The sequence below is a fragment of the Paraburkholderia bryophila genome (assembly GCF_013409255.1).
In the GTDB taxonomy this organism is placed as follows: Bacteria; Pseudomonadota; Gammaproteobacteria; order Burkholderiales; family Burkholderiaceae; genus Paraburkholderia.
Map to the genome: position 1 here is coordinate 4,138,655 of NZ_JACCAS010000001.1, position 56,964 is coordinate 4,195,618.

The following is a 56,964-nucleotide window of genomic DNA, read 5'->3' on the forward strand; positions in this document are numbered from 1 at the left end:
GCCATCGTTCAGCACAAAGTCCCAATAGAACGTATGCCCACTGTTGTAACCAGCGGTACTGCTTTCGTACGTCCACGTTTCCCCCCAACTCTCGTCAACTTCCGAAGGGTCGTCGAGGGGAGCCGTGAGAGCGTTGTAAAGTTCGTCTTCGTTCTCGCGGCGGACAGACTGCGAATTCGACATGGCTCACTCCACGGAAGGGATATCCGGCAGACTCAGTTTCGCAGCACGTGTCAGTACTGCTTTGGGTACACGAGGTAGCCATTCCTCTTTGATGGATTCGAGCTGTGGCGCGTACAAAGTCGTCCAGCGTGTCGGTTCGACAGTCGACCGAGCTGCAATTAGCGTCTTTTCGACCTGGATGACTCGAGCAACAGAAAAATCGTCATGCACATTGCAACTGGCGGTTGGACAGCTTGGGCAAAGGCAGTATGCAGTGCAGGGTGCTCCCTGAACTTGCCCTGGGAGCGGAGAGTCGAAGATATCAAAACAGGCGAATCCGGGTGTCGCTGACCGAGGTGCTCGTTTCGGATTTCCGAACGCCGATGTTGCATCTATTTTTCCTTTGGACCTGATGAATGCTTCGCGCCAAACCATCGCCCGAGCTAGCCTCTCTTGGTCACGGCGCATTGCTGCTGGGGAGGTGTATGTGCTCGATGTAAGGTCTAGACTGGATGTCGCGTGCTGCAAAGCCGTTTTCTGCTTGACGACGTCACCTTCGCTTATTTCATGGACAACGTCGCTCCCCGTCGGTCTTAGTTGATTAAGAGCAAACGGCTTTATATCGTTTTCTTTGCAAAACGCACGGAGCGCGCTTTTGAAAGCTTTCTTGGCTCCATAATGCCTTGCATAGAGTGTCGACGCGCAGCCGTTCTGATTGACACCAACGAACAGCCGGTCACTCTCTTCAAGCGGTACCTCGGTTCGCAGCTTCTTCCCATAGACTTCAAGTGCTGCAACTTGGTAGACCGGGTTGGCCCAAGAGTATTGCTCCACGGAGAACGTCCTCTGCTGCATTGCTCCACCTGCTCGCCACTTCCGCACTGAGATTTCCCAACGGCTTTTGCCATAAAGATTGTGATGTTTCTTTATGTCGGACAGCGGTGCGCACAAGAGATTGGAGCTGTTGAAATCTGTGGTCAGGTCTAGCATTATCACAAAGGGAATGAGTTCCCGGACCGTTAAGGAATCGGGCGAGGCAGATTCGCTTTCTTCCAGTAGCCTTACCGCGTCCTTGTGAGTGAGGTCATCCCGAATGCGGCCTTTGACGTCAATCGGGAATCCGGGAATCGGTTTGGCTAGCGCGAGCGCCTCAAGCTCAAGCATGGCTCCAACGACAACTCGTACTACCGTTATGTCGTCAAGCGGCGAAACGTGCTCGATGCTGCCTGCTCGATTGCTATATCCGAGTGTAGGCACCGACACGTCTCGTGGAATTTGGTATCCCTCGTGTTCGATGTTTCGCAGTTTCTTGAAAACGCCACGCAGCGGAACCATGTACGCAGAAACGGTTGTTTGCTTAACCGTCTCGCCTTTTTTGTTTCGCTTTTTGCCAACGTGCTCAAAGTAGGCTTCCACACAATCTTGACTAACGTCAGCAAGACAGCTTACGACGCTGTGGCAAGCTTGCTCGTACAGTGGCAGGAATTTGAGTAAGTCAGTGAGAGAGTCTCGTGTGTCATTGCGTGTGAGCGGCTGTTTGTCCGTTCCGTAGGAATACAGTGCGCGAGCGAAAGGCACGGCCAGACTCGGACGCGTCAGCCATGCCGACAAGTCCATTGTGTGCAGGCCGCCAGCAAGGGTCGAGTCTCTGAACACAACCGTTAGCCGTTTCGAGTCATCGTCGTAAGAAACCCCAACTTGGTCCCGCTTGTCGCGTATCTTGTGGATGTTGTTTTCGACGCGTGCACTTTGGAAATCGGCGACCGCGTTGGCGCGTGGAAGTTTAGGCCGCGGCATCGACTAAGTCCCGCCATCCACTGAAGGTTTCGACGATTGCGTCTGACACCTCAATCTCGTTCGTCCCAGCACCTTTGAGGTAAATGTCTATGGTCGTCGATAGGTGCGCATGGCCAAGCAGAATTTGAACCTTGTTCCAAGGGAATGCATCACCATTGCGGTGGAATGTGATGTAGGCGGTGTAGGCAAAAGTGTGTCTGAGGTTGTGGAAGGTATATTTGGCTTCGTTCTTCAGGAAGCGGTTGCCGGTCCTGGGGTCCACCGCAGGCACTGTGTGAAAGAGCGAGCAGCGTTCAACCGCTTGGCGAAATCTTCGCATAATCGTTTCCCGGCTGACCGATTCGCCAATGTCGCGCACGTTGGCGGTCGGTAAACTGAGGAAGAGCGTCTCCGGCTCTTTATAAGTGTCGGGCTTGGCGGCTCTCGCCGTGTCGACCACTTCTTGTCGCTCGTGGTCAATGTAAGCGTGCAGTTCGCGCACTAGCCAACTCGGCAGGAACACATTGCGTGCCGTAAAGCCCTTGGTCTTGGTAAGCAGAAGCTTGCAAGGCGAATTGGGATTTTTGGAGTTTGGAACGAGAGCCAGAATCTGTCGCACTGTCAAACTTGCAACCTCGGCTAACCGTGGACCACCGTTCAAACCGATTTCCGCTATGAGCCTGTCGCGGCACGAGACGCCGTTTCGTCCGATGCTGCTGGTGGGACCAAGTGCAAAAAAAATTCTCCCAAGGGCAGTCTCGTCGATGCACATCGGCGGAGCAGGTTCAGGCACCTTAATGTGGTCCAAAATGTCGGAACGAGGCGCGGCCGGGCGGTTGCGTTGAATGTGGGCCAAGGCGACGCGGTTTTGAGGTGGGTGGAGAATATTCTCTTCGTCAAGAGTCACTGCCTTGGATATCCATCCTCTAATATGGGCAAATCGGTAGAACGCGAGTATCGTCCGCATCCTTCCTTTTCGGGTTGATGGCTTTATTTCAGTCTTCGTGTGCGAGCTAACGTGGCTGGACAATGAAGAGGAATAGGCAATCAGGTCCTGCTCTGTGACTTCGTCCCATGGAGTTCCGAGCGCTTCCAAGAGCGAGAACCACTCGTATAGATGCTCCGCATACGTTAGGTTTGTCCAGCGAGAGCGCAGTACTCCCGAAAACGCACATTTGGCTCGGAGATAAAACAAGACTGGTTCAATGATTTTGCCGGCGTGGCAGAGGAGGTAGACGAAACCTGCCGGTAGGAATCCGGTGGTCGCTGCTAGGCCATTTCCAGCGATGCGCTGGTGGTGGGCATGCGGCCCAACTTTCGCTAACGCAACCATACGTTCCTTGTCCCATAAGGATTACAGCGATTTTGTGTTCACGACTGGAGGCCGGGGCTAGTGCCACTGCCGAGAACATTTTTCCATTGAGAACCAATATAGGAAAGGATTGAACAATGTTCAAGTACGTCACAGTTTCCTGATGAGAAGCTCTGAAACGTGCTGACGTGTGGCCTTGAAGCGGTGGCGGTGCTGGTCCCAGCGTACAGCGTGAACAGCTAAAAGGATGTCACAGAATGCCCTTGCAGGCGCCGTCAGTGTAAATATCGATGAGATCGGAAGTCATTGAGTGTGGTTGCGTGTATTCGGGGTGGCGGCGGGCGCGAGGCCCGCGGCGAGGACAGGTTTCTTCACTTTCAGCGGACCGACGAGCCGCATGCCGCGCACGCGCTTGATCGCCTTGATCATGTAGGTGGCGCCGAAAATCGGCCACCAGCGGTCGCCGGCGGCTTCCATGAAACCGTAGCGGGACAGCCATTGATCGCTGCCGAGCGGCGGACGATAACAGCCGAAGCGCCCGCGTTCAAGGTCGAAGCCCAGCAGCTTGATCCAGTCTTTGAGCCGCGTGAAGGCGATCAGGTCGACGGCGGCGGGCACGAACGGCCGCCCGGTCACCTTGCCGACCGATTGCCGCGCGCCCCACAGCGACAGCGAGTTGAAGCCGAGAATGATCAGTTGCCCTTCGGGCATCAGCACGCGTTCGGCTTCGCGCAGCAGCCGGTGCGGGTCGCTGGTGAATTCCAGCGTGTGCGGCATCACGATCAGGTCGACGCTTTGGGCTTCGAACGGCAGATCGAGCAGGTCGCACCACACCGCGCTGCGTCCGGCCGGCGCGGGCAGGCCGGCGAGCCCGTTCTGCGCGGGCTGGGGCCGCAGAGCCGCGCCGTTGCTCGCTGAGTGGCTATTACCGCCATGCCGCAAACCGCGCGGATACGAGTAGGGCGCGCTCGCGCCGCTCGCGGCGTCGAGCACGAGGCCGCGGCACGGCATGCGGTTTTCACGCAAGGCGTCGAGTTGCGGCAGGCCGAGTTGCAGCGCATGGTAGCCGAACACGTCGGACACCACGCGGTCGAGCTGGGTTTGCTCCCAGTCCAGCACGTAGCGGCCAGGTGGCGAATCGGTCCAGGCGGGCCAGTCTATAATCGCTCGGTCAGTCATATCAAAGAATGCGTCGCCTATGAATGCGCTCGAGTACGTACCGGTCCCGGCGTTTGAAGACAATTACATCTGGGTCGTTTCCGACGGACATCATGCGGTCGTCGTCGATCCGGGTGAGGCCGCCCCCGTGCGCGCGTATCTGGCGAAACGGGGTTGGCGGCTGAGCGCTATTTTACTCACGCACCATCATCACGACCATGTCGGTGGAGTGGCCGATCTGCTGAATGGCCAGGCCGTACCCGTCTACGGCCCCGCCGGTGAAGCGATCGAGCACCTCACGCGGCGTCTTGAAAATGGCGATCGCGTCACGATCGCGGCGCCCGCGCTCGACTTCACGGTGCTCGACGTGCCCGGTCACACGAGCGGCCACATCGCGTATTTCCAGGCGGCCGATCCGCGCGGCACGCCGCACGTGTTTTGCGGCGACACGCTGTTCGCGTGCGGCTGCGGCCGGCTGTTCGAAGGCACGCCGAAGCAGATGCTGGCGTCGCTGGACGCGCTCGCCGCGCTCCCCGGCGCGACCGAGGTTCACTGCGCGCACGAGTACACGCTGTCGAACATCCGCTTCGCACTAGCATGCGAGCCGGACAATGCCGAGTTGCAGGCCTGGCGCGACAAAGCGACCGAGCTGCGGGCGCGCCACGTGCCCACGCTGCCGACCACCATCGCCCATGAACGCGCGGTGAATCCGTTTTTACGCGCCGACCAACCGGCGGTCCGGGCGAGCCTGCAAGCTCAGTTGCACGAAAAAGTGCCCGATCGACTCGCCGCATTCACGCTGATGCGCGAATGGAAAAACCGCTTCCGTTGACCGCACCCGCATAAGGGTATTCCTCACGCGAAGAATCGGAAAAATTCGCCAAGCCTAAGATTTGCTTGATTTTTTCGGTATTTTTAGATTGACGTAAACGTCGCCGTTTCGTACTATCGGCTGCAAATTCCAGCCCTTGTGGAAGCCGAGACGTTCATGCGATTTATCTTTAGTGCGTTGTTGGTCCTGACACTCGCCGCCTGCGCGAGTCAGGGACCAGCGACGAATAGTTCCTCCGCCAATAATCCCGCCAGTCAGCAAGCAGTTTCCGACGCCCTTCGCAAGACAGCCACCGCCAAAGAGACGATCAACGTCGACCAGGGCTCGGTCACTCAGCTGACGAGCGCGGACGCCGATCTGTGGGGCCGTATTCGCCGTGGTTTCCAGATGCCGGATCTGCAGACCGACCTCGTCGACATGCAGGTCAACTGGTACGTGCAGCGTCCCGACTACGTGCAGCGCATGACCGAGCGCTCGCAGAAATACCTGTACCACATCGTCGAAGAGCTCGAAGCGCGGCATATGCCGACCGAGCTCGCGCTGCTGCCGTTCATCGAATCGGCGTATAGCCCGCAGGCGTTGTCGGTGGCGAAGGCGGCCGGCATGTGGCAGTTCATGCCGGGCACCGGCCGCACCTACAACCTCAAGCAGAACATGTGGCAGGACGAGCGCCGCGACGTGCTGGCGTCGACCAGCGCCGCGCTCGACTATCTGTCGAATCTGCATGACATGTTCGGCGACTGGCAACTCGCGCTCGCCGCGTACAACTGGGGTGAGGGCAACGTGCAGCGCGCGATTGCCCGCAACGAAGCGGCGGGCTTGCCCACCGACTACCTCAGCTTGCGCATGCCGAACGAGACGCGCAATTACGTGCCGAAGCTGCAGGCGGTGAAGAACATCATCATGAACCCGCAGATGTACGGGCTCACGCTGCCGCCGATTCCGAACCACCCGTATTTCGTGACGGTGACCACGTCGCACGATATTGACGTGGACATGGCCGCCAAGCTCTCGAATCTTTCCCCCGATGAGTTCCGTTCGCTGAACCCGTCGTTCAGGAAGCCGGTGATTCTCGGCGCCACGCAGCCGCAGATCTTGCTGCCGTTCGACAACGCCAGCGCGTTCGAGCGCAATCTGAAGGCTTACTCCGGCTCGCTGTCGTCGTGGACCACGTACACGGTCACCGAGCGCGCGGCGCCCGCGGCGATTGCGCAGAAGATCGGTGTCGACGCCGATACGCTGATGGAAGTGAACAAGATTCCGGCCGGCATGCGCCTGAAGCCGGGCTCCACGATCGTCGTGCCGCGCGGTTCGGACGACGACGAAGACATCAGCGCCGACGTCGCCGAAAGCGCGGTGCTGGCCATGGAGCCGGATGTCCCCGATACCCGCAAGATGCTGATCCGCGTACGCCGCAATCAGTCGATGGCGGCAATCGCCGTGCGTTACGGCGTCTCGGTCGGCCAGTTGAAGGCATGGAATCGTACGCATCGCGACGGCGTGTCGCGCGGCCAGGTGATCGTGCTGCACGTGCCGGTCGGCAAGGCCATGCCGAGCGAGCCGGGTCCGGAAGCGATCGCGACCAACGTACAAGGCGGCGGTGTCGAGAAGATCGGCACCCGCGTCGCGGACACCCGCAGCGATTCGCGTTACGATAAGAAGAGAGGTCGTGGCCGCTCGCCCGTGGTGAAAGTGTCCGAGCCGGTAGGGAAGGTCAGCAAGCCGACAGCGTCCGCCGCCAGCAAGGGCAAAGTGACGAAAGTATCGGCTTCCACGTCCAGCAAGGCGTCGAAGGCCGCGGCGGATAGCCGCCCGAAGACCGCGGCCAGCGCGAAGAAGGGTAAGCAAAACCAATAAGCGGCTGCCACGGTAGTGACCACATGCGTTGCGGGGGCAGCGCATGAATTGCGCTCCGATCACGCACCGTGTTATTTCCAACGCCGTCACCTGTGGTGACGGCGTTTTTCATTCCTCGGAAGATTGACGGCAAGCCCGGCTGATTTGCTTTATCTTTCGTGCTTCGTTCTGCCTCGCTGCTTCACTCAAAGCTTATGTCGTCGACCCAACTGCGCGTTTTTCTCCTGTTCTCCGCGGGCTACTTCGTTTCCTACGTGTTTCGCGGCGTTAATCTTGGCTTTGCACCGTTCATTACACACGACCTCGGTTTGTCGGCCGCCAACCTCGGCGTGCTGACCAGTCTGTATTTCCTGGGTTTCGCGGGCGCGCAGATTCCGGCCGGCGTGCTGCTGGATCATTTCGGCGCACGGCGGGTCACGGCGGGCACCTTGCTATTCGCCGCGCTCGGCATCTGGGTGTTCGGCGCGGCGCAGAGCGTCGGCATGATGATGGTGGGGCGTCTGCTGATCGGCATGGGTGTTTCGGTTTGCCTCGGCGGCGCGTTCAAGGCGCTGGCGCAGCACTTCGCCACCGCGCGCCTGCCGTTGATGAACGGACTCGTGATGGCGGTCGGCGGTCTGGGCGGCGTCATGGTCGGCTCGCCGCTCACATGGGTGTTGGGTTTCGCCCCCTGGCGCACGGTCTGCGTCGGACTGGGCCTGATGACGGTGCTGGTGGCGCTGGCGCTGTGGACGCTTGCGCCCGATACCAAGGAAACCCATCATCAGGCGAGCATCGGCACGCAGTTCAAAGGCACGTTGCACATTCTCGGCAGCGCTGCGTTCTGGAAGATCGCGTCGTTTTCGGTGGTCACGCAGGGCGTCTTTTACGCGATGCAGTCGCTGTGGGTCGGCGCGTGGTTGCGCGACGTGCAGGGCTTCGAGCCGCGCCAGGCGGCGGCACTGGTCTCGATTCTCGGCTTCGCGATGATGGCCGGCTGCATCGGCTTTGGCGCGGCGGCGCGCAGTCTCGAACGACGCGGCATCTCGTTGTATGCCTTTTGCGGGATCGGCATGGCGCTGTTCGTCGTGACGCAATTGCTGATCGTGTTCAAGGCGCCGCTGCCTGCCAGCCTGCTGTGGGCGGCGTATGGGGCGTTCGGCGGCACCGGCATTCTGATCTACGCGGTGATGGCACGGCACTTTCCGCCGCAGATGACGGGCCGCGTCAACACGACGTTGAATCTGATTATCTTCTTGCTGATTTTCGGTTTTCAGATTGGCGTCGGCGCGGTGTTGTCGCACTGGCCGGCGAGCGGCGGGCACTATCCGGTGTCCGCGCATCTGACTGCCTGGGGCATTCTCATCGTGCTGCAGATACTGAGCGCGATCTGGTTCGTCCTGCCTGCCAGGAAGCCGGTCACGGTGGTCGGCGCTCACGAACCGCAAGATGCCTGAGCCCTCGGCGCTGACATTGATCGGGCAGGTCATCTTGACCGGTGCTATCCCGATTTACTCCGCATAAATTCTGTCCGACGGGTTCAAAACCCGACGCAGCAAGGCTTTGAGTGAATTCAAAGCGCGCCTCCCCCGGCGCGCGCGCCATCTCAGATTTGGCGGGAAGGGGTGTTTCACGCTATAATTTCAAGGTTTGAGCTTATCAACCCGCACCCTAGCGCCTACCTCTCCCATACCGTTCATCCGCCGCGCGCCACTGGCGTAGCAAGAAGGGCCCCGCACCCAGCCGATCCGTCCACACAATGGACCCATCGCGCCCCTTGCAACGTCAACGGCAGTACGCGAGCGAGTCTGCGCGTGCATCCTCATGGATGCGTTCCGCTGCGGCTCGCAGTCGGATAGACAGGTCGGCAACAGGGTGTTCCTCCAAGGAGTTTCCCGTGTTGCCGTCATTTTCTCCCGCTCTGCTCGCGCTCGCCGACGGCACGGTCTTTCGTGGTTACTCGATCGGCGCCCCCGGGCATACCATCGGCGAAGTCGTGTTCAACACCGCTATCACCGGCTATCAGGAAATCCTGACTGACCCGAGCTACGCGCGCCAGATCGTGACCCTCACGTATCCGCATATCGGCAACGTCGGCGTGAATGCCGAAGACGTCGAAGCCACGAAAGTCCATGCCGCCGGCCTGATCATCCGTGATCTGCCGGTTCTTGCGTCGAACTTCCGCATGGAGCGCACGCTCCCGCAATACCTCAAGGACGAAGGCGTGGTCGCCATCGCCGGTCTCGACACCCGTATGCTGACCCGCGTGCTGCGCGACAAGGGTGCGCAGAACGGCGCGATCCTCGCCGGTTCGGACGACGAGGCCCGCGCCATCGAACTCGCACGCTCGTTCCCGGGCCTGTCGGGCATGGACCTCGCAAAGGTCGTGTCGACGAAGGAAACCTACGAATGGACCCAGACAGAATGGCGTCTGGGCGAGGGCTACGGCACGCAGAAGGCGCCGAAGTACCGCGTCGTCGCGTTCGACTACGGCGTCAAGTACAACATTCTGCGCATGCTGGCCGAACGCGGCTGCCACGTCACCGTGCTGCCGGCGCAAGCCAGCGCCGCTGACGCGCTCGCGCTCAACCCGGACGGCGTATTCCTGTCGAACGGCCCCGGCGATCCGGAACCGTGCGACTACGCGATCGCGGCCACCAAAGAGCTGATCGAGCGCGGCATTCCGACCTTCGGCATTTGTCTCGGCCACCAGATCATGGGCCTCGCGGTCGGTGCGAAGACCATGAAGATGAAGACCGGCCACCACGGCGCGAACCATCCGGTGAAAGATCTGGACGACGGCCGCGTCGTGATCACGTCGCAAAACCACGGCTTCGCGGTCGACGCCGCCACGCTGCCCGCCAACGCGCGCGCCACGCACGTTTCGCTGTTCGACGGCACGCTGCAGGGTTTCGCGCTGACGGACAAGCCGGCGTTCTGCTTCCAGGGTCACCCGGAAGCGTCGCCCGGTCCGCACGACATCGCCTATCTGTTCGACCGCTTCACGGCGTTGATGGACAAGAAGAAGGCCGGCAAGACCGCTGCGGCTTAAGCGGAGCATGTGACGCGCCGCTCCGGCGGCGCGCGGTTCGCAGCGCGAGATGGACCAACGCGAAGCGAGCCGCACACAGCAGAGCGCGCGCAACGTAGCAACGGCGCGCGCCAACGGAAAGAACACAGGAATATTTAGCGAGAGCGTTATGCCCAAGCGGACAGACATCAAGAGCATTCTCATTATCGGCGCGGGTCCGATCATCATCGGCCAGGCGTGCGAGTTCGATTACTCGGGCGCGCAGGCATGCAAGGCGCTGCGTGAGGAAGGCTACAAGGTCATCCTCGTCAACAGCAATCCGGCGACGATCATGACCGACCCGAACACGGCCGACGTCACCTACATCGAGCCGATCACGTGGGAAGTGGTGGAGCGCATCATCGCCAAGGAGCGCCCCGACGCGATCCTGCCGACCATGGGCGGCCAGACCGCGCTGAACTGCGCGCTCGACCTGCACGCGCACGGCGTGCTGGAGAAGTACAAAGTCGAGCTGATCGGCGCGTCGCCGGAAGCGATCGACAAGGCGGAAGACCGCCAGAAGTTCAAGGACGCGATGACCAAGATTGGCCTCGGTTCGGCCAAGTCGGGCACCGCGCATTCCATGGAAGAAGCGCTGCAGGTGCAAGCGGAAATCGCTGTGCTGACCGGCAGCGGCGGCTATCCGGTCGTGATCCGTCCGTCGTTCACGCTGGGCGGTTCGGGCGGCGGCATTGCGTACAACCGCGACGAGTTCGAAGAGATCTGCAAGCGCGGTCTGGACCTGTCGCCCACGCGCGAACTGCTGATCGAAGAATCGCTGCTTGGCTGGAAAGAGTACGAGATGGAAGTGGTCCGCGACAAGAAGGACAACTGCATCATCGTCTGCTCGATCGAAAACCTGGACCCGATGGGTATCCACACCGGCGACTCGATCACCGTCGCGCCGGCGCAAACGCTCACCGACAAGGAATACCAGATCCTGCGTAACGCGTCGCTCGCGGTGCTGCGCGAGATCGGCGTCGACACGGGCGGTTCGAACGTGCAGTTCTCGATCAATCCGAAAGACGGCCGCATGGTCGTGATCGAAATGAATCCGCGCGTGTCGCGTTCGTCGGCGTTGGCGTCGAAGGCGACCGGCTTCCCGATCGCCAAGATCGCGGCGAAGCTCGCGGTCGGCTACTCGCTGGACGAGTTGAAGAACGAAATCACCGGCGGCCAGACCCCGGCGTCGTTCGAACCGACGATCGACTACGTCGTCACCAAGATTCCGCGTTTCGCGTTCGAGAAATTCCGCGAAGCCGATTCGCGCCTGACCACGCAGATGAAGTCGGTCGGCGAAGTGATGGCGATTGGCCGCACCTTCCAGGAATCGTTCCAGAAGGCGCTGCGCGGTCTGGAAGTCGGCGTCGACGGTCTGGACGAAAAGACCGATAACCGCGACGAGATCATCCGCGAGATCGGCGAAGCCGGTCCGGACCGTATCTGGTACGTCGGCGACGCGTTCCGTATCGGCATGACGGCTGAAGAAATCTTCGAAGAAACCTCGATCGACCCGTGGTTCCTCGCGCAGATCGAACAGATCATCCTGAAGGAAAAGGCGCTGGGCGGCCGGTCGCTCGCGAGCCTCTCGAAGGAAGAGCTGAAGTACGTGAAGCAAAGCGGCTTCTCGGATCGCCGTCTGGCGAAGCTGCTCGGCGCGAAGCCGATGGAAGTGCGTCAACGTCGTATCGAGCTGAACGTGCGTCCGGTGTACAAGCGCGTCGACACCTGCGCCGCCGAATTCGCCACGAAAACTGCCTACATGTACTCGACCTACGAGGAAGAGTGCGAAGCGAATCCCACCAACAACAAGAAGATCATGGTGCTGGGCGGCGGCCCGAACCGGATCGGCCAGGGTATCGAGTTCGACTACTGCTGCGTGCACGCCGCGCTCGCCATGCGCGAAGACGGCTACGAAACGATCATGGTCAACTGCAACCCTGAAACCGTTTCGACCGACTACGACACGTCCGACCGTCTGTACTTCGAATCGCTGACGCTCGAAGACGTGCTCGAAATCGTCGACAAGGAAAAGCCGGTCGGCGTGATCGTGCAATACGGCGGTCAGACGCCGTTGAAGCTCGCGCTCGATCTCGAAGCGAACGGTGTGCCGATCGTCGGCACGTCGCCGGACATGATCGACGCCGCGGAAGACCGCGAGCGTTTCCAGAAGCTGCTGCAGGACCTCGGCCTGCGTCAGCCGCCGAACCGCACCGCGCGCGCCGAAGACGAAGCCCTCAAGCTCGCCGAAGAAATCGGCTACCCGCTGGTGGTGCGTCCTTCGTACGTGCTCGGCGGCCGCGCGATGGAAATCGTTCACGAGCCGCGCGACCTCGAGCGTTATATGCGCGAAGCCGTGAAGGTGTCGCACGACTCGCCGGTGCTGCTCGACCGCTTCCTGAACGACGCGATCGAATGCGACGTGGACTGCATTTCGGACGGCGAAGCGGTGTTTATCGGCGGCGTGATGGAGCACATCGAACAGGCGGGCGTGCACTCGGGCGACTCGGCTTGCTCGCTGCCGCCGTACTCGCTGTCGCAGGAAACCGTCGCTGAATTGAAGCGTCAAACCGGTGCAATGGCGAAGGCGCTGAACGTGATCGGCCTGATGAACGTGCAGTTCGCGATTCAACAGGTGCCGCAGGCTGACGGCTCGAAAGAAGACGTCATCTACGTGCTCGAAGTGAATCCGCGTGCGTCGCGTACGGTGCCGTACGTGTCGAAGGCGACCAGCTTGCCGCTCGCGAAAATCGCGGCGCGCGCGATGGTCGGTCAGAAGCTCGCCGACCAGGGCGTGACGAAGGAGATCATTCCGCCGTACTTCAGCGTGAAAGAAGCCGTGTTCCCGTTCGTCAAGTTCCCGGCAGTCGATCCGGTGCTCGGACCGGAAATGCGCTCGACCGGTGAAGTGATGGGCGTGGGTCAAACGTTCGGCGAAGCGCTGTTCAAGTCGCAACTCGCCGCGGGTTCGCGTCTGCCGGAAACGGGCACGGTGCTGCTGACCGTGATGGACGCCGACAAGCCGAAGGCTGTCGAAGTCGCGCGCATGCTGCACGAACTCGGCTATCCGATTGTCGCGACCAAGGGCACGGCTGCCGCAATCGAAGCGGCCGGTGTGCCGGTGAAGGTCGTCAACAAGGTGAAGGACGGTCGTCCGCACATTGTCGACATGATCAAGAACGGCGAAATCGCGCTGGTCTTCACGACCGTCGACGAAACCCGCGCAGCGATCGCCGACTCGCGTTCAATCCGCATGAGCGCACAGGCGAACAAGGTCACGTACTACACGACGATGTCCGGCGCGCGTGCCGCGGTAGAGGGTTTGCGCTATTTGAAGAACCTCGAAGTCTATGATTTACAAGGGCTGCACGCTCGCCTAAACTAAGGCTTCGAATACCTGTCCAAGATGTAAGTGCCGCGGTTAAGCGGCGTTCCGCAGGTGCTGTGGTCCGGGTTTTGCCCCGGCCGCCGCGTCCCACGGAATGCACTTAACCGCGGTGATTTTTTTTACGGCTGTTTTTTGCATAGAGTTGTTTATGAGCACTGTTCCATTGACGAAGCGCGGCGCGGAAATGTTGCGCGATGAGTTGCAGCGCCTGAAATCGGTTGAGCGTCCGGCGGTGATCAAATCGATCTCCGAAGCGCGTGCCCAGGGCGATCTGTCGGAAAACTCGGAATACGACGCGGCGAAGGAAAAGCAGGGTTTTATCGAAGGCCGCATTGCCGAGATCGAATCGAAGCTGGCCGGTGCGCAAGTGATCGATCCGGCGTTGGTTGACGCGGACGGCCGCGTGGTGTTTGGCGCGACGGTGGAGCTCGAAGACCTGGACTCGGGTGCGCCGGTCAAGTATCAGATCGTCGGCGACGACGAAGCGGACATCGACCACGGCCTGATCTCGATCAGCTCGCCGATCGCGCGTGCATTGATCGGTAAGTCCGAAGGCGACGTGGCCTCGGTGCAGGCGCCGAGCGGCGTGCGCGAATACGAAATCATCGCGGTGAGCTACGTTTGAAAGCGGCTTCGGTGTCCTTGATGCCGCATCGTTTCTTCCGCCTGTTGACGGTGGTCTGGGTCGGTAGTCTGCTGACTATCGGCTATGCGGTCGCGCCGGTGTTATTCACATCGCTCGACCGGATTTCGGCCGGCGCGGTGGCGGCGCAACTGTTTCGCATCGAGGGTGTGCTGGGCGCCGTGTGCGGCATTTTGCTGCTGGGGCTGGCCAACGTGCTGGTTCGGCGTGGCGCTAACGCTTATCGCCAGTTGCGCTGGCTGATTGTCGGCATGCTGGTGTGTGTGCTGGTGGGCTACTTCGCGTTGCAGCCGTTTATGAATGCAATACGCATTGCCGCGCTGCAGGCGGGTACGGATGTCGGGCATTCGGCTTACGCGACTCGCTTTGGCATTCTGCACGGCGTGTCGAGTCTGTTCTATCTGATCGAGAGTCTGCTGGGCGTCGCGTTAGTGTGGAAGCTGCCTGCGGGCGCCGGCATGGTAGCGGCGGAGCAGGGTGCGGCTCGCAATACGGCGGGGAAGGTTGCCGGCTGAGCGTGGCGGGCGGCGGTGTGCTATACCGGGGGCGCCGGTTGGTGCGCACGTGCCGGGTTGAGTTGGGCTTGGCTGATAGCTTGCTCAACAAGCCGTGATCTGATCGATGCAGCGCTGCACTCGCGCTGCTAAATTCCCGAAGGCTGCTGCTGTCGGTGCAAGCCCAGGAAAGCCGGGCCTGTGCCGATTGAAGCCAAGGTGCGGATCTCGCCCGCACCTCTCGTCACCCGTTTATTTCGACGACTGATGCGAGCGTTTTGCGCTGGTTTGGCGCTTCTTGGCCCGCTTGATGTTGCCGCCTTGCGTGACGCGTTCATTGCCACGCACCACGACTGCTTTGGCCTTCGGCTTGCGCATCGGGATTTCGCTGGGCTTCACCACGGTGACGACGCGCGGTGCGCGGCCTTTACCCGGCTTGGCTTCGACAGCGGCTTCGCGAGCGCTCGGCAGGGCGCCGCGCTTGGTCTTCGCTGCGGGCTTTTCGGCCGCTTCCGGCTTCCAGATCACCAGCAACTTGCCGATATGCTGAATCGGCGCGGCATTCAGTTTGTCGCAGATTTCTTCGTAGATCGCGATGCGTGCTTCGCGTTCGTCGCCGAACACGCGGATTTTGATCAACTGGTGCGCGCCCAGGTGAACCTTGATTTCGGTCAGTACAGCGTCGGTCAAACCTTCGGCGCCGACGAGCACGACCGGTTTGAGCGCATGTGCCTGGGAGCGCAACTCGGCGCGTTGGTCGGTAGAGACTTTGAGGGCGGACATGGAAAGTGGGAGACTCGACTAAAATGGCGGCACCTGCGTTTCCGATCCAGTCATTCGATTGGCTCGATCGGGGCGGTTCGGCAGGGCGGCGCGTCAGAACATCAGAATCGCGGATGGCAGCCAGTTTTGGCGGTGTCCGCGCGAATTAACCGCGTATTATCCGCTAAAGCGCGACATGACGCAGCAAGAGTTCAACGTTTAATGGCAAAAAACAAGTTCAATACCGCGTGGCTGCACGACCACATCAACGATCCGTACGTGAAAATGGCGCAGCGGGAGGGCTATCGCGCCCGCGCAGCCTATAAGCTCAAGGAAATCGACGAACAGGACAAGCTGATCCGGCCGGGGCAGGTGATCGTCGATCTGGGCTCGGTGCCGGGTAGCTGGAGCCAGTACGCGCGCAACAAGCTGGCGAAGGGCTCGCAGCGCGACGCCGAGCGCCAGGGTGGCATCGACGGGACCATCATCGCGCTGGATATGCTGCCCATGGAGCCGATCTCCGACGTCCACTTCATTCTGGGCGACTTCCGGGAAGACTCGGTGGTGGCTCAGCTGGAAGAATTGGTCGGCGAGCGTCAGGTTGACCTTGTAATTTCGGATATGGCGCCCAACCTGTCGGGAGTGGCGGTAGCGGATGCCGCGCGAATCGAGCATTTGTGCGATCTTGCGATGGAATTTTCGCAAAATCATCTGAAGCCGGATGGTGCCCTTTTAGTCAAATGTTTTCACGGCAGCGGCTACAGCCAAATTGTCGAAAAGTTCAAGCAGCAGTTCAAGGTGGTGGCGGCCCGCAAGCCGAAAGCGTCGCGGGACAAATCGTCAGAAACGTTTATTTTGGGTAAGCATCTCAAGCGGCCCGCATAGGGACGCTGCAGGACGGATCCGCATCTGCCGATAATGGCTCATGGCGTCGGAAATCGGCGCTGTAAATGCCCGCTACGCTATTTCTGTGGTAGCGAAACCTTATGGCAGGGGTCTGCGGACTGGATTAGAATGCTTTCGTGGTGCCGCAAGGCAAATGTAGGCGCCCGTCTAAGTGAAGGAGTGGTGCTTTGAACAACAATATGTTTTCGAAGGCAGCAGTGTGGCTGGTTATCGCACTGGTGCTGTTTACGGTGTTCAAGCAGTTCGACAAGCCCCGTGTCCAGGAAGGCGTTTCCTATTCGCAGTTCATGGACGACGCGAAGGCCGGCAAAGTCAAGAACGTCATTGTCCAGGGGCGTAACCTCACGGTCACTCCAGCAGACGGCCAGAAATACCAGATCGTGTCGCCCGGTGACATCTGGATGGTCGGCGATCTGATGAAGTACGGCGTTCAGGTGAGCGGCAAGGCTGACGACGAACCGAACGCGCTGGTGTCGGCGCTGTACTACCTCGGACCGACGATCCTTATCATCGGCTTCTGGTTCTACATGATGAGACAGATGCAGGGCGGCGGGAAAGGCGGTGCGTTCTCGTTCGGTAAATCCCGTGCGCGTCTGATCGACGAAAACAACAACGCGATCAATTTCACCGACGTCGCCGGTTGCGACGAAGCGAAAGAAGAAGTGTCCGAGCTGGTCGACTTCCTGCGCGATCCGCAGAAGTTCCAGAAGCTGGGCGGGCGGATACCGCGCGGCGTGCTGCTGGTCGGGCCGCCGGGAACCGGTAAGACGCTGCTGGCGCGCGCTATCGCCGGTGAGGCGAAAGTGCCGTTCTTTAGCATCTCGGGTTCGGACTTCGTGGAAATGTTCGTCGGTGTCGGTGCGGCTCGTGTGCGCGACATGTTCGAGCAGGCCAAGAAACACGCACCGTGCATCGTGTTCATCGACGAAATCGACGCGGTCGGCCGTCATCGTGGCGCCGGCATGGGCGGCGGTAACGACGAACGCGAACAGACGTTGAACCAGATGCTGGTTGAGATGGACGGCTTCGAAGCGAACTCCGGTGTAATCGTGATCGCTGCAACGAACCGTTCGGACGTGCTCGATAAGGCGCTGCTGCGTCCGGGCCGTTTCGACCGTCAGGTGTATGTCGGTCTGCCGGACATTCGCGGTCGTGAGCACATCATGAAGGTTCACCTGCGCAAGGTGCCGATTTCGAATGACGTCGACGCAGCGGTGATCGCACGCGGCACGCCGGGCTTCTCGGGCGCCGACCTCGCGAACCTCGTGAACGAAGCGGCACTGTTCGCGGCTCGCCGCGGCAAGCGCATCGTCGAGATGAACGACTTCGAAGACGCGAAAGACAAGATCTTCATGGGTCCGGAGCGCAAGTCGGCCGTTATCCGCGAAGAATCGAAGCGCGCCACCGCGTACCACGAGTCGGGTCATGCGGTGATCGCCAAGCTGTTGCCGAAGGCCGATCCGGTGCATAAGGTCACGATCATTCCGCGCGGCCGTGCACTTGGCGTGACGTGGCAGTTGCCGGAGCACGACAACGAAACGTACTCGAAAGACTACTTGCTGGATCGTCTGGCGATCCTGTTCGGTGGTCGCGTAGCGGAAGAGCTGTTCCTGAACCTGATCAGCACCGGCGCATCGGACGACTTCAACAAGGCCACGCAAACCGCGCGCGCCATGGTGGCTCGCTTCGGTATGACGGACGCGCTCGGACCGATGGTCTACGTTGACGACGAAAACGACGCAACGCCGTTTGGGCGCGGTTTCACGCGGACCATTTCGGAAGCGACGCAGCAAAAGGTCGACGCGGAAATCCGTCGCGTGCTGGACGAGCAGTACAACCTCTCCAAGCGCCTGCTGGACGAAAACCGCGACAAGGTCGAAGCCATGACCGCCGCTTTGATGGAGTGGGAAACGATCGACGCCGATCAGATCAACGACATCATGGCAGGTCTTCCGCCGCGTTCGCCGAAGACCAGCAGCTCGACACCGTCGGCAAGCGACGCCTCGTCGGGCGGCAGCCCGGGCACCGAGGTCAAGCCGGGTAGCGCGACCGCGCCGGCTTGATGAGCCAAGAGTAGAAAGTGCGGGCCGGTGTGTTTTCACACCGGCCCGTTTTGCATTTATCTCGTTTTTTTAATGCATCGCTACGTGTCGAAAGTCGATTTTTCTCCCGCTCCGTTGCCCGAGCCGCTGCAATGCGGACGCTTCAAGCTGACCTTTGAACGCCCGTTGGTCATGGGCATTCTGAACATCACACCGGACTCGTTTTCCGACGGCGGTCAATACGCCATGCGCGGCGATGCGCTGCGCCAGGCCGAGCGTATGCTGCTCGACGGCGCGGATATCATCGATATTGGCGGCGAGTCCACCCGGCCTGGTGCGCCACCAGTGCCGCTCGATGAAGAGCTTGAACGGGTGATTCCGCTCGTCGAGCAACTTCGCGCGGCGAACGTGCCGTTGTCGATCGATACCTACAAGCCCGAAGTGATGCGCCATGCGTTGAGCGCAGGCGCCGATCTGATCAACGACATTTGGGGCTTCCGCATGTCCGGTGCCATCGACGCGGTACGCGGCAGTAACTGTGGTCTATGTGTAATGCATATGCTCGGCGAGCCGCAAACCATGCAGCTCGGCGAGCCTGTCTATGATGATGTCGTCGGCGAAGTCCGGCAGTTTCTCGAGGAACGTGTGGCCGCGTTAACGCAAGCAGGTGTTGCGCGCGCTCGTATCAGCGTGGATCCGGGCTTCGGCTTCGGCAAGGCGGTCATCGAACACAACTACACTTTGCTCGCGCACCTGCGGGACACGGCGCCGCGGGCCAATCCGCCGTATCCGATTCTCGCGGGTATGTCGCGTAAGTCGATGGTCGGCGCGGTAATTGGGCGTCCGGCGCCGGAGCGCGTCGCCGGCAGCGTCGCCGCGGCGGTGTGCGCCGCCGAGCGGGGCGCCGCGATTCTGCGTGTGCATGACGTCGCGCAAACAGTGGATGCATTGAAAGTGTGGGCAGCCATGCGCGATGCGGCGATGAGCCGCCCGCAGGCTAGAACCTGAAAAAGCGAAGGAGGAAGATAAAACATGGCACGTCGTTATTTCGGAACGGATGGGATTCGAGGCAAGGTCGGCGAAGGCCCGATTACGCCGGAGTTTGTGTTGCGACTCGGCTACGCGGCCGGCAAAGTGCTCGCGGGCGCGGACCGCTGGGCTAAAAGCGGCGCCCGGCCGACCGTGCTGATCGGCAAAGACACGCGGGTGTCGGGCTATATGCTCGAAGCCGCGCTGGAAGCCGGTTTCTCGGCGGCAGGCGTCGACGTGATGCTGGCCGGCCCGATGCCGACTCCCGGTGTCGCCTACCTGACGCGTGCGTTGCGGCTCGCCGCGGGCGTCGTGATCAGCGCGTCGCACAATCCGTACTACGACAACGGCATCAAATTCTTCTCCGCCGACGGCAACAAGCTGCCCGACGAAGTGGAATTGCAGATCGAAGAGCAGCTCGATTTGCCGCTCTCCTGCGCGGCTTCCGAGCAGCTCGGCAAGGCGCGACGTCTCGACGACGCCGCCGGCCGCTACATCGAGTTCTGCAAGAGCACGTTCCCCGCCGCGTTCGACCTGCGCGGACTGAAGCTGGTGGTGGATTGTGCGCATGGTGCCGCCTACGACATCGCGCCGCACGTGTTCCACGAACTCGGCGCGGACGTGATCCCGATCGGCGTCGCGCCGAACGGCTTCAACATCAACGACGGCGTCGGCGCGACCGCGCCGGACGCGCTGGTGCGCGCGGTGCGCGCGAACCACGCCGACCTCGGCATCGCGCTCGACGGCGACGCCGATCGCCTGCAGATCGTCGACGCTGCCGGCCGCCTGTATAACGGCGACGAATTGCTGTACGTGCTGGTCAAGGATCGCGTTGCGACCGAAGGCAAGGTGGAAGGTGCGGTCGGCACCTTGATGACCAACATGGCGGTCGAAGTCGCGCTGCAACGAGATGGCGTGAAGTTCGTCCGCGCGGCGGTGGGCGACCGCTACGTGCTTGAGCAGTTGCGCGAGCACGGCTGGCAGCTCGGAGCGGAAGGCTCCGGCCACATTCTCTCCCTTGACCGCCATTCGACCGGCGACGGCATTGTCTCCGCGTTGCTCGTGCTGGCCGCCATGAAGCGCAGCGAGCAGACGCTCGCCGATCTGCTCGACGGCGTCACGCTGTTCCCGCAAAAGCTGATCAACGTGCGAATGAAGCCCGACGCGGACTGGAAGGGCAGCGACGCAATCCGTCGCGCGATCGGTCATGCCGAAGAGGCGCTGAACGGCCGCGGCCGCGTGCTGATTCGCGCTTCCGGCACGGAGCCGGTGCTGCGCGTGATGGTGGAAGCCGAACATGCCGACGACGCGATCCGTCACGCGGAAGCGATTGCCGGCGCGGTCAAGCAGGCAACGGCCTAAATCTCGGGTGTGTCGAACAGTGGCGGGGCGATCGTGAGGTCGCTCCGCCGCTGACCGTTTACGACCAGGCAATCCAGCAGACCCTCTGCATCAGAAAGCCAAAATCAAAAACTCAAAACCCGCACGCAAACGTTCGCGCCCCATCTTTTTCGCCTAATCTTCAGAGCGGCGTCGGCAATTCCGCCAAATCGGCATTTTGTCCGTCAAAACGCCTTTCACCAGCGTAATCCTACTGTCACATCTGTTTCACGATAAGTCACGTTACTGTCACAAAGAGACCCTAAGCTTCGCGGTGTTCGTGTTATTCGCTCACACCGCTCACACCTTGGAGAGTCTCATGAAATTGATGCACACCGTGTTCGCTGGCGTCGCTGGCGCGCTTTTCGCGATCGCAGCGCAAGCCGCAGACATCACCGGCGCGGGCAGCACCTTCGCAGCACCGATTTACACGAAGTGGGCTGACGCCTATCAGAAAACTGGCGGCGGCAAGGTCAACTACCAGGGCATCGGTTCGTCGGGCGGTATCAAGCAGATCGAAGCGAAGACGGTCGATTTCGCCGGCTCGGACGCTCCGCTGAAGGACGACGAACTCGCGAAGGCAGGCCTGTTCCAGTTCCCGACGGTGGTTGGCGGCGTGGTGCCGGCGATCAACGTGCCGGGCGTGAAGGCCGGTGAATTGACGCTGTCGGGCGAAGTGCTCGGCGACATCTACCTGGGCAAGATCAAGAAGTGGAATGACCCGGCGATCGCCGCGTTGAACCCGAAGATCAAGCTGCCGGATACGGACATCGCCGTGGTTCGCCGCGCCGACGGTTCGGGCACCACGTTCATCTGGACGAACTACCTGTCGAAGGTCAACGCGGACTGGAAGTCGAAGGTCGGTGAAGGCGCAACGGTCAGCTGGCCGACGGGTACGGGCGGCAAGGGCAACGACGGCGTCGCAGCTTTCGTGCAACGTCTGCCGGGCGCAATCGGCTATGTGGAATGGGCGTACGCCAAGCAGAACCACATGACGTACGTGGCGATGAAGAATTCGACGGGCGCAGTGGTCGAGCCGAAGACGGAAACGTTCAAGGCAGCGGCAGCCGGTGCTGACTGGTCGAAGTCGTTCTACCAGATCCTGACGAACGAGCCGGGCAAGGACGCATGGCCGATCGTCGGCGCAACGTTCGTGCTGCTGCACACGGCGCAGGAAAAGCCGGCGCAAGGTACGGAAACGCTGAAGTTCTTCGACTGGGCGTTCAAGAACGGCACCCAGGCTGCAAACGATCTGGACTACATCTCGCTGCCGGATTCGGTGACGGCTGAAATCCGTTCGCAATGGAAGTCGAAGGTGAAAGACGCTTCGGGCAAGGCAATCGCCGAGTAAGCGACAGTAAGCGACGCGAGAGGCACGAGCCTCTCGCCGCACATTGGCCGTCCCCGGTTGAGGACGGCCAATGGCATTGACCCCGCATAACCGGCATTACCGCCGCACGACAAGTGTCGAGCGGCAACTGGAAACAGGTCCATCAGGCTCTCATGTCCGATATCCAATTAGCGTCTGGCGCCTCGCGCTCGACCCCGCCCGGCAGCGCCTCGCAGCAGAAAGCGCCCAGCCGTGCCGGCGACGTGATCTTCGGCGGCCTCGCGCGCCTCGCCGCCATCATCACGCTATTGCTGCTCGGCGGCATCATCGTCTCGCTGATCGTCGCGTCCATGCCGTCGATCAAGCAATTCGGTCTCAGCTTCCTGTGGACCGCGGACTGGGATCCACCCAGCAAGCAGTTCGGCGCACTGGTGCCGATCTACGGCACGATTGCCACGTCCCTCATTGCTCTCATCATCGCGGTGCCCGTCAGCTTCGGCATCGCGCTCTTTCTGACCGAACTCGCGCCGGCCTGGCTGCGTCGTCCGCTCGGTATCGCGATCGAACTGCTCGCCGCGATTCCGTCGATCGTGTACGGCATGTGGGGTCTGCTGGTGTTCGCGCCGATCTTCGCGGAGTGGTTCGAAAAGCCGCTCGGCACCGTGCTCGGCGGCATTCCGTTCGTGGGCGCGCTGTTTCAGGGCGCACCGATCGGGATCGGCATTCTGTGCGCGGGCGTGATTCTCGCAATCATGATCATTCCGTACATCGCGTCGGTCATGCGCGACGTGTTCGAAGTCACGCCGGTGCTGCTGAAGGAATCGGCGTACGGCATCGGCTGCACGACGTGGGAAGTGATGTGGAAGATCGTGCTGCCCTTCACCAAGAGCGGCGTGATCGGCGGCGTGATGCTCGGCCTCGGCCGTGCGCTCGGCGAGACGATGGCGGTCACGTTCGTGATCGGCAATACCAATCTACTCGATAACGTCTCGCTGTTTTCGCCGGGTAACAGCATCACGTCGGCGCTCGCCAACGAATTCGCGGAAGCGGATCCGGGCCTGCATACGTCGGCGCTGATGGAGCTCGGCCTGATTCTGTTCGTGATTACTTTCATCGTGCTGGCCATCTCCAAGTTCATGCTGCTTCGCCTCGAAAAAGGGGAGGGCGCGAAATGAGCCAGCCCACTCTGAATATGCCGGGTTCGCACGACGCCGTCGCGCTCGAAGCCATGCGCGTGCGTCTGCAAGGACGCCGCCGCTTCAAGAACGCCGTTGCGCTGACCATGTCGCTCGCCGCGATGGCGTTCGGCCTGCTGTGGCTCGTGTGGATTCTCTATACGACCTTGCATCTCGGGATCGGCGGTTTGTCGGTCGAGCTGTTCACGCAGTCGACGCCGCCGCCGAACACCGATGGCGGCGGTCTCGCCAACGCGATCGTCGGCAGCTTGATGCTGGTCGGGCTTGCCACGTTCGTCGGCACGCCGATCGGGATTCTCGCCGGCGTCTATCTCGCCGAATACGGCCAGAAAGGCTGGTTCGCCAGCCTCACGCGCTTCATCAACGACATTCTGTTGTCGGCGCCGTCGATCGTGGTCGGCCTGTTCGTCTACGCGTTGGTGGTGGCGAAGATGGGTCACTTCAGCGGCTGGGCCGGCGTGTTCGCGCTCGCGCTGCTGCAGATTCCGATCGTGATCCGCACCACCGAAAACATGCTGAAGCTGGTGCCGAACGCGCTGCGTGAAGCCGCCTTCGCGCTCGGCACGCCGAAGTGGAAGATGGTGCTGTCGATCACGCTGAAGGCTTCCATTGCAGGTATCGTCACCGGCGTGCTGCTCGGCGTCGCACGGATTGCCGGCGAAACCGCGCCGCTGTTGTTCACGGCGCTGTCCAATCAGTTCTTCTCATGGGACATGGGCCAACCGGTCGCGAACCTGCCGGTCACGATCTACAAGTTTGCGATGAGCCCGTTCGCGCAGTGGCAATCACTCGCGTGGGCCGGCGTCTTCCTGATCACGCTCGCGGTGCTGGGATTGAATGTCCTCGCGCGCACGATCTTCACGAATAAGTAAGGGCGGAGTGTAATCCGATGAATATGGCAGAAACTCAACTCAATCCGACCGTGCGTCCGACTGCGCCCGCCGGTTTCGATCCCGCCCAAAGCGGCCAGACGCAAGCGTCGAATCGCCCGAAGATCGAGATCAACGATCTGAACTTCTTCTACGGCAAGTATCACGCGTTGAAGAACATCAACCTGGCGATTCCCGAAGGCAAGGTGACCGCGTTCATCGGCCCGTCGGGTTGCGGCAAATCGACCTTGCTGCGCACGCTGAACAAGATGTACGCGCTGTATCCGGAGCAACGCGCCGAAGGCGAGATCCTGATGGACGGCGAAAACCTGCTGACCTCCAAGCGCGACATTTCGCTGCTGCGCGCGCGGATCGGCATGGTGTTCCAGAAGCCGACGCCGTTCCCGATGTCGATCTACGACAACATCGCGTTCGGTGTGAAGATGTTCGAAACGCTGCCGCGCTCGGAAATGGACGACCGCGTCGAATGGGCGCTGACTAAAGCGGCGCTGTGGAACGAGGTGAAGGACAAGCTCGGCCAGAGCGGCTACGGCCTGTCGGGCGGTCAACAGCAGCGTCTGTGTATCGCACGCGGCATCGCGATTCGCCCTGAAGTGCTGCTGCTCGACGAACCGTGCTCCGCGCTCGACCCGATCTCGACCGGCCGTATCGAAGAACTGATCGCCGAATTGAAAAGCGATTACACGGTGGTGATTGTCACGCATAACATGCAACAGGCCGCTCGCTGTTCGGACTACACTGCCTACATGTACCTCGGTGAACTGATCGAATTCGGCGACACCGAAAAGATCTTCATCAAGCCGGTCCGCAAGGAAACCGAGGACTACATCACTGGCCGCTTCGGCTAAGCCGCCAAGCCAAAACAACGGAGTACGACATGTCCGACAAACACCTGTCCAGCCAGTTCGACGCCGATCTGAACCTGGTTTCCTCGAAGGTGCTCGAAATGGGCGGCCTCGTCGAATCGCAGATCGTCCACGCCATGCAGGCGCTCAACGAATTCGACCTCGACATCTGCGAACAGGTGATCGCAGCCGAAGAGCGCCTGAACAAGATGGAAGTCGACATCGACGAAGAATGCAGCAACATCATCGCGCGCCGTCAACCGGCCGCGCGTGATCTGCGCCTGCTGATCGCGATCTCGAAGACCATCACGAACCTCGAACGCGCCGGCGACGAAGCCGAAAAAATCGCCAAGCGCACCAAGCGTCTGATGGAAGACGGCGCGTCACGTACCATCAATATCGCCGAGATCAAGCTGTCGGGCGAAATGGCGGTGTCGATTCTGCGCCGCGCGCTAGACGCCTTTGCGCGTCTGGACACGGTGGCCGCCGCGCAGATCGTGCGCGACGACAAAGCGATCGACGAAGAATTTCGCGCCTTCGTGCGCAAGCTGATTTCGTATATGACCGAAGATCCGCGTTCGATCTCGGTGGGCCTCGATTTTCTGTTCATCGCCAAGGCGATCGAACGGATCGGCGACCACGCGAAGAACATCGCGGAATTCATCATTTACATCGTGAAGGGCACTGACGTGCGGCACCAGCCGCGCGACACGCTCGAACGCGAAGCACTCAGCTAATCCAGAGATAAGGACCAGAGGTGCCGATGCCCAGCAGCATTCTCGTCATTGAAGATGAGCCCGCCATTTCCGAATTGATTTCGGTCAATCTTCAACACGCCGGACACTGCCCGATTCGCGCGTACAACGCGGAGCAGGCGCAGAACCTGATCAGCGACGTGTTGCCCGATCTGGTCCTGCTCGACTGGATGTTGCCGGGCAAGTCCGGCATTGCATTCGCGCGCGACCTGCGCAACAACGAACGCACCAAGCACATTCCGATCATCATGCTGACCGCGCGTGGCGATGAGCAGGACAAGGTGCTGGGCCTCGAAATCGGCGCGGACGACTACGTCACCAAGCCGTTTTCGCCGAAGGAACTGATGGCGCGTATCAAGGCGGTGTTGCGCCGCCGCGCGCCGCAGCTCACCGAAGATCTGGTCGCGATCAACGGTCTGAAGCTCGACCCGGCCACGCACCGGGTGGCCGCGCATGCCGAAGGCAGCGAGATCAAGCTCGATCTCGGCCCGACGGAATTCCGCCTGCTGCACTTCTTCATGACGCACCCGGAGCGCGTGCACAGCCGCACGCAACTGCTCGATCAGGTCTGGGGTGACCACGTGTTCGTTGAAGAGCGCACGGTCGACGTGCATATCAAGCGCCTGCGCGCAGCACTGAAGCCGGCCGGCTGCGATGCTATGATCGAGACGGTTCGCGGCAGCGGCTACCGGCTTGCGAAGAGCGCCTGATGCTCCGCGGTGGCGAGGTTAGAACGCGTACGTAGTCCGTTACCGTTCTGGCGCGCCACCGGCATCTGCAACGTCGGGTTCTTCATCTTCATCACGCTAGTCGCCGCGTTACTCTTTCTCTTATTCCGGCGCGTACGCTTTTCTCTTCGATCGCTAGAACATGAACATCATCTGGGCGCGCTCCATCGTGTCGATCGTGCTGCTGGCTGTTCTGTGCGCAGCGGTCGGCGCACTCGTGAACGTCAAGACAGCGCTCGTCCTCGCGATCGTCATGCTGCTCGCGCAGAGCTTCTTCAGCACGTTTCACAAGCAGCGCCTGTGGCGCCTGCTCGACGCGCCGGTGTACGGCGAAGTGCCGAGTGCCCCCGGCATCTGGGGCGAAATCTATTACCGTCTGCATAAGCTCGCGAAGCGCTGGCATGCGCAGGTGCGCCAGGTCGAACAGCAGCATTCGCGGTTCATCCAGGCCATCCAGGCATCGCCGAACGGCGTTGCCATGCTCGACGATCACGATCAGATCGAGTGGTGCAATGCGATCTCCGAACTCCATTTCGGTCTCGACGCGAAGCGCGATCTGCGCCAGCACATCACGCATCTGGTGCGTCAGCCCGACTTTGTCCGTTACCTGAATTCGCAGCGCTACGAGCAGATGCTGATCATGCGCGGCATGGGCGAGAAGCGTCAGAACGTGCTGTCGGTGCAGGTGTTTCCGTACGGTGAGAACCGCAAGCTGGTGCTGTCGCAAGACATTACCGAGCTGGAGCGGACCGACGCGATGCGGCGCGACTTCGTCGCCAATGTCTCGCATGAACTGAAGACGCCGCTCACGGTGTTGTCCGGTTTCCTGGAGACGATGCGCGAACTGCCGTTGAGCGAAGCCGAGCGCGGCCGCTATCTCGAGCTGATGGAACAGCAGGCGTCGCGTATGCGGCATATCGTCAACGACCTGCTGGTGCTCGCCAAACTCGAAGGCGACAACAAGCCGCCGAGCGATCAGATGATCGATATGCGCGCGGTGCTTCGCCATCTGCGGGACGACGCGGACAACCTGTCGAGCGACCATCACAAGATCAGTTTCGACGTCGACGAAGGGCTCACCGTCACCGGCGTCGAAACGGAAATTCTCAGTGCGCTGGGCAACCTGGTGACGAACGCGATTCGCTATACGCCGGACGGCGGCGCGATCAAGGTGAACTGGCATGCCACGGGCGGTTGTGGGGTGTTCTCGGTTACGGACAGCGGCCTGGGGATTCCGGCTGCCGACATTCCGCGGCTGACCGAGCGCTTCTATCGCGTGGATCGCAGCCGCTCGCGCGACACGGGCGGCACGGGTCTCGGTCTCGCGATCGTCAAGCACGTGCTGCAGCGGCACGATGCGCAACTGGACGTGAAGAGCGAGGAGGGACGTGGCAGCACGTTCACCGTGCGCTTTCCGGTGTATCGCACGGCGCGTCGTCATCCGGCGCCAGCTTGAACTCACCGCAGCCGCAGATTGCGCCGGTCCGAAAAAAAACCGCCTGACTGAATTCAAGCGGTTTTTTTATTTCCGGTGAGACAGTGTGGCTGGCCGTAGCAAGCTCACTCCCTCTTCACTTCACCAGGCAGGCGTCAAGAACAGAACTTGCCCAGCAGGCTCATCTGCGCGTTGCGCGACGACTTGCCCGGACGCCGGCGACGATAGTGACCGTCGCTTTGCATCAGCCACGCGGACTGGTTGTCGCCGAGAAACGCCGACAAACCTTCAGCAATCACGCGCCGCTTCAGTCGACGATTGGTGATCGGAAACGCGACTTCCACGCGCCGGAAGAAGTTGCGGTCCATCCAGTCGGCGCTCGACAGATAAACCTGCTCCTTGCCGCCGTCGTAGAAATAGAAAATGCGGTGATGTTCGAGAAAGCGCCCGACGATCGAGCGCACCGTGATGTTCTCCGACAAACCCGGCACGCCCGGCTGCAACGAACACACGCCACGCACGATCAGATCGATCTTCACGCCAGCCTGCGACGCTTCATACAACTCGGCGATCACGGTAGGTTCGAGCAGCGCGTTCATCTTCGCGACGATGCGCGCTTTCTTGCCGGCGCGCGCATGCTCGGCTTCGGCGCGAATCGCCTCGACCAGTTTCGGATGCAGCGTGAACGGCGACTGCCACAACTCATGCAGCTTCAACTCGCCGCCAATGCCGGTCAGTTGCTGGAACACGTGATGCACGTCTTCGCAGATTTTCTGATCGGCGGTCATCAGGCCGAAGTCGGTGTACAGACGCGCCGTGCGCGGATGATAGTTGCCGGTGCCCAGATGCACGTAACGCTTGAGCGTGGTCTTGCCGCCCGACGACACGCGCCGCACGATCAGCATCATCTTCGCGTGGCACTTGTGACCCACCACGCCGTAGACGACGTGCGCGCCCACCGCTTCGAGCTGCGACGCCCAGTTGATGTTGGTTTCTTCGTCGAAGCGCGCGAGCAGTTCGACCACCACCGTGACTTCCTTGCCGTTGCGCGCGGCTTGCATCAGCGCGTCCATCAGCGGCGAATCGGTGCCGGTGCGGTAAATGGTCTGCTTGATCGCCATCACGTTCGGATCTTTGGCGGCCTGCAACAGCAGTTCCAGCACCGGCTGAAAGCTCTCGTACGGATGATGCAGCAGCACGTCGCCCTGATCGATCACGTCGAACATGCTGGCGCTGTTGGCGATCTGCGCCGGAATCGCCGGGATATGCGGTACGAATTTCAGATCGGGCCGGTCCACCATCTCCGGCAATTGCATCAGCCGCACCAGGTTGACGGGGCCGTCGGCGTAATAGCAGTCTCTATCGGACAGATCGCTTTCGTCGAGCAGACGCCGCACGACATGCGACGGCGTTTCCGCCGACACTTCGAGCCGTACCGCATTGCCCAGATGACGCGCCGGCAATTCGCCCTGCAGCGCGACGCGCAGATTGGTGATTTCGTCTTCGTCGACGAACAGTTCGCTATTGCGCGTGATGCGGAACTGATTGCAACTGCGTACCACCAGATTCGGAAACAGCTCGCCGACAAAGCGTTGCAGCAGCGAACTCAGCAGCACGAAGCCGTGCGGATAGCCCGACAGGTCCTGCGGCATGCGCACGAGCCGCGGCAGCGCGCGCGGCGCTTGCACGATGCCCATCATCGCCTGACGGCCGAACGCGTCTTTGCCTTCGAGTTCGACGACGAAGTTCAGGCTCTTGTTGAGCACGCGCGGAAACGGATGGGCCGGATCGAGACCGATTGGCGTGAGCACCGGCAGCAGTTCGTCGAAGAAGTAATTGCGCGCCCATTCGGTCTGCGCTTCGTTCCACGCTTCGGTGCCGTGAAAATAGATGCCTTCCTGTTCGAGCGCGGTCAGCACGGTGTCGTGCAGCATCGTGTACTGACGATGCACGAGCTTCTGTGCGCGCTCGACCACGAGGTCGTACACGTGCTGCAACGACATACCGTCCGGCGACAGCGCGCCGGGGTTGTCGCGCATCTGTTCCTGCAGTCCGGCCATGCGGACTTCGAAGAATTCGTCGAGATTGCTACTGGTGATGCAGATGAAGCGCAGGCGTTCGAGCAAGGGGACGGCAGGGTCGGCAGCTTGCGCCAACACACGCTCGTTGAAACCCAGAATGCCCAGCTCGCGATTCAAGAGGGGGTAGCGGATGGACATCGGCAGCGAGAATGGAATGTCAGGAAGAGAGGCGGAAAGACGCTCGGAAATTCTCACAGTATGATGACGTTGTTATGACATTTTGAATGTTATAAATTCTACGCTGGATTGCTTGCGTGTCGTCAATATGACGCAGTCCATATGGGACCATACGGCACCCCCATTGCTGCGAGGTGACATCGTGAGGCCCGGTACGCTTAGAATGGCGTCTTTGAACAGCGCGGCCGGCCATAAGGCGCCCAAAACATCGGGCGGACATACGCCAGATTCGGCGTCCACCGCCGCCGCGCTCGCGCGCATGGAGTCCGCTTACTCGATGGTCACAACGCCCCAACTCCTCGCCGCCGTCGACCTTGGCTCGAACAGCTTTCGCCTGATCGTGGGCCGGGTCGAGGAAACCGACGCGGGCAGCCAGATTTATCAGGTCGACGCTTTGCGTGAACCGGTGCGTCTCGCCGCCGGTCTGTCGCGCGACAAGATGCTCGATCGTGCCTCGCAAGTGCGGGGCTGGGACGCGCTCAAGCGCTTCGGCGAACGCCTGCGCGACTTTCATCCCGATCACGTTCGTGCGGTCGCGACCAATACACTGCGCATCGCCAAGAACGCCGGCGAATTTCTCGGCGAGGCACAAGCCGCGCTCGGGTTTCCGATCGAAGTGATCGCCGGGCGTGAAGAAGCACGTCTGATTTATGCGGGTGCAGCACACTCCGTGCCGGCTAGTGCAGGCACGCGGCTGGTGGTCGATATCGGCGGCGGCTCGACGGAATTCATCATCGGCTCGCACTACACGCCGATCAAGATGGAGAGTCTGTATATCGGCTGCGTGAGCCATAGCCGCGCGTTTTTCCCGGCCGGCAATGTCGACGAATACACGATGCGCCAGGCCGAGCTTGCTGCGGGCCGCGAAATTCAGATCATTTCCGCCGAGTACAAGAAAACCGGCTGGGAACAGGCGATCGGTTCGTCGGGCACCGCACGTGCGTTGGCCGAACTGGTCGAGGCGAACGGGTTCAACGATCCGGGCGTCACGCATGGCATTACGCGCGGCGGTCTCGAACGGCTTAAGCGTGCGCTGATCAAGGCGGAGAACGTCAATCGTCTGAAGCTGGTCTCGTTGAAGGGTGACCGTATTCCGGTGCTGGCCGGCGGGCTGTCGATCATGATTGCGGTGTTCGACGAACTCGGCGTCGATTACGTCGATACGACAGACGGCGCGTTGCGTCTCGGCGTGCTGTACGACCTGCTGGGCCGTTCGCAGCACGAAGACATGCGCACGGTGACGGCGGAAGGCTTCATGCGCCGCTATGGCGTGGATCGTGCGCAGGCCGGGCGCATCGGCGAACTCGCAGTGCGTTTCTACGATCAGTTTGCCGAACCTGACGACGAGCGTCGCGCGGAAAATCGCATGTTCCTCAGTTGGGCGTCGGCGCTGCATGAGATCGGTTTGTCGATTTCGCATAGCGCCTATCACAAGCATTCGGCTTATATCGCCAGCAATGCGGATATGCCGGGTTTTTCGCGCACCGATCAGGCACGGCTTGCTGCGCTCGTGCTGGGGCATGCGGGCAAGCTCGGTAAGTTGTCGCAAACGCGCGAAGTGGAATGGCCGCTGCTGTTCTGCCTGCGACTTGCGGCGCTGTTGTGTCGTCGGCGTGCGGATGTCGGGTTGCCCGGCATCGCGGTTTCGCAGGTCAATAGCGGCTACGAGGTGCGCTTGCCGAACGAGTGGGTGGCCAACAATCCGCTGACCGACTACAGCCTGATTCAGGAAGCCGCCGAGTGGGAAAAGGTCGGCATTCCGTATCGTGTGGTTTATACCGGCGATTGACGCGATCGCTCGTTGAATGAAAAAAAGCCCGGTACGTCCCGGGCTTTTTTACGTGCATCGTCGTCTCGTCTACCCGCGCGTTGGACGCGCGGTGCGATTGCGCTCAGCGCGATGCCGCATCGCCGAGGAAATGGCGAGCGTAACGCGCGTTGATTTCCGACAGACGCAGCAGCGTCAGAAAGTCCGCGCAGTTGAAATCAGGATCCCAAGCCGGTGCGCCGCAAATCTTCGCGCCGAGTCGCAGATAGCCCTTCACGAGCGGCGGCGGGGTGACGTCGGCGCCGGTCTGCAATTCGTCGACCGGCAGCGGTGTGTGCGGGAACGCGTGATACTCCGGCGCGGTCATCGCGCTGTCGCGCAGCGCGCAATACAGGTTCGCCGCATAGTGACCGCCGTCGACCATCGCGACGCTCGCGCAGCCGAGCATGGTCTCGTAGCCGTTGTGCTTCATGTAGGCGGCGAGACCGGCCCACAGCGACATGATCACGGCGCCGCTGCGGTAGTCGGGATGCACGCACGAGCGGCCCACTTCGACCATCTTCGGGCGCAGGTGCGTCAGGCGTGATACGTCGAATTCGCTTTCCGCATACAGACGGCCGATACGCGCGGCCTGGTGCGGCGGCAGCGCGCGATACGTGCCGACTACTTTCAGCGTGTCGAGATCGCGCACCAGCAAATGATCACAGTACGAATCGAACGAATCGACGTCGAGACCGGCGGGGCCCGTCAGGCGTGCGCCCATTTCCTCGGCGAACACGCGGTAACGCAGACGCTGCGCTTCGCGCAGTTCGTCGTCGCTACGGGCCCACGTGACTTGCAGGCGATGCTGGGCGGTGACCGTTTCCTCGGCGCGCGGCAGACGGCGCGTTTCGAAGAGCGAAGCCAGGGGCGGGGTGGGCGTCGGCAGTTCTCGCATTGGGGCGTCCTGGTCGAAAAAAGGGAGATTTCTTTTTTCGCCAATGTAGTAACGCCTGGTGACGCTCGCATGGCAATGCCATGACGATTGGATGACGGCCCGTAAGCTGTGTGGGCGGGGGTTGTAATGTCGGGGGCGGAGCGGGGGAGTGTTGTTTTCGTGCGAACTGGGGGGATGTGTGATGGTTTGCGTGGTTTGCGTGGTTTGCGCGGTTCACGCGGGGCACGTGAGGCACGTGAGGCACGTGAGGCGAGTAATGTTGCCTCCTGTCGTGCGCGTGCTTCCTGGTGGGTCGCACGGCACTACGGCTCTCCACGTGCCGTGCGTCGGCTCAGTTCAAATCAGATCAGATCAGATCAGATCAGATCAGATCAGATCAGATCGGGCGTGATCGCCGCGCGCAGTACCGCCTGATCGTCGCCGTCGCGTTCACGGCTCGCGATCCACCACACGCCGGCTTTCTTTAGCGGCCAGCTCGCTTCGCTATTGCCGAGCAGCCGCGCGGCCACATGGCCAAGCGTTGGTTGATGGCCGACGATTACTACCGTCTGCGCTACACCCTTAGGCCAGCCGGCTGCGTTGAGCACGTCGTCCGCGCTGGCGTTGGGCGCGAGCTCGCGCACTACGCGGTATTGGTCGCTCAACGTCTCGGCGGTCTGGATCGTGCGGGTGGCCGGGCTGGCGAGTACCAGTGCGTCATCGGGCAGGCGAGTGCGCAGCCATTTGGCGACGTTTTGCGCCTGCTTGCGGCCGCGCGTGGTGAGCGCGCGCGCGAGGTCGCTGGCGGCGAATTCTTCGGCTTCGGCGTGACGCCAGAGGATCAGGTCCATGAGTGTCTCCTTGACTCTGGTTGCGGCGCGTGGGGGCCCGCCGGGTTTGAGCACTGTCGCATGGGGGCGAGGGAGGCCGCAAGGCGATGGTCCGGGTGGATTGCATAAGCGCCGGGGTATGTTCCGAGCGTAGGCGCTTCAGATGAAGGCGCGCGTACTTGAGGGCGGCGAAGTCGTGCTTCCCGCCACTTGGCGTCGCATTTAAAGCGCGACGATGCGCCGAACGCAAGCTGCGGCCCAAAAGCAAAAACCCGCGAAGCCGAAGGCTACGCGGGTTTCGTGTTGCTTTTTCGTGGTCGGAGCGAAAGGATTCGAACCTTCGACCCTCTGATCCCAAATCAGATGCGCTACCAGGCTGCGCTACGCTCCGACGAAGCCGGGATTCTACGCGGCATTGGGTGCCAGAGTCAATGCCCAATTGCGTCGGGCTGAAATGAGCGTGCAAAGGGGCCAAAGACTGCGCCAAACACGCAGCCTTATATCCGTCCCATCAACAGCAACACGATCACGATGATCAGCACGACGCCGAGCAGGCCAGTCGGCCGGTAGCCCCAGCCACTGCTGTACGGCCAGCTCGGCAACGCGCCGATCAGCAGCAGGATGAGCACGATAAGCAGGATGGTTCCGATGGTCATTCGAGTTCTCCCTGTCGGGCCCTCGGGATGGCTGGGCCGCATAGTCCGGATGGTTCGGCGCATCAGCGCCGGGACAGTCGACGCGTTGTGCGCGTCCCTTGCAGGGAGCAATTCAGCAAAGCATGTGCCTAATGCGTCTGATGTTCCGGCAGGGCGGACAAGAAGGGGCGCAACGCGACCAGCAGAACTTCTGTCGCGCGCATCGAAATCCAACGCATTCAACGGTTGAGATGCGATGCAAGACAAGAAGAAAGCGCGACGCACCCGCCGCGACACAGTCGCGACCGCCAGTGCGTCAACGCGTCAGACAGAGACAGAGCGCAGCCAGCGTCTCAATGCCGGCGACGCATCCAGTTCGGCCTATGCGCGTGCGCATGAGCCCAGTGATGCAGCATGCCTTCGCCGTCGTGTTCGCGCCGATAGGTTCTCGATTCGAAAATGGACAGTGCGAGCAGCACGAGCAGCCCTATTGCGAGTCCGACCAGACCCGCGATCGATTCAGCGTCCATGGCAGTCTCCTATGACATGCGGCCGTGACTTTATAGTAGGTCACGCATCGCAAAATGGGAGGGCTGGCGCGCGGGTTGAGGCGTCGTCGAAACCGCTTTGCAGGTAGACTCTCGGCGCGCCGGCTGGCGGCCCGATTTTCATCGTCGCCGCATGCCGGGTTGCTGTTACTTCATTCCGATTCGAGAGACTATCGCCTCATGATCCGCGTTCCGATGATTGCATTGCTGCTGCTAGCTGGCCTCTCCGGCTGCGCGAACGATCCGTCCGGCCATCACGGTGGCCCGCCGCCGCAAGATCCGGCGGACTACCACGGCGTGCCGACCGACAACCGTCCGCCCACGATGGTGCCTGCACCGCTCGCGCCTTGAGCGGGAGCTGCGTTCAGGCGAGCCTTGTTAAGCGTCCTGCTCTTCGGGCGTGGTGACGAAATCTCTTCGGGGCGAGGAGACGGGCGGTGATCGCTCCGGTCAGCAAAGGAAAGGCGAAGCGCCGGCGCGGGCACGCCAGCGCTTCTGACCCGTGCAGAGTGTTCGCGCGAAGCGCGCGGGCTGCGGTGATTCTAGGCCGAGCTTCGCGCGGGATATGTGTGCGCTTGTTTCAAGCCGTAACGGGAGGCGACGGTATTCCACGCAACATCGCGGGCAGATACCGCGCCAGTGTGATGCCGCGTGCGGCCATGAAGATCGACATCGCCGCCCACAAGCCGTGATTGCCGTGCCAGGCCAGCAGCGCCCAGGAGGCCGCCACGAACACCGCGAACGACACCACCATCGACATCATCAGCGCCCGCGTGCGGGTCCCGCCGATGAACACGCCGTCGAGCAGAAAACCCCACACCGAAATCACCGGCATGAGCGCGGCCCACGGCAGATAAGTTTCTGCGACCGCGCGCACCGAGGCCTGATCGGTCAGACGTTCGATGATCCATGTCCCCGCGCCCCAATACACCAGCGAAAAACCGAGCGCGCCCAGCGCCGACCAGAGCGCCGTCACCTTGATCGCTGTCGCGACGGCATGCCGGTCGCGTGCGCCGATCGCCGCGCCGACCAGCGCTTCGGCGGCGTGCGCGAAGCCATCGAGTCCATACGCCATAAAGGTCTGAAAATTGAGCAGCAGCGCGTTGGCGGCGAGCGTGGCGTCGCCCTGAGCGGCGCCCAGATGCGCGAACCAGCCGAACGACGACAGCAGGCACAGCGTGCGCACGAAAATATCGCGATTGAGCACCACCAGCCGTTTGAGCGCCGTCGCGTCGAACAGCGCGACGCGGTTCAATGCGGGCAGACCGCGCGGCCTGCCGTGCCACAGCAGCGCGGCGCCGAGGACGAAGCCGAGCGCGTCCGCGGTCGCGGTGGCCGCGCCGATACCGGCCACACCCCAGCCGAATCCGTACACGTACAACAGCACCGCGCCGATGTTCACGCTATTGATAAACACCTGCGACAGCAGCGCAAGCCGCACCCGCTGCGTACCGAGCAGCCAGCCGAGCACGACGTAGTTGCCGAGCGCGAGCGGCGCGGCCCAGATGCGCGCGTGGCAATAGAGTCGCGCGTGGCGCTGCACGGCGTCGCTGCCGCCGAGCGCGCGCAACGCGTAGTCGATCAGCGGCGCCTGCAGTAACAGCACCAGTGCGCCGATCGCGGCCGCCAGCAACAGCGCGCGGACCACGTCGTTGCGCAGCGCGGCCTGATCGCCCGCGCCGTGCGCCTGCGCGACGAGGCCGGTGGTGCCCATGCGCAAAAAGCCGAAGCCCCAGAACACGAAGCTGAAGAACAGCCCGCCGAGCGCCACGCCGCCCAGGTAGGAGGCGCCGTCCAGATGACCGGCGACGGCGGTGTCGACCGCGCCGAGGATCGGTTGCGTCAGATTGGCGAGCGCGATCGGGAACGCCAGCGTCAGCACGCGACGATGCCAGTGGACCGGGACGGCGGCTGTCGGGGCGCGCGCGGGTGTCAGCGAGGGGATTTCGCTCGACGCAGCCGCCAGGGAGGGCGCCGTCGGATCAAGTCCCAACGGGACTGTCGCCGCGGCGCGCGCCAGAGGCTCTTCCTTCGCGCCGTCGCTCAACTGCGTTCCTGCACGCACACCCAGGGCGAGACGACCACCGCCCACAGATCGGGGTCGCGCGCGGCGAAGTCGGCGGCGGTTTCTGCCTGCACGCGTTCGAGGAGCCCGGCGGACAACCATTGCGTGACTTGCGTAGTGTTGTCGCTCGCAATTGCTTCGGCGACGCTTACCAGATCGAGGTCACGTGCGACGCGCAGCAGGATGCCGCTCGCAAAAAAGCGTTCGAGTTCAGACCAGCCGATTTTGGCGGTTTCGGCGAGCAGCGTGGCGTAGAGCGGGCTGTGGGTGGCGTCGTTGGAAGTCATCGTAAGGCGGGGTTTGACGGGGCCGTCACTATAAACCATTGGCGTAAGCCGCCAGGGCGGCACGCGTTCCGGTACGCTTTGGGTTTCTCGAAACTGATTCTGAACCTTCATGTCACTGGACTCAACGGCGCCGGCAACGGGCGCGCAAACGCAGGCAGTGAGCGACGCCACACTGACGCGTGCCGAAGTGGAACAACTGATCGCGGCCAATCACGCCGCTAACGCCGCCGGAAGCCGCGCGCCGCTGCGTTTCACCGACTGCGATTTCGAAGGCGCCGATCTGTCGCGGCTCGATCTGCGCGGCGCCGAATTCGAGCGCTGCACAATCGTCGAAACTTCATTCTTCGGCGCGGCGCTGTCGCATACCCGCTGGGTCCGTTGCCGCGGCCGTCAGGCCGATTTTGGGTCGACCGATCTGGTCGATGCCGCGTTCCAGTCCAGTGATCTGAACAACACCAGTTGGCGGCGCGCGAAGCTCGCGTCGGCGTCGTTTCGCGGCTGCAAGCTGACCGGCGCCAATTTCGAGGCGTGCGCGGCGCTGGGCTTGAGCTTCGTCGAAACCTTGCTGGTCGGCGCGCACTTGCGCGGCCTGTCGTTTCGCAAAGCCACGCTCCAGCAACTGGATTTCTCCGACGCCGATCTCGCTGGCGTCGATTTCCGCGAGGCGATTTTCGACGGCGGCAGTCTACGGGACGCGAATCTGAAGGGCGCGCGTTTTGACGGCGCGGATCTGCGCGACGCGGACCTGAGCGGCGTGCGTCTGGTCGACGCGGCGCTGTTCAAAGGCGCGACGATTTCGCATAGCCAGGCTGCGGTGCTGATCACGGAGCTGGGTCTGCGGGTGTTGTGAGCGCGCTTTCACGCCGGTCGAATTAGCCATTCGGCCAGCTTGAAGGATTGCGTGTCTCTGCATATCATTGGATTGAATCAATCGATTATGTCAGCCGATTTTCAACTTGCAATTCGTCGGGAGATTTAAAGCTATTTAATAGTTTCGCCATTCGCGAATTTTCCTGTGATGAATTGAATTCGCGTTATTCGAATGGGTTGAATATCGGTTAATACGTCGGCATGGTGCGGTGGCGCACTAAAGCCATACGGTGCGCGGAATGGCGGGATTGGGCCTGGTGCGTTAGCCGGAATCGGACAGCCGCCTTTCTTCAGGCTTTTCGGCGGGATTCCGGCGAGTGACTGTCAAGCAGCGCTGGGCGGGCGGTTCACGGATTTAGACGCGCAATATCCAGATCATTTGTCGCCGCGATTGAAGGCGAAATGATCCTGTTTATTTCCGACATTTAGGGTTCACGTAATGCGGAATCCGTGCGTCGTGTCACATTGACGACGAAATTAATAGATTGCGCTAGTAAAGACGGGTTGTTAGATTTCGTTCTGGCGCATGGTGAACCGGTCCTTTGCCGATATGCGCCGAACCCCCGTTAGCCCGGCCTTGTGCCGGGCTTTTTTTCAACGGGATTCATGTGGGTCATAGCGGCTTCATAGCGGATTCAAAGCGGTTTCACACGCGCCGCCATTCAAGTCGCTTACTGCTTGCAGCGAACCACCATCGACCGGTTTTTCACGTTGGCGCCGAAAATTCCGCCGACGGTGCCGCCCGAGGTGGCGCCGTTGTCGACGTCTTTCGAGACGACGTCGTAGCCGTAGTTGCCGCAGACTTCACCCGCGCGCTTGTAGCACTCGGCCCAACTGGAGCTTGCGTCGCTGCCGCTGCAGTTGATCGCGAAGCCGGTGTCGCCGCTCGGCAGATAGGTCATGGTGGTGGTGCTCGAGCAGCCGCTGAGGCTGCCGAGGCTCAACAGGCCGAGACCGATCGCCGCGGCCGATGCGACGGACGCCAATGCGCTCTTCATGGCAAATTCCTTACAGATAACGGAGGAGGACGTGGCCTGAGGCCACGCCTTGTGTCGGATTGGGCGTTTTAAAGCGCGCCGGGTTCCCTGACCCCGGTTGCAGATAGCGTGCCCGATCGCGCGCTTATCGGGGCGGCAACGAACGCGAGGGGTCGATCGAGCGGCCCTGGTAGCGCAGTTCGAAGTGCAGCATCACGCGGTCGGTATCGGTGTCGCCCATCTCGGCGATCTTTTCGCCGCGCGTGACCGACTGACCTTCCTTCACCATCAGCGCCCGATTGTGCGCGTAGGCGGTCAGGTACTCGGCGTTGTGCTTGATGATCAACAGGTTGCCGTAACCGCGCAAGCCGTTACCGGCATACACCACGGTGCCCGCCGCCGCGGCGATCACCGGCGTGCCCGCCGCCGCCGAAATGTCGATGCCCTTCGAGTTGTTGCCGTCGAAGCGCCGGATCACCGTCCCGTCGGCCGGCCAGACCAGCGAGATGCTCGAGGCCGGCGCCGCGGACGGTGCGCTATCCGCCGCGACCGGAGCCGGAGCGGAGCGCGGCGTGGCCGAAGCGCTGCCGCCTCCGCTGCTGCGGATGGCGCCGCTCGTCGACGTGCCGCCGGCCGGCACGACGCGCAGCACCTGGCCGACTTCGATACTGTCCGGGTTGTTCAGGTTGTTCCAGCGCACGATGCTTTGCACCGATTGCCGGTTACTGCGCGCGATCTTCGACAGCGTATCGCCCCGTTCGACCCGGTAAAAGCCCGGCGCCACCGGCGCCGACCCGCAAGCGGCGACTAGCGCCAGCAACGACGCGCAGGCGAGTCGTTTCATCATTCTTGTTGTTCCCAGCATTGGACCTCGCAAAGCGCTGCCGCGCGCCGATCCCGATCACGTGGCAGGTGGATACAAAGCGTCCGATTCTAACGGTTTTGCGCTGCACCATCCGAAAAACGGGTGGCGCGACGGCCGTGGGCGGCGCGCGGGCCGGTGGAACGAGCCGATCAGCGCAGCTTGCCGACGCTGATGCGCAGCGTCGCGACCTCGGTCTGACCTGGCTCCAGCCAGCGCAAACCCATGCCGTTGTGAATCGCGTCCGGCAGTCCGAGCCACGGTTCGACGCAGTAGAAGTCCGAGTCCGCGGCTTCGGTCCACGTGGTCACGGCGTACCACGGCACCGAACCCGGCCGCTGCAGGTCGATCGTGACGACGCGGTTCAGGCCCGGCGCGACAAGCCGCACCGGTTGATCCGGCGCGCCGTCCAGACAATGGAAGCGGTCGAGAATGCGTGCCTCGTCGAGCGTGTAGCGGGCGTCACCCGGCTCGAACGCACTGATCGAGCCATCGTCCTGCTGATGGCAGCGTTGGGTGCGCGGCAGTTCCAGCGACGTCTCGCCGCGCTGCGTGTGCGGCAGCGTGAAATAGAAGTGATGACCGGCGTAGTAGGGCAGACGGGCGTCGCCGGTATTGGAGGTGGTGAACGTGACCTCCAGCGTATGCGCGTCGACGAGCGTGTAAGCCGCTTCGAAACGGAAGCCGAACGGATAGCCGCCACGCGTCGCCGCGCTGTCGGCGAGGACCATGCGCAGGCCGGCGCCGTGCACGTCGGCGTGCGCCTCGAACGGCAGGTCGCGGGCGAAGCCGTGCATCGGCAGTTCGCGGACCGTGCCTTCGGCGTCGCGCCAATAGCCGATCTTGCCGTCCACCCGATGCCGCCCGAGGAAAGGAAACAGCAACGGATTACCGCCGCGAATTCTCGCCGGCTGGCTCCAGTCGGCGTGCTCGGGCCAGTGAATCACGGCTTCACCGTCGACGGTCCACGACATCAGACGGCCGCCTGCTTGCGGCGCGAAGCGGAGCACGGAGGCGTCCTGAGCGATCTCGAGAATGTCCTGCTGCGGGGAAAGAGGCATGGTCGATGGCGGGTTCGGTAAAAGGTTGAGGACGGACTGAACGTGGCGGGAACTGCGCCGCGCTCATACGCGGTGAGCATGGAAAGCGCCGTATGGCGCCACGCGAGAGGATGATTTTGCTCTGCTTTGCGCTACGGGGAAACCCTTCTCGGGAAATTGCGGGTGTCGCGCAAGGGCCATCCTTGCCGATAATCGTCGCACTGTCCGGTGACTTTCGTCTGCCGGATGCGACCGGCTCAAGGAGGCACGATGGATCTCGCAATGGCAATGGGTGTGGCGCTGTTCGGTATGTTCGCGGCGAGCACGGTCTATTTCTTCTACAAGCTCGAGCGCTAGGCCAGGCTCCGCTCAATTCTCACTATCACCGGGCCGCCGCTGCGCGCGGCCCGTTTCTTTTGCCATCGCGTAACAACGGTTTCCAGTTGTGACGCGATGCGTCAAACTTTGTCCGAATGCGGTGCAAACGCTTGGCGCTGACATTGCAGCCAGGCATAATCGGTGCGCTTCTGACGCGCCGGTTTTTTCCTTGATCGGCGCGCTGTCCCTGACTTTTTCCTTACAAGGACCGCCGCGTGAACCTGTCGTTTCTAATTTTCCTGAGCGTGCTGCAAGGCGTCACCGAACTGTTTCCGGTGAGCAGCCTTGGCCATACGCTGCTCGTGCCTGCGTTGTTCGGTATGCATATCGACAAGCACGCGCCGCAGTTGCTGCCGTTCCTCGTCGCGTTGCACCTCGGGACGGCGTTCGCGCTGCTGTGGTATTTCCGTAAGCGCTGGTGCGCGCTGGTGCGCGGCTTCTTCGCGTCGTTCGGCGGGCGCCGCAACGACGACGCGCACATGATGTGGGCGCTCATCATCGGCACGATTCCGGCGGGTCTGGTCGGGCTGCTGCTGGAAAAACACCTCGAGCGGATTTTTCACGACCTGCGGATCGTGGCGATCGCTTTGATGGTCAACGGTGTGCTGCTGTGGTTCGGCGATCGTCTGCAGCGGTCGCGCACGCATCTGGCGCCGGAGAAGCTGACGTTCCGCCAGGCGTTCTTTGTCGGCCTTGCGCAGATCGGCGCGTTGATTCCTGGCTTCTCGCGCAGCGGCCTGACGATGATCGCCGGCAACGCGGCCGGCCTGACGGCTGAGAAGTCCGCCGAGTTCTCGTTCCTGCTCGGCACGCCGATCATCTTCGCGGCCGGCGTGCTCGAACTGCCGAAGCTGTTCCATGCGCCGGATCAACTGGCTGACGCATTGCTGGGCGGCGTGCTGACCGCGATCGCCGCGTATCTGAGCGTGCGTTTCCTGATGCGCTATTTCGAAGGCCGCGGACGTCTGGCTTCGTTCGGTGTGTATTGCGTGATTGCCGGGGCGCTGTTCCTCGGCTGGTTCATGCTGCATCCGCAACCGGTTTGATGGAGTTCGTGGTGCCTGCCGCCGCATGCTGGCGTGTGGGGACCGATCGGTTATAATCCGGGCCCGGTTGCGTTTGCTGCCGGGCCCGTTTGTTTTTATGACGTGAAGGCGCTGTTCCGGCTCATTCTGGCCGCGGTGCGCGGCGTGAGATTTCCGGTCTCCGGCGTCGTCAGTTAGAATTTCAGTTGTCCACGAATCCTGCTGCGAAGTTCAGCGCAGGTTCCAGAGCCCGAGAACGGGTTGTCATTGCAGGCGATGCCAGCGGCATGTTGGTGTAGCGTCGCCTCTCTTCATTACGGCAGTAGCTCAGCTGGATAGAGCATCGGCCTTCTAAGCCGAGGGTGGTGGGTTCGAGTCCCTCCTGCCGTACCAGGTTTCCGCTTCGCGATCAGCATGGCTGTCCGCGCACCGTCACTACGCTTTGGCCTGCACCTCGATCGAATCCACACGATCCGGATAAAACGCCAGATGCTGCGCGATCTCTTTCACCGCCGCATACGGCGCCTCGTAAGTCCACACCGAATTCACCGTCCGCTCGCCGCCCAGCGGAATGCTGTAGTACGCGCATTCGCCCTTGTACGGGCAATACGTCGCGTGCTCGGTGCGTTCCAGTAGCGCCATCTCGACGTCCGTGCGCGGAATGTAATACGCCGGCGGATACGCGGCTTCACGCAGCACCAGCGCGTTGTCCGAGCTGGCAATCTGCTGGCCGGCCACGGTCACTACAACACGCGCGTTCGCCGGCTCGATCGTGATCGGGTGATCCGGTCCGGGGACCTTGATGGTTCTTTCAGTCATGCTGTCGAACTCCTGGAGAAGTGATCGAGCCTGTCGCGGGTTGAAGAACGGATCGAGGCAGGTCAAGACAAGTTGAGACAGATTGGATAAGCGCCGCGCCACAAAAAAACGGCAAAGATCGCGCCTTCGCACGAGCATACGCCGCTCGTGAAAACCCGTCGCACGACAATCCGGATCACCGTCACGCGGCTAGCTAAGCCCGAAAAAATGGGCAGCCGAAGCTGCCCATGAAAACGTCACGCATCACCGCGCGACCGTTGCTTACCGCGCGCCATGCTTATTGTTTGATATTCAGCGCCGCCGTCAGATCGCCCATCGGCTTGCTGCCGTTGCTGACCAGCGCCGCGTCACGCGCCGCGATACCCGGCAGCGTCGGCAGCGAGAAACGGTGCGTGATGAAACGCAGGATCGACGTCGTGTCGTACTGCGTGTGATCGATGAAACCCTTCTTCGCGTACGGCGAAACGATCAGCGCCGGAATCCGCGTGCCCGGACCCCAACGGTCGGCCTTCGGCGGCGCGACGTGATCCCAGAAGCCGCCGTTTTCGTCGTAGGTCACGACCACCAGCATGTTGTTCCACTGCGGGCTCTTCTGCAGATGCGAAATCACGTCGGCGATATGCTGATCGCCCGACGCGACGTCGGTGTAACCCGCGTGTTCGTTCAGGTTGCCCTGCGGCTTGTAGAACGATACTTGCGGCAAGGTGCCGGCGTCGATCGCCTTGATGAACTCCGAGCCGGCCATGCCGCCGTCAAGCAGATGCTGCGCGCGGTTCGTGGTGCCCGGCGCCAGATCGGCGAAGTAGTTGAACGGCTGATGATGCGGCTGGAAGTTCGGCGCCGTCAGATTCGCGCCGTAGATCACGTTCGCCGTGCCGGTTTGCGCCGCCGACACCGCCGCGCCCCACGCGCCGCCGTACCACGCCCACGACACATTCGCCTTGCTCAGCAGATCGCCGATGTGCTGCTGCGTCTGCGCCGGCAGCGTGGTGGCCTGGGTCGGATCGGCGAGCGTCGCGTCGCCGCCCGATGCCGCCTTGTTGCCGCTCGGCTGAAACGGCGGCTGCATCGTGTTGATCGCGTAGAAGTCGGGCGTCAGGTTGCCCGACAGCACGTACTTGGGCGCGCCGGTGATCGCTGAAGCCGGCGAATTCGTCGCCAGCTTCAGCGTCACGCCGTCGCTTTCCACTGAGGAGATCGACGCGGCCGCCGGGCTCTTGTCCGCGTTCGGATAGGTCGGCGTGCACGAGCAGATCAGCCACTGGTGGTTCAGGAACGAACCACCGAACGAGCCCATGAAGAAATTGTCGGCCAGCGTGTATTGCTGGGCGACTTTCCACAGCGGCAGCTTGTCGGCATTGAGCGTGTAGTGGCCCATCACGAGGCCGCCCGAATCCGCCCACGCGGCGAACTTGTCGTTCTTGCCGCCGTTGATCTGCATCTGATTCTCGTAGAACCGGTGATACAGGTCGCGCGTCGTCGCGGTGATCGGCGTGTTGAAGCCCTTCGGATCGTCGATCGCGAACGGGCTGTTCGGCAGATTCGCAGTCATGGCCTGCGTGATCACCGGCGTTACGCCGGTTTGCGTCAGGCCGTTCCACACCGGCGGCAGCGTCGCCAGCACGGTGCCGTTGCGGTCCAACTGCGTGGAGTTCGCCGCCGACACATTCTGCAGGCCGTTCGCGCCGGGGAAGTTGCCGTACAGGTTGTCGAAGCTGCGGTTTTCCGCGTAGATCACCACGACCGTCTTGATCGACGTAATGTCCGGTTGCGGAGCGATGTCGCTGCCGCCGCACGCATAAAGGCTCAACGCTGCTGCGATCGCGATAGGCGTCGCGCAGATCAGTTTTTTGTTCATTGGATGTGGTTTCTCTCTCACGCGTTGGGGACGCGGGCCTCCTGTATTTCCTTACACGGATGACCGCCGGCGAAAGTTTGGCCGGGGAATTTGACAGAAAGATGTAATTAATTACGAATTGCTTCTTTGTTGGTATTTTCGTCGGGTATATGTCATTTAAGCGACATGTAAATGAAATATGCTCGCGGACTTCACTATCGGCAATTCACATCATTCATATGCGGCCTGGTCTCGCGGGAATTCGGAAAACGGCGGTTCGGCTCGGGGCGTGGCGGTGCGCGGAGTCGGCTGTGGGCAAGGGAATCGGCGGGGCGCTCGCGATCACGTTCGCGCTCGTCGGCGTCACGTTGAGCCTCGCCGCATGCGACGCGGGCACGCCCGCGGCGAGTCCCGGCGTCAAGGTGGAAGCCGGCGCGGCGGCGGTGCCTGGCGCGGCGTCCGCGGTCCCGGTGGCGGCTCAGAATGCCGCTCACGATGCCGGCCAGACCCGCGCGCAAGTTTACAAATCCGTCCAGCAGATGACGGCGCTCGGCAAGCAACTGTTTTTCGACGCGTCGCTCTCCGGCTCCGGCAAGCTCGCTTGCGCGTCGTGCCATAGTCCCGACCATGCGTTCTCGCCGGGCAATGCGTTGTCGGTGCAACTGGGCGGCAACGACATGCATCGCACGGGAATGCGCGCTGCGCCGACGCTGAAGTATCTGCAATCGGTGCCGGCGTTCGCCGAGCACTATCACGAGTCCGACGACGAAGGCGACGAAAGCGTCGACGCCGGCCCGACCGGCGGCCTGACCTGGGACGGCCGGGTCGACCGTGGCCGCGACCAGGCGCGGATTCCGCTGTTGTCGTCGTTCGAAATGGGCAGTACGCCGGCCAAGGTGAGCGCCGCGGTCAAGGCCGCGCCGTATGCCGAGGCGTTCCGCGAGGCTTTCGGCGAACACATTTTCGACAACGACGACGCTACCTTCAACGCCGTGCTGCAAGCGCTCGAAACCTTCGAGCAGACGCCTGAGCTGTTCTATCCCTACACGAGCAAGTACGACGCCTATCTCGCGGGCAAAGCGCAACTGACGAAAGCCGAATTGCACGGCCTGCAAGTCTTCACCGACGAACAGAAAGGCAATTGCGCGAGTTGCCACATCAGCCAGCGCACCAAAGACGGCGCGCCGCCGCAGTTCAGCGACTTCGGCCTGATCGCGATCGGCGTGCCACGCAATCGCGCGTTAACGGTGAATCACGACCCGCACTTCTACGATCTTGGCGCTTGCGGTCCGGAGCGCACCGATCTCGGCGGACGCGCGGAGTTTTGCGGCATCTTCCGTACGCCGACGTTGCGCAACGTCGCGTTGAAGAAGAGCTTCTTCCACAACGGCATCTATCATTCGCTCGATCAGGTGGTGCGTTTCTATGCCCAGCGGGATACGAATCCGGAGAAGTTCTATCCGGTTTCAAAAGGCAAAGTGCGGAAGTTCGACGATTTGCCGCCGCGCTACTGGGTCAATCTGAATACCGATCCGCCGTTCGATCGCAAGCCGGGCGACAAGCCGTCGCTCGACGAGGCCGAGATCGAGGACGTGGTGGCGTTTTTGAAGACGCTGACGGATGGCTACAAGGTGGAAGGTGCGGCGGGTGGCGGCGCAGCCAATGTGGCGGTCAACGGAGCCGCGAAGGTCGGGGCGGACTGAAAGCGGCGGGGCGCCGCCCGATCAGTGGCCCGGACCTTCGAGGATGTAATAGCAGGTGACGAAAAACAGCGCGAACGACGCCAGCAGACAGGCGAAGCCGACCCGCGTCAGCAGGTTCGGCCAACGCGCGAGCGGCAGGCCGTCCATCCTGACGATACGTCGCGCCAGACCCGGATCGCGGCGAATCGCAACCGGTACGAGCGCGACACAAAGCAGCGCGAGTGCGACGGCAAAGGTTTCGAGGGCAGGGGAGGTGTCCATGGCGAAGGGTTTGGCGCGTGAAGGGCGCGGAAGCGCAATAGAGCAATCTTAAAAATTCACGCTTCAAGCGGATATGGGACCTGTCTTAAAATTAAATGCAGCCCGCGTGCCCGTTTGTCCGCGGTGTCCGCGCGATGAACGCTATGAGCAAAGGCCGGCGTAGCGGGCATGCCCGTCACAACGCGGATTGCCGCAGGTCACCGCTAACGCGCATGGCGCGGTCACGTCGAGGGGGACATGCTATGCTTTTGAGGTCCAGATCACGAGTTGCAGCGAGCGCGCTCGTCGACCGCCTGAAACACTTTCGAGGAGAACCCTTCATGTCGATGCGTACCCGTGCCCTGTTTCATCTGACCGTCGGTGGCCTGCTGCTGGGCGGCGCACTTAGCGCGCAAGCGGCGAACCTCGGCTTTCTGAACGACACGCCGATCAGCTACATGAAGCAGCGCGACATCGATTCGGTCAGGAAGGCGGTCATGGCCGCGTTGAACGGCAAGCAGGACGGCGAGAGCGCGAACTGGGTCAACGAAGGCACCGGCAATAGCGTGAAAATCGACGCGACGATCACCGTCGCCGGCACGGCCAAAGACGGCGAGCGAACCTGCCGCGACGTCGGCGTCGTGCTGAATGCGAAGGGCCAATCCATGAGCCTGCGCCCGCAATTCTGCAAGCAGGGCGAAGGTAGCTGGCAATTGCAGAAAAAGCACTGAGCATGCTGGCGGTAATGGCGACACGCGCCGGCCTGCCGGTCGCGCGGCTCGATGCCATGGCGCGCTGCGGCGCGAGACGGCGATGAACGCGCGGGTCATTTCATGCGGCATCGTGCTGCTCGATCCGGACGGCCGCGTGCTACTCGCGCATGCCACCGAAACCTCGCACTGGGACATTCCGAAAGGGCACGGCGAAGAGGGCGAAGCGCCGCATGTCACGGCGCTGCGTGAGATGGTCGAGGAAACCGGGATTGCTATCGAACCGGAGCGGCTGAAGGACCTCGGCCTGTTCGTCTACCGGCGCGACAAGGCTCTGCATCTGTTCGGCGCGCGAGCCCATGCCGACGAACTCGATCTGAGTTCGTGCACCTGCACGTCGCTGTTTCCGCGCCGCTCCGACGCCACGCTGATTCCCGAAATGGATGGCTACCGCTGGGCCGCGCCGCACGAAGTCGAGCGTTATGCGAGCCGCAGTCTGGCGCGGCTTTTTCAGACGACGCTGTCGCTCGCGGATTTGCATCGGTCGCTGGAGTTGTAGCGGGGGAATGAACGCAGCAGCATCGCTGCCTGCGTCGCAGATCTGGCGCGGAATTTCAATCGAGCGCGCGATCGTTCGGATGTGCAAACAACGCGCGATTCTGTTCCGACAGCGGAAAATTCAGATTGATGCCGTGTGGCGGGATGGGCTGCGTGAACCACTGCCGGTACAACCGTTCCGCGTCGCCGGATGTCTGGCCGCGCGCGATCACGCCGTTCACGAGATTGCGGAAGGGCTCGTCGCCCTTGCGGAACATGCACGCGTAGACCTCGTAACCCAGCGGCGTGCCAGTAACCACGAAGTCATCCGGACGCGGATCGGTCGCCTTGAAGCCGTACACGATCGGCTCGTCCATCACGAACGCTACCGCCCGGTCGTCCTTGAGCGCATTGAACGCCTCCGGGTGATCGCGCGCGCTGGTGATGCGCATATTCAGATGCTTGTCGGTATTCAGGCGGCGCAGCAGGCGTTCGTCGGAGGTGCCCGCGGTCGTCACGACCGCCTTGCCCGCCAGGTCCGGAAAATCCGTAATGCCGCTGCTCTTGCGCGCGATCATCCGCACCGCGTACTGGAAGAAGCTGTTCGAGAAAGCGGCGAGATTTTCGCGTTCGACGGTATGCGTGGTCGAGCCACATTCCAGATCGATCTGGTTGTTCAGCAGCATGGGCGTGCGGTTCGACGAGGTCACGGTGATCTCGTGCACCTTCAGTTGCGGCATGCCGAGCGTTTTCTTGATTTCATCGACGATCTGCAGCGCAATGCTTTGTGAATAGCCGACCGTGCCCTTGCCGTCGAAATAGGAAAACGGAATCGACGCTTCCCGCACGCCGAGCACGACGACGCCGTCGTCGTGGATTTTTTTCAGGGTGCCGGTGAGTTCGTCCGCGCGGGCGGTGGCGGTGAAAGATGCGACCAGTGTGGCCAGCGCCGTGAGGCAGGTGAGCCGGGTGAACCGGCTGTGACGCAGTGCGCGATGAGCGAAGCGGGCGGCGGCGTGCGTCATGCCGACGGCATGAACGGCACGCGCTTGATGCGCTTCACGCACCTCAAGCAGGTCATGCGCATTGCGCGCCAGGTGTGTCAGCTCACCGGTACTCGCCCCGCGGCGGGCAGCAATTTTCATCGGACCTCCGGGACCGGCGCATCCGGGTGGGCGCGCTGTCACTGTCGACGGAACATGATGCAACGAAACGGCGTGCATCCCATCAACGAGATGCACGCCGTCTTCAACTTCAGATGCGCTACGACCGGTAGTCGCTCAAGCTTACGCCGGCTTGCCCCAACTGTCGCGCAAGCTGACGATGCGGTTGAACACCGGCTTGCCCGGCTTCGAATCGACGCGGTCGGCGACAAAGTAGCCGTGGCGCTCGAACTGATAGCGCTGTTCCGGCAGCGCGTTTTGCGCGCCCGGTTCGAGATACGCGTGAACCACGCGCTTCGAGTCCGGATTCAGTGCGTCGAGGAATTCGCGGCCACCGGCGTCTGGTTGCGGTTCCTTGAACAGACGGTCGTAAATGCGCACTTCGGCGGGGTAGGCGGCGGCCGCGCTGACCCAGTGAATGTTGCCCTTGACCTTGTAGTTGTTCGCGCCTTCGGTGCCCGACTTGCTGTCCGGGAAGTAATTGCAATGCACCGCGACGATGTTGCCGTTCTCGTCTTTATCCGCGCCGATGCATTCGATCACGTAGCCGTAACGCAGCCGCACCTTGTTGCCCGGGAACAGACGGAAATAACCCTTCGGCGGCGCTTCGTTGTAGTCGTCGCGCTCGATCCACAGTTCGCGCGAAATGGGAAACTCGCGCACGCCGTGTTCCGGATGATGCGGATGAACCGGCGCAGTGCACGGCTCGCTCACACCTTCCGGGAAGTTGTCGATGATCAGCTTGACCGGATCGAGCACGGCCGCCGTACGTGGCGCCTTGTCGTCCAGATCGTCGCGGAGCGCCCCTTCGAACACGCTCATGTCGATCCACGAATCGACCTTGGTCACGCCGATGCGCTCGCAGAACAACTGGATCGCCTCGGGCGTGAAGCCGCGCCGACGCACGCCGACGATAGTCGGCATACGCGGATCGTCCCAGCCTTCCACATGGCCTTCGGTCACCAGTTGCAGCAGCTTGCGCTTGCTGGTGATCGCGTAGGTCAGGTTCAGACGCGAAAACTCGATTTGTTGCGGAAGCGGGCGCGTGAAAATGCCCGCTTCAGCCAGCTCGTTCAGAATCCAGTCGTACAGCGGACGATGGTCTTCGAATTCGAGCGTGCACAGCGAATGCGTGATGTTTTCCAACGCGTCCGAAATGCAATGCGTGTAGTCGTACATCGGGTACACGCACCAGGCGTCGCCGGTACGGTAGTGATGCGCAAAGCGAATGCGGTAGATGACCGGGTCGCGCATATTGAAGTTCGGCGACGACATGTCGATCTTCGCGCGCAGCACGTGCTCGCCTTCCTTGAACTCGCCGGCCTTCATGCGGCGGAACAGGTCGAGGTTTTCCTGCACGGAACGCTCGCGGAAGCGCGACGGCGTGCCGACCTCCGAGGCCGAGCCGCGATTGGCGCGCATTTCTTCGGCCGACTGGCTGTCCACGTAAGCCTTGCCGCGTTCGATCAGCAGTTCGGCGAACTCGTACAGCTTGTCGTAGTAGTTGCTCGCGTAGTAGAGCTGTTCCTTGCCGTCTTTTTCCCACTCGAAACCGAGCCAGCGCACGGCGTCGATAATCGAGTCGACGTATTCGACGCTTTCCTTTTCCGGATTGGTGTCGTCGAAGCGCAGATGGCACACGCCGCCGTAGCTGCGCGCCACGCCGAAGTTCAGGCAGATGCTCTTGGCGTGACCGATATGCAGATAGCCGTTCGGCTCGGGCGGAAAGCGCGTTTCGACGCGCTGGCCCCACTTGCCGGTGCGGTTGTCGTCGTCGATGATGTTGCGGATGAAATTGGATGCCGCTGGCGCGTCGTTGCGTTCGGTATTCATGCGAGAAGGTGAAAGTCGGTCGGGGCGCGCAATGCGCCCACTGATCCGTTAATTCTACCTGACGCATCCCTTTGCGACAGGCGAGTGCGGCGCGCAGCCAACGTTCGAGCGGTTTCTACGGTTTTTCGAGGGCCTGACGGCTTGCCGCAAGCTGCGTTTAAGGTGCTGTAACAGGAGGTAAAACGGTTTGTTCGGGGGCAGCGCGACGACTTAGGATGCGAGCGGCGTGGTTTGTCCGCCGTTGGCCTCCGGTCGATGCGTTGGCCGATACATTGGCCAATGAGATGCGCCGATCAGCCAACTCAGCCGAAGCCGTTGTCCGCGCAGGCCGCACGCCCCACGTCCCTTGTCGCCTCGCTCGAGCTTGCATCGCTCGGGCACCGATGGCGCCCATCGTTCCCGGAGTATCTCGGATGTCTGTCCCGACCCACGACGCGCGTCGCGCGCCTTTCGTTTCTGTTTCTTTCGCCCGGATCGTGACGGCGTCAGCCCTTTTTGCGCTGGCCACGGCCAGCCTCGCGCCGGTCGCCGCGCTCGCGAAAACGCCGCCGCCCAAAGCGGTGCTCGATGCTTCCGCGGTGGCGGCGCCGGATCGTTACAGCGCGGACGCCGCGCAGCAGATCTTCGCCGCCGGCGGCAATGCGGTCGACGCCGCCGTCGCGATGGCCTTCACGCTGGCCGTGACCCGTCCGGATGCCGGCAATATTGGCGGTGGCGGCTTCATGACCGTGTTGATGGACGGCAAGCCGTACTTTCTCGACTACCGCGAGCGCGCGCCGCAGCAGGCGACCCGCGACATGTACCTCGACGACAAGGGCAACCTGGTGCCGGGCATGAGCGTGGTCGGGCATCGCGCGGTGGGCGTGCCGGGGACCGTCGAAGGCCTGTGGGAGGCGCAGCAGCGTTTCGGCAAACTGAAGTGGAAGCAGGTGCTGGCGCCCGCGATCCGTTACGCCACCGATGGTTTCGTGGTCGAGCCGTGGCTGCAGCAGCGCCACGATACGGCGGCGAAGAATTTCGCCGGCAAGACCAATTTCGACGCTTACTTCTCGAATCTCAAAGCGGGCGCGACGTATCGCCAGCCCGAGCTTGCGCAAACCCTGTCGCGCCTTGCCGGCGACGGCGGCCGCGAATTCTACGAAGGCCGCACCGCGGATCTGATCGCGCAGCAGATGTACGGCCATGGACTCGTCACGAAGCAGGACCTGATGCAGTACAAGGCCGTGTGGCGCCAGCCGCTCACCGCCGATTGGAACGGCTACCAGGTCGTCACCGCGCCGCCGCCGAGTTCGGGTGGCGTCGGGCTGATTCAGATGCTGAAGATGAAGGCCGATCTGAAGCAGGCTTTCGACGGCCTTGAATTGAATTCGGCGCCGTATATCCACCTGATCGCGCAGATCGAGGACCGCGTGTTCGCCGACCGTCAGCAATACCTGGGCGATTCGGATTCGTACAAGGTGCCGGTCGACAAACTGATCGACGACGCCTACCTCGCGCAACGTGCCGACGAAGTCACGCCCGACGAGGTTCCCGGCGCCACGCCGGTCAAACCCGGGCTTGGCGACGCATTGCCCGAAAAGGCGCAAACCACGCATTTCTCAGTGGTCGACAAGTGGGGCAATGCCGTGTCGAACACCTACACGCTGAACGGCGATTTCGGCTCCGGCGTGGTGGTGGACGGCGGCGGTTTTCTGCTGAACGACGCCATGGACGATTTCGTCACCAAACCGGCCAGCGCGAACCCATCCGGCGCGAGCGGCGTGGAAGTCAACACGGTGGCGCCGGGCCGCCGCCCGCTTTCGTCGATGACGCCGACGCTGCTGCTGAAGGACGGCAAGATCGCGCTCGTGATCGGCACGCCGGGCGGGTCGCGGATTCTGACCACGATTTTCCAGGTGATGACCGACCTGTTCGACTTCGGCATGACGCCGACGGACGCGCTCGCCGCGATGCGTTTTCATCACCAGTTGTTGCCGCAGAAGACGATCTACTTCGAGCCGTATCGTCCGATCGCGGGTGAACTGGCCGAGCAACTGCAGGCGAAGGGCTACATGCTCGAAGGCCAGTCGTTCAACGGCGACGTGCAGATGATCCGCGTGCAAGGCACGACGCCTGAGCCGGCTGCGGACCCGCGTGGCGTGGGGGTGGGGCGTGTGATACGGTGAGGCGGGGGTTTCGCGATCGACGATCGACGATCGACGAATCAACGTATCAACGACTAACCACACCGAACGCATGAGCGGACAAAAACTCAACCTACTCGTACTGCCTGGCTACCAGGGCTCCGGCGCAGGCCACTGGCAAACCCGCTGGGAGGCGCTCGATCCGGCTTTCACGCGCGTGCAGATGGCGGACTGGGACCACCCTTCGCGCGACGCCTGGTGCCGCACGCTCGACGCCGCAGTGACCGCCGCCGATGCGCCCGTGGTGTTCGCCGCGCATAGCCTCGGCTGCCTGACAACTGCGTTCTGGGCCTCGCAGTACGCGAGCGCCGAGCAGCTCGCGAAGGTGGCGGGCGCGTTACTGGTGGCCGTGCCAGATCCTTCCGGCAGTCATTTCCCGCAGGACGCCAGCGGCTTCGCACCGGTCCCGCTCACGCGCTTGCCATTTGCCAGCATTGTCGTGGCGAGCAGCGACGATCCGTACGGCGGCGAGCCGTTCTCACAGAACTGCGCGAGCGGCTGGGGCAGCCGTTGGATCGGCATCGGCCCGCGCGGTCATATCAATGCCGATAGCGGACTCGGCGATTGGGATGAAGGGCGGCGCTGGCTGGGCTCGTTCGGCGAAGAAGGCTGAGCAGGTTTTCGCGGAACACGAGGGCGGATCGCGCTGCTCCGCATTTTGCGGCCTGACGTGTGTTGCCAAGCTGGGCCGCGTGTCGCCGACCTGGGCTGCGACGCCATAACAACGCCGCAGCGCAGGCCTCAGGACGCCCCCGTGTGCTCCCCGCTCCTCAAATCACCGACTGCTTGCGCAACGCTGCAATCCTCGCCTCGTCATACCCCAGCACATCACGCAGAATGCTCTCCGTGTGCTCGCCCAGCGTAGGCGGGGCAGTCAGCGCTTCAGGCGGCGTGCCGCTCATTCTGATCGGATTGCGCACCAGTTTGACCGCGCCGGCCGACGGGTGCGGCAGATCGACCTGCATGCCGCGCGCCACCACCTGCTCGTTCTCGAAGACTTCGCCGAGATCGTTGATCGGTCCGCACGGTACACCCGCCGCCTCCAGCGCCGTGATCCACTGATGTTTGCCCTGCAGCCGCACCATGTCGACGAGAATCGGCACGAGGGTCTCGCGGTGACGCACGCGCGCCGGGTTGGTGGCGAAGCGCTCGTCGTCGGCCAGTTCCGGGCGGCCGCCCGCCTCGACGAACTTGCGGAATTGCCCGTCGTTGCCGACCGCGACGATGATCCAGCCGTCGCTGGTCTGGAAGGTCTGGTAGGGCACGATGTTCGGATGCGCATTGCCCCAGCGCACCGGCGGCTGGCCGCTCGCGAGGAAGTTCGAATTCATGTTGGCGAGCATCGCGACCTGCACGTCGAGCAGCGCCATGTCGATGTATTGACCTTCACCCGTGCGGTCGCGGTGCGTGAGCGCGGTCAGCACGGCGACGGTCGAATACATGCCGGTCATGAGGTCGGCGATCGCCACGCCGGCCTTCTGCGGACCGCCGCCCGGCTGGCCGTCGCGCTCGCCGGTAATGCTCATGAAGCCGCCGATACCCTGCACGATGAAGTCGTAGCCCGCACGCTGCGCATACGGCCCGGTCTGCCCGAAACCGGTCACCGAGCAATAGATCAGATCGGGCTTCACTTCCTTGAGCGACGCGTAATCCAGACCGTACTTCTGCAACTGGCCAACCTTGTAGTTCTCCAGCACCACATCGCTTTGCGCAGCCAGTTCGCGGATGATCCGCTGGCCTTCGGGCGAGGCGATGTCGACGGTGACCGAGCGCTTGTTGCGGTTGGCCGCGAGGTAGTAGGCGGCCTCGCGCGTGTCCGCGCCGTCCGGCGTTTTCAGATACGGAGGGCCCCAATGCCGCGTGTCGTCGCCAACTTCCGGGCGTTCGATCTTGATCACGTCGGCGCCGAAATCGGCGAGCGTCTGTGCGCACCACGGCCCGGCGAGCACACGTGTGAGGTCCAGCACGCGGATATGACTGAGAGCGCCCATGTTGTTCGATGTCTCCTAGGTGGCCGAAGCGGCGCGCAAGGCGCCGCGGATGGAGGCAATCTTAAGCGATTCCCGCGCGCCGGCGCAGTCGGCCGAACGGCATAGGACGAATCGCGTACGCCGTCTGCACCCGCCGTGTCTCGCGCTGCCCGCCCAAACCTGGCCGAACGGCTAACTGGCGGACGGGCCGTCGCGCACGGGCGCCGATCCCGTATAATCAGTCGTTTAAGAAACAGACACTTGGCGCATCCCACGATGCCGCCGGTCACAGCCAGGACCGTCCCCCGCACGCTATGAAAGCCGCCGAAATCCGCGAGAAATTCCTCAAGTTCTTCGAATCGAAGGGCCATACGATCGTTCGCTCGTCGAGCCTTGTGCCCGGCAACGACCCGACCCTGCTCTTCACCAATTCGGGAATGGTGCAGTTCAAAGACGTGTTCCTCGGCGCAGAATCGCGTCCGTATTCGCGTGCCACGACCTCGCAGCGCAGCGTGCGCGCGGGCGGCAAGCATAACGATCTGGAAAACGTCGGCTACACCGCGCGTCACCACACATTCTTCGAAATGCTGGGCAACTTCTCGTTCGGCGACTACTTCAAGCGCGACGCGATCCATTACGCGTGGGAATTGCTGACGGGCGTTTACCAGTTGCCGAAAGACAAGCTGTGGGTCACCGTCTATCACGAAGACGACGAAGCACACGACATCTGGGCGAAAGAAGTGGGCGTGCCGGTCGAGCGCATCATCCGCATCGGCGACAACAAGGGCGCGCGCTACGCGTCGGACAACTTCTGGCAAATGGCCGACGTCGGCCCGTGCGGCCCGTGCTCGGAAATCTTCTACGACCACGGCCCGGACGTGTGGGGTGGCCCGCCGGGGTCGCCTGAAGAAGACGGCGACCGCTACATCGAGATCTGGAATCTCGTGTTCATGCAGTTCAGCCGCGACGCGCAAGGCAACATGACGCCGCTGCCCAAGCAGTGCGTCGATACCGGCATGGGTCTGGAGCGGATTGCCGCCGTGCTGCAGCACGTGCACAGCAACTACGAGATCGACCTGTTCCAGGCGCTGATCAAGGCCGCCGGCCGCGAAACCGGCGTGACCGATCTGACCAACAACTCGCTGAAAGTGATCGCCGATCACATCCGTGCGTGTTCGTTCCTGATCGTCGACGGCGTGATCCCGGGCAACGAAGGCCGCGGCTACGTGCTGCGCCGTATCGTGCGTCGTGCGATCCGTCACGGCTACAAGCTGGGCAAGAAGGGTTCGTTCTTCCATCGCATGGTGCCGGACCTCGTCGCGCAAATGGGCGACGCGTATCCGGAACTGAAGGAAGCGGAACAGCGCGTGACCGACGTGTTGCGCCAGGAAGAAGAGCGCTTCTTCGAGACCATCGAGAACGGCATGGCGATTCTCGAAAGCGCGCTGGCCGACCTCGAAGCGAAGGGCGGCAAGACGCTCGACGGCGAACTCGCGTTCAAGCTGCACGACACGTACGGTTTCCCGCTGGATCTGACGGCC

The 56,964-nt window shown here is 62.1% G+C and carries 50 protein-coding genes and 2 tRNA genes (2 of these 52 only partly in view); 30 read left to right on the plus strand and 22 right to left on the minus strand.

The genetic code is table 11. The features are described from left to right. The 4 genes from GGD40_RS18600 to GGD40_RS18615 all read right to left on the minus strand — a co-directional run. On the minus strand, positions 1–183 hold the start of the coding sequence (locus GGD40_RS18600) for a hypothetical protein (RefSeq protein ID WP_179744505.1). The gene continues 1,869 nt to the left of window position 1, outside the view; 183 of the gene's 2,052 nt are visible here — the first part of the coding sequence; its start codon is at positions 181–183; its stop codon lies beyond the left edge, outside the window. A gap of 3 nt (positions 184–186) precedes the next feature. Then, a complete protein-coding gene (locus GGD40_RS18605) occupies positions 187–1,959 on the minus strand; it encodes a hypothetical protein (protein WP_179744506.1) in 1,773 nt (590 codons plus the stop codon). Next, positions 1,946–3,271: a tyrosine-type recombinase/integrase gene (locus tag GGD40_RS18610; protein ID WP_179744507.1), complete on the minus strand. Its 1,326-nt coding sequence runs from the start codon at positions 3,269–3,271 to the stop codon at positions 1,946–1,948. The genes GGD40_RS18605 and GGD40_RS18610 overlap by 14 nt, the downstream gene beginning before the upstream one ends. A gap of 282 nt (positions 3,272–3,553) precedes the next feature. Further along, positions 3,554–4,429, minus strand: a complete 876-nt coding sequence (locus GGD40_RS18615) for a class I SAM-dependent methyltransferase (RefSeq protein WP_179703553.1) — start codon at positions 4,427–4,429, stop codon at positions 3,554–3,556. Positions 4,430–4,448: 19 nt separating this feature from the next. Between GGD40_RS18615 and gloB the strand changes: the two genes are divergently transcribed. The 7 genes from gloB to GGD40_RS18650 all read left to right on the plus strand — a co-directional run bounded on the left by gloB (position 4,449) and on the right by GGD40_RS18650 (position 14,692). Further along, entirely contained in the window at positions 4,449–5,240 is a 792-nt protein-coding gene (gloB, locus tag GGD40_RS18620) for a hydroxyacylglutathione hydrolase (protein ID WP_179744508.1), read from the plus strand. A 156-nt stretch (positions 5,241–5,396) separates the two neighbouring features. Then, positions 5,397–7,097 (plus strand): transglycosylase SLT domain-containing protein, encoded by a 1,701-nt coding sequence (locus GGD40_RS18625; RefSeq protein ID WP_179703555.1) that lies wholly within the window; start codon positions 5,397–5,399, stop codon positions 7,095–7,097. Between the two features lie 194 nt (positions 7,098–7,291). Continuing rightward, positions 7,292–8,533, plus strand: coding sequence for an MFS transporter (locus GGD40_RS18630; protein WP_179744509.1), 1,242 nt, complete (start codon positions 7,292–7,294; stop codon positions 8,531–8,533). 440 nt (positions 8,534–8,973) lie between these two features. Next, on the plus strand, positions 8,974–10,128 hold the full coding sequence (carA, locus tag GGD40_RS18635; protein WP_179744510.1) for a glutamine-hydrolyzing carbamoyl-phosphate synthase small subunit: 1,155 nt from the start codon (positions 8,974–8,976) through the stop codon (positions 10,126–10,128). Between the two features lie 148 nt (positions 10,129–10,276). Then, a complete protein-coding gene (carB, locus tag GGD40_RS18640; RefSeq protein ID WP_179703558.1) occupies positions 10,277–13,531 on the plus strand; it encodes a carbamoyl-phosphate synthase large subunit in 3,255 nt (1,084 codons plus the stop codon). Between the two features lie 151 nt (positions 13,532–13,682). Beyond that, positions 13,683–14,159 carry a transcription elongation factor GreA gene (greA, locus tag GGD40_RS18645; protein WP_035547241.1) on the plus strand — a complete coding sequence of 159 codons (477 nt, stop codon included), beginning with the start codon at positions 13,683–13,685 and terminating at the stop codon, positions 14,157–14,159. A 20-nt stretch (positions 14,160–14,179) separates the two neighbouring features. Further along, the gene (locus tag GGD40_RS18650; protein ID WP_179744511.1) at positions 14,180–14,692 is read left to right on the plus strand and encodes a DUF4149 domain-containing protein; all 513 of its coding nucleotides are present in this window, start codon (positions 14,180–14,182) and stop codon (positions 14,690–14,692) included. A 231-nt stretch (positions 14,693–14,923) separates the two neighbouring features. On the opposite strand, the gene GGD40_RS18655 is transcribed toward GGD40_RS18650, so the two are convergent. Further along, entirely contained in the window at positions 14,924–15,454 is a 531-nt protein-coding gene (locus GGD40_RS18655) for a YhbY family RNA-binding protein (protein WP_179703560.1), read from the minus strand. Positions 15,455–15,655: 201 nt separating this feature from the next. Here GGD40_RS18655 and GGD40_RS18660 point away from each other — a divergent pair, with 201 nt between their 5' ends. The 11 genes from GGD40_RS18660 (at position 15,656) to phoR (ending at position 27,990) form a co-directional block, all read left to right on the plus strand. Continuing rightward, entirely contained in the window at positions 15,656–16,318 is a 663-nt protein-coding gene (locus GGD40_RS18660; RefSeq protein WP_179703561.1) for an RlmE family RNA methyltransferase, read from the plus strand. A gap of 188 nt (positions 16,319–16,506) precedes the next feature. Beyond that, positions 16,507–18,402, plus strand: a complete 1,896-nt coding sequence (gene ftsH, locus GGD40_RS18665) for an ATP-dependent zinc metalloprotease FtsH (RefSeq protein ID WP_179703562.1) — start codon at positions 16,507–16,509, stop codon at positions 18,400–18,402. Positions 18,403–18,573: 171 nt separating this feature from the next. Continuing rightward, positions 18,574–19,389: a dihydropteroate synthase gene (gene folP, locus GGD40_RS18670; protein ID WP_445013582.1), complete on the plus strand. Its 816-nt coding sequence runs from the start codon at positions 18,574–18,576 to the stop codon at positions 19,387–19,389. 24 nt (positions 19,390–19,413) lie between these two features. Then, positions 19,414–20,772: a phosphoglucosamine mutase gene (gene glmM, locus GGD40_RS18675; RefSeq protein ID WP_179744513.1), complete on the plus strand. Its 1,359-nt coding sequence runs from the start codon at positions 19,414–19,416 to the stop codon at positions 20,770–20,772. A 337-nt stretch (positions 20,773–21,109) separates the two neighbouring features. Beyond that, positions 21,110–22,141, plus strand: a complete 1,032-nt coding sequence (pstS, locus tag GGD40_RS18680) for a phosphate ABC transporter substrate-binding protein PstS (RefSeq protein ID WP_179744514.1) — start codon at positions 21,110–21,112, stop codon at positions 22,139–22,141. Positions 22,142–22,293: 152 nt separating this feature from the next. Beyond that, positions 22,294–23,295, plus strand: coding sequence for a phosphate ABC transporter permease PstC (gene pstC, locus GGD40_RS18685; RefSeq protein ID WP_035547225.1), 1,002 nt, complete (start codon positions 22,294–22,296; stop codon positions 23,293–23,295). Then, positions 23,292–24,188, plus strand: a complete 897-nt coding sequence (gene pstA, locus GGD40_RS18690) for a phosphate ABC transporter permease PstA (RefSeq protein ID WP_179703565.1) — start codon at positions 23,292–23,294, stop codon at positions 24,186–24,188. Before pstC ends, pstA begins: the two co-directional genes overlap by 4 nt. 17 nt (positions 24,189–24,205) lie before the next feature. Then, positions 24,206–25,054, plus strand: coding sequence for a phosphate ABC transporter ATP-binding protein PstB (pstB, locus tag GGD40_RS18695; RefSeq protein ID WP_179703566.1), 849 nt, complete (start codon positions 24,206–24,208; stop codon positions 25,052–25,054). A gap of 29 nt (positions 25,055–25,083) precedes the next feature. After that, positions 25,084–25,788: a phosphate signaling complex protein PhoU gene (phoU, locus tag GGD40_RS18700; RefSeq protein ID WP_179703567.1), complete on the plus strand. Its 705-nt coding sequence runs from the start codon at positions 25,084–25,086 to the stop codon at positions 25,786–25,788. 26 nt (positions 25,789–25,814) lie between these two features. After that, positions 25,815–26,516, plus strand: coding sequence for a phosphate regulon transcriptional regulator PhoB (gene phoB, locus GGD40_RS18705; protein ID WP_028199153.1), 702 nt, complete (start codon positions 25,815–25,817; stop codon positions 26,514–26,516). A 160-nt stretch (positions 26,517–26,676) separates the two neighbouring features. Beyond that, positions 26,677–27,990, plus strand: a complete 1,314-nt coding sequence (phoR, locus tag GGD40_RS18710) for a phosphate regulon sensor histidine kinase PhoR (protein WP_179703568.1) — start codon at positions 26,677–26,679, stop codon at positions 27,988–27,990. Positions 27,991–28,124: 134 nt separating this feature from the next. Here the strand turns inward: phoR and ppk1 are convergent, their stop codons facing one another. Then, positions 28,125–30,188 carry a polyphosphate kinase 1 gene (ppk1, locus tag GGD40_RS18715; protein ID WP_179744515.1) on the minus strand — a complete coding sequence of 688 codons (2,064 nt, stop codon included), beginning with the start codon at positions 30,186–30,188 and terminating at the stop codon, positions 28,125–28,127. Positions 30,189–30,390: 202 nt separating this feature from the next. Between ppk1 and ppx the strand changes: the two genes are divergently transcribed. Continuing rightward, positions 30,391–32,016: an exopolyphosphatase gene (gene ppx / locus GGD40_RS18720; protein ID WP_179744516.1), complete on the plus strand. Its 1,626-nt coding sequence runs from the start codon at positions 30,391–30,393 to the stop codon at positions 32,014–32,016. A gap of 103 nt (positions 32,017–32,119) precedes the next feature. Here ppx and GGD40_RS18725 read toward each other — a convergent pair whose 3' ends face one another. From GGD40_RS18725 to GGD40_RS18745, 5 genes are all read right to left on the minus strand, one after another. Then, positions 32,120–32,932 (minus strand): GNAT family N-acetyltransferase, encoded by an 813-nt coding sequence (locus tag GGD40_RS18725; protein WP_179744517.1) that lies wholly within the window; start codon positions 32,930–32,932, stop codon positions 32,120–32,122. 371 nt (positions 32,933–33,303) lie between these two features. Beyond that, entirely contained in the window at positions 33,304–33,762 is a 459-nt protein-coding gene (gene sixA / locus GGD40_RS18730; RefSeq protein ID WP_179703570.1) for a phosphohistidine phosphatase SixA, read from the minus strand. A 293-nt stretch (positions 33,763–34,055) separates the two neighbouring features. Further along, a tRNA-Pro gene (locus GGD40_RS18735) sits at positions 34,056–34,132 on the minus strand. A gap of 106 nt (positions 34,133–34,238) precedes the next feature. Beyond that, positions 34,239–34,397, minus strand: a complete 159-nt coding sequence (locus GGD40_RS18740; protein WP_035547187.1) for a DUF3309 family protein — start codon at positions 34,395–34,397, stop codon at positions 34,239–34,241. A gap of 332 nt (positions 34,398–34,729) precedes the next feature. Next, a complete protein-coding gene (locus GGD40_RS18745) occupies positions 34,730–34,906 on the minus strand; it encodes a hypothetical protein (protein ID WP_176058502.1) in 177 nt (58 codons plus the stop codon). Positions 34,907–35,104: 198 nt separating this feature from the next. Here GGD40_RS18745 and GGD40_RS18750 point away from each other — a divergent pair, with 198 nt between their 5' ends. After that, complete coding sequence (locus tag GGD40_RS18750) at positions 35,105–35,275, plus strand: hypothetical protein (RefSeq protein WP_179744518.1); 171 nt, start codon at positions 35,105–35,107, stop codon at positions 35,273–35,275. Positions 35,276–35,504: 229 nt separating this feature from the next. On the opposite strand, the gene GGD40_RS18755 is transcribed toward GGD40_RS18750, so the two are convergent. Further along, positions 35,505–36,869: an MATE family efflux transporter gene (locus tag GGD40_RS18755; RefSeq protein ID WP_179744973.1), complete on the minus strand. Its 1,365-nt coding sequence runs from the start codon at positions 36,867–36,869 to the stop codon at positions 35,505–35,507. Between the two features lie 98 nt (positions 36,870–36,967). Next, entirely contained in the window at positions 36,968–37,276 is a 309-nt protein-coding gene (locus tag GGD40_RS18760) for a DUF2288 domain-containing protein (RefSeq protein WP_179703574.1), read from the minus strand. 109 nt (positions 37,277–37,385) lie between these two features. Here GGD40_RS18760 and GGD40_RS18765 point away from each other — a divergent pair, with 109 nt between their 5' ends. Next, positions 37,386–38,126 carry a pentapeptide repeat-containing protein gene (locus GGD40_RS18765; RefSeq protein WP_179703575.1) on the plus strand — a complete coding sequence of 247 codons (741 nt, stop codon included), beginning with the start codon at positions 37,386–37,388 and terminating at the stop codon, positions 38,124–38,126. A gap of 691 nt (positions 38,127–38,817) precedes the next feature. On the opposite strand, the gene GGD40_RS18770 is transcribed toward GGD40_RS18765, so the two are convergent. From GGD40_RS18770 to GGD40_RS18780, 3 genes are all read right to left on the minus strand, one after another. Continuing rightward, positions 38,818–39,144, minus strand: coding sequence for a hypothetical protein (locus tag GGD40_RS18770; RefSeq protein ID WP_179703576.1), 327 nt, complete (start codon positions 39,142–39,144; stop codon positions 38,818–38,820). Positions 39,145–39,268: 124 nt separating this feature from the next. Beyond that, positions 39,269–39,988, minus strand: coding sequence for a peptidoglycan DD-metalloendopeptidase family protein (locus GGD40_RS18775; RefSeq protein ID WP_179744519.1), 720 nt, complete (start codon positions 39,986–39,988; stop codon positions 39,269–39,271). Positions 39,989–40,137: 149 nt separating this feature from the next. Further along, entirely contained in the window at positions 40,138–41,046 is a 909-nt protein-coding gene (locus GGD40_RS18780; RefSeq protein WP_179744520.1) for an aldose epimerase family protein, read from the minus strand. 225 nt (positions 41,047–41,271) lie between these two features. On the opposite strand from GGD40_RS18780, the gene GGD40_RS36685 reads away from it, so the two are divergent. From GGD40_RS36685 to GGD40_RS18790, 3 genes are all read left to right on the plus strand, one after another. Then, positions 41,272–41,382, plus strand: a complete 111-nt coding sequence (locus tag GGD40_RS36685; RefSeq protein ID WP_218900929.1) for a UDP pyrophosphate phosphatase — start codon at positions 41,272–41,274, stop codon at positions 41,380–41,382. A gap of 236 nt (positions 41,383–41,618) precedes the next feature. Beyond that, complete coding sequence (locus GGD40_RS18785) at positions 41,619–42,449, plus strand: undecaprenyl-diphosphate phosphatase (RefSeq protein ID WP_179744521.1); 831 nt, start codon at positions 41,619–41,621, stop codon at positions 42,447–42,449. Positions 42,450–42,744: 295 nt separating this feature from the next. Beyond that, positions 42,745–42,821: transfer RNA gene (locus tag GGD40_RS18790), tRNA-Arg, on the plus strand. Between the two features lie 42 nt (positions 42,822–42,863). Here GGD40_RS18790 and GGD40_RS18795 read toward each other — a convergent pair. After that, entirely contained in the window at positions 42,864–43,247 is a 384-nt protein-coding gene (locus tag GGD40_RS18795) for a DUF427 domain-containing protein (RefSeq protein WP_035547171.1), read from the minus strand. Between the two features lie 277 nt (positions 43,248–43,524). Continuing rightward, positions 43,525–45,105 (minus strand): acid phosphatase, encoded by a 1,581-nt coding sequence (locus GGD40_RS18800; protein WP_179744522.1) that lies wholly within the window; start codon positions 45,103–45,105, stop codon positions 43,525–43,527. Positions 45,106–45,323: 218 nt separating this feature from the next. Between GGD40_RS18800 and GGD40_RS18805 the strand changes: the two genes are divergently transcribed. Next, positions 45,324–46,787, plus strand: coding sequence for a cytochrome-c peroxidase (locus tag GGD40_RS18805; RefSeq protein ID WP_179744523.1), 1,464 nt, complete (start codon positions 45,324–45,326; stop codon positions 46,785–46,787). A gap of 21 nt (positions 46,788–46,808) precedes the next feature. Here GGD40_RS18805 and GGD40_RS18810 read toward each other — a convergent pair whose 3' ends face one another. After that, on the minus strand, positions 46,809–47,048 hold the full coding sequence (locus GGD40_RS18810; protein ID WP_179703580.1) for a hypothetical protein: 240 nt from the start codon (positions 47,046–47,048) through the stop codon (positions 46,809–46,811). 320 nt (positions 47,049–47,368) lie between these two features. On the opposite strand from GGD40_RS18810, the gene GGD40_RS18815 reads away from it, so the two are divergent. Beyond that, positions 47,369–47,758, plus strand: coding sequence for an RT0821/Lpp0805 family surface protein (locus tag GGD40_RS18815; protein ID WP_179703581.1), 390 nt, complete (start codon positions 47,369–47,371; stop codon positions 47,756–47,758). Positions 47,759–47,840: 82 nt separating this feature from the next. Next, on the plus strand, positions 47,841–48,296 hold the full coding sequence (locus tag GGD40_RS18820) for an NUDIX hydrolase (protein ID WP_179744524.1): 456 nt from the start codon (positions 47,841–47,843) through the stop codon (positions 48,294–48,296). Between the two features lie 55 nt (positions 48,297–48,351). Here the strand turns inward: GGD40_RS18820 and GGD40_RS18825 are convergent, their stop codons facing one another. Both GGD40_RS18825 and GGD40_RS18830 read right to left on the minus strand, forming a co-directional pair. Next, complete coding sequence (locus GGD40_RS18825; protein WP_373565340.1) at positions 48,352–49,299, minus strand: transporter substrate-binding domain-containing protein; 948 nt, start codon at positions 49,297–49,299, stop codon at positions 48,352–48,354. 261 nt (positions 49,300–49,560) lie between these two features. Next, entirely contained in the window at positions 49,561–51,270 is a 1,710-nt protein-coding gene (locus GGD40_RS18830) for a glutamine--tRNA ligase/YqeY domain fusion protein (protein ID WP_179744525.1), read from the minus strand. Between the two features lie 413 nt (positions 51,271–51,683). Here GGD40_RS18830 and ggt point away from each other — a divergent pair, with 413 nt between their 5' ends. Then, the gene (gene ggt, locus GGD40_RS18835; RefSeq protein ID WP_179744526.1) at positions 51,684–53,435 is read left to right on the plus strand and encodes a gamma-glutamyltransferase; all 1,752 of its coding nucleotides are present in this window, start codon (positions 51,684–51,686) and stop codon (positions 53,433–53,435) included. A gap of 70 nt (positions 53,436–53,505) precedes the next feature. After that, positions 53,506–54,066, plus strand: coding sequence for an RBBP9/YdeN family alpha/beta hydrolase (locus GGD40_RS18840; protein WP_179744527.1), 561 nt, complete (start codon positions 53,506–53,508; stop codon positions 54,064–54,066). Positions 54,067–54,223: 157 nt separating this feature from the next. Here the strand turns inward: GGD40_RS18840 and GGD40_RS18845 are convergent, their stop codons facing one another. Beyond that, positions 54,224–55,444, minus strand: coding sequence for a CaiB/BaiF CoA transferase family protein (locus GGD40_RS18845; RefSeq protein WP_179744528.1), 1,221 nt, complete (start codon positions 55,442–55,444; stop codon positions 54,224–54,226). 293 nt (positions 55,445–55,737) lie between these two features. Between GGD40_RS18845 and alaS the strand changes: the two genes are divergently transcribed. Continuing rightward, positions 55,738–56,964, plus strand: partial view of an alanine--tRNA ligase gene (alaS, locus tag GGD40_RS18850; protein ID WP_179744529.1) — the beginning only. Its footprint extends 1,398 nt past the window's final position; only the first 1,227 of its 2,625 coding nucleotides appear in the window; its start codon is at positions 55,738–55,740; its stop codon lies off the right edge, out of view.

Excerpts from the sequence above, each read along its gene's own strand:
- GGD40_RS18820 (WP_179744524.1), top strand. The coding sequence starts at position 47,841 with ATGAACGCGCGGGTCATTTCATGCGGCATCGTGCTGCTCGATCCGGAC.
- GGD40_RS18840 (WP_179744527.1), top strand. The coding sequence starts at position 53,506 with ATGAGCGGACAAAAACTCAACCTACTCGTACTGCCTGGCTACCAGGGC.
- GGD40_RS18655 (WP_179703560.1), bottom strand. The coding sequence starts at position 15,454 with ATGTCCGCCCTCAAAGTCTCTACCGACCAACGCGCCGAGTTGCGCTCC.
- phoB (WP_028199153.1), top strand. The coding sequence starts at position 25,815 with ATGCCCAGCAGCATTCTCGTCATTGAAGATGAGCCCGCCATTTCCGAA.
- GGD40_RS18615 (WP_179703553.1), bottom strand. The coding sequence starts at position 4,429 with ATGACTGACCGAGCGATTATAGACTGGCCCGCCTGGACCGATTCGCCA.
- carB (WP_179703558.1), top strand. The coding sequence starts at position 10,277 with ATGCCCAAGCGGACAGACATCAAGAGCATTCTCATTATCGGCGCGGGT.
- pstB (WP_179703566.1), top strand. The coding sequence starts at position 24,206 with ATGAATATGGCAGAAACTCAACTCAATCCGACCGTGCGTCCGACTGCG.
- GGD40_RS18810 (WP_179703580.1), bottom strand. The coding sequence starts at position 47,048 with ATGGACACCTCCCCTGCCCTCGAAACCTTTGCCGTCGCACTCGCGCTG.
- GGD40_RS18780 (WP_179744520.1), bottom strand. The coding sequence starts at position 41,046 with ATGCCTCTTTCCCCGCAGCAGGACATTCTCGAGATCGCTCAGGACGCC.
- gloB (WP_179744508.1), top strand. The coding sequence starts at position 4,449 with ATGAATGCGCTCGAGTACGTACCGGTCCCGGCGTTTGAAGACAATTAC.
- pstC (WP_035547225.1), top strand. The coding sequence starts at position 22,294 with ATGTCCGATATCCAATTAGCGTCTGGCGCCTCGCGCTCGACCCCGCCC.
- glmM (WP_179744513.1), top strand. The coding sequence starts at position 19,414 with ATGGCACGTCGTTATTTCGGAACGGATGGGATTCGAGGCAAGGTCGGC.
- GGD40_RS18845 (WP_179744528.1), bottom strand. The coding sequence starts at position 55,444 with ATGGGCGCTCTCAGTCATATCCGCGTGCTGGACCTCACACGTGTGCTC.
- GGD40_RS36685 (WP_218900929.1), top strand. The coding sequence starts at position 41,272 with ATGCGACCGGCTCAAGGAGGCACGATGGATCTCGCAATGGCAATGGGT.
- GGD40_RS18625 (WP_179703555.1), top strand. The coding sequence starts at position 5,397 with ATGCGATTTATCTTTAGTGCGTTGTTGGTCCTGACACTCGCCGCCTGC.
- GGD40_RS18740 (WP_035547187.1), bottom strand. The coding sequence starts at position 34,397 with ATGACCATCGGAACCATCCTGCTTATCGTGCTCATCCTGCTGCTGATC.
- GGD40_RS18815 (WP_179703581.1), top strand. The coding sequence starts at position 47,369 with ATGTCGATGCGTACCCGTGCCCTGTTTCATCTGACCGTCGGTGGCCTG.
- pstS (WP_179744514.1), top strand. The coding sequence starts at position 21,110 with ATGAAATTGATGCACACCGTGTTCGCTGGCGTCGCTGGCGCGCTTTTC.
- phoU (WP_179703567.1), top strand. The coding sequence starts at position 25,084 with ATGTCCGACAAACACCTGTCCAGCCAGTTCGACGCCGATCTGAACCTG.
- ggt (WP_179744526.1), top strand. The coding sequence starts at position 51,684 with ATGTCTGTCCCGACCCACGACGCGCGTCGCGCGCCTTTCGTTTCTGTT.
- GGD40_RS18825 (WP_373565340.1), bottom strand. The coding sequence starts at position 49,299 with ATGACGCACGCCGCCGCCCGCTTCGCTCATCGCGCACTGCGTCACAGC.
- GGD40_RS18745 (WP_176058502.1), bottom strand. The coding sequence starts at position 34,906 with ATGGACGCTGAATCGATCGCGGGTCTGGTCGGACTCGCAATAGGGCTG.
- GGD40_RS18800 (WP_179744522.1), bottom strand. The coding sequence starts at position 45,105 with ATGAACAAAAAACTGATCTGCGCGACGCCTATCGCGATCGCAGCAGCG.
- GGD40_RS18830 (WP_179744525.1), bottom strand. The coding sequence starts at position 51,270 with ATGAATACCGAACGCAACGACGCGCCAGCGGCATCCAATTTCATCCGC.
- folP (WP_445013582.1), top strand. The coding sequence starts at position 18,574 with ATGGGCATTCTGAACATCACACCGGACTCGTTTTCCGACGGCGGTCAA.
- GGD40_RS18610 (WP_179744507.1), bottom strand. The coding sequence starts at position 3,271 with ATGGTTGCGTTAGCGAAAGTTGGGCCGCATGCCCACCACCAGCGCATC.
- GGD40_RS18660 (WP_179703561.1), top strand. The coding sequence starts at position 15,656 with ATGGCAAAAAACAAGTTCAATACCGCGTGGCTGCACGACCACATCAAC.
- GGD40_RS18760 (WP_179703574.1), bottom strand. The coding sequence starts at position 37,276 with ATGACTTCCAACGACGCCACCCACAGCCCGCTCTACGCCACGCTGCTC.
- GGD40_RS18605 (WP_179744506.1), bottom strand. The coding sequence starts at position 1,959 with ATGCCGCGGCCTAAACTTCCACGCGCCAACGCGGTCGCCGATTTCCAA.
- GGD40_RS18630 (WP_179744509.1), top strand. The coding sequence starts at position 7,292 with ATGTCGTCGACCCAACTGCGCGTTTTTCTCCTGTTCTCCGCGGGCTAC.
- sixA (WP_179703570.1), bottom strand. The coding sequence starts at position 33,762 with ATGGACCTGATCCTCTGGCGTCACGCCGAAGCCGAAGAATTCGCCGCC.
- greA (WP_035547241.1), top strand. The coding sequence starts at position 13,683 with ATGAGCACTGTTCCATTGACGAAGCGCGGCGCGGAAATGTTGCGCGAT.
- pstA (WP_179703565.1), top strand. The coding sequence starts at position 23,292 with ATGAGCCAGCCCACTCTGAATATGCCGGGTTCGCACGACGCCGTCGCG.
- GGD40_RS18805 (WP_179744523.1), top strand. The coding sequence starts at position 45,324 with ATGCGGCCTGGTCTCGCGGGAATTCGGAAAACGGCGGTTCGGCTCGGG.
- GGD40_RS18765 (WP_179703575.1), top strand. The coding sequence starts at position 37,386 with ATGTCACTGGACTCAACGGCGCCGGCAACGGGCGCGCAAACGCAGGCA.
- GGD40_RS18750 (WP_179744518.1), top strand. The coding sequence starts at position 35,105 with ATGATCCGCGTTCCGATGATTGCATTGCTGCTGCTAGCTGGCCTCTCC.
- GGD40_RS18650 (WP_179744511.1), top strand. The coding sequence starts at position 14,180 with ATGCCGCATCGTTTCTTCCGCCTGTTGACGGTGGTCTGGGTCGGTAGT.
- GGD40_RS18775 (WP_179744519.1), bottom strand. The coding sequence starts at position 39,988 with ATGCTGGGAACAACAAGAATGATGAAACGACTCGCCTGCGCGTCGTTG.
- GGD40_RS18795 (WP_035547171.1), bottom strand. The coding sequence starts at position 43,247 with ATGACTGAAAGAACCATCAAGGTCCCCGGACCGGATCACCCGATCACG.
- GGD40_RS18725 (WP_179744517.1), bottom strand. The coding sequence starts at position 32,932 with ATGCGAGAACTGCCGACGCCCACCCCGCCCCTGGCTTCGCTCTTCGAA.
- GGD40_RS18770 (WP_179703576.1), bottom strand. The coding sequence starts at position 39,144 with ATGAAGAGCGCATTGGCGTCCGTCGCATCGGCCGCGGCGATCGGTCTC.
- phoR (WP_179703568.1), top strand. The coding sequence starts at position 26,677 with ATGAACATCATCTGGGCGCGCTCCATCGTGTCGATCGTGCTGCTGGCT.
- ppk1 (WP_179744515.1), bottom strand. The coding sequence starts at position 30,188 with ATGTCCATCCGCTACCCCCTCTTGAATCGCGAGCTGGGCATTCTGGGT.
- ppx (WP_179744516.1), top strand. The coding sequence starts at position 30,391 with ATGGCGTCTTTGAACAGCGCGGCCGGCCATAAGGCGCCCAAAACATCG.